This is a genomic window from Streptomyces tagetis (genome assembly GCF_018069565.1).
GTDB lineage: Bacteria > Actinomycetota > Actinomycetes > Streptomycetales > Streptomycetaceae > Streptomyces > Streptomyces tagetis.
Window position 1 is genome coordinate 1 of sequence record NZ_JAGPNL010000014.1, and the last position, 57,671, is coordinate 57,671.

The 57,671-nt window shown below is 73.2% G+C and carries 50 protein-coding genes (1 of these 50 running past the window's edge); 35 read left to right on the forward strand and 15 right to left on the reverse strand.

Going from position 1 to position 57,671, the window contains the following annotated elements; translation table 11 throughout:
• Positions 1–450: 450 nt before the first annotated feature.
• The 9 genes from rpsB (at position 451) to J5Y05_RS31065 (ending at position 10,717) form a co-directional block, all read left to right on the forward strand.
• Positions 451–1,413, forward strand: coding sequence for a 30S ribosomal protein S2 (gene rpsB / locus J5Y05_RS31025; RefSeq protein WP_210876639.1), 963 nt, complete (start codon positions 451–453; stop codon positions 1,411–1,413).
• Between the two features lie 197 nt (positions 1,414–1,610).
• The gene (gene tsf / locus J5Y05_RS31030) at positions 1,611–2,447 is read left to right on the forward strand and encodes a translation elongation factor Ts (RefSeq protein WP_030422055.1); all 837 of its coding nucleotides are present in this window, start codon (positions 1,611–1,613) and stop codon (positions 2,445–2,447) included.
• A gap of 206 nt (positions 2,448–2,653) precedes the next feature.
• Entirely contained in the window at positions 2,654–3,412 is a 759-nt protein-coding gene (gene pyrH / locus J5Y05_RS31035; RefSeq protein WP_210876640.1) for a UMP kinase, read from the forward strand.
• A 180-nt stretch (positions 3,413–3,592) separates the two neighbouring features.
• A complete protein-coding gene (gene frr / locus J5Y05_RS31040; RefSeq protein ID WP_210876641.1) occupies positions 3,593–4,150 on the forward strand; it encodes a ribosome recycling factor in 558 nt (185 codons plus the stop codon).
• On the forward strand, positions 4,150–5,277 hold the full coding sequence (locus J5Y05_RS31045; protein ID WP_210876642.1) for a phosphatidate cytidylyltransferase: 1,128 nt from the start codon (positions 4,150–4,152) through the stop codon (positions 5,275–5,277). The genes frr and J5Y05_RS31045 overlap by 1 nt, the downstream gene beginning before the upstream one ends.
• 205 nt (positions 5,278–5,482) lie before the next feature.
• Complete coding sequence (rlmN, locus tag J5Y05_RS31050) at positions 5,483–6,595, forward strand: dual-specificity RNA methyltransferase RlmN (protein ID WP_210876643.1); 1,113 nt, start codon at positions 5,483–5,485, stop codon at positions 6,593–6,595.
• A 356-nt stretch (positions 6,596–6,951) separates the two neighbouring features.
• The gene (locus tag J5Y05_RS31055) at positions 6,952–8,046 is read left to right on the forward strand and encodes a thiamine ABC transporter substrate-binding protein (RefSeq protein ID WP_210876644.1); all 1,095 of its coding nucleotides are present in this window, start codon (positions 6,952–6,954) and stop codon (positions 8,044–8,046) included.
• 47 nt (positions 8,047–8,093) lie between these two features.
• Complete coding sequence (locus J5Y05_RS31060) at positions 8,094–9,695, forward strand: ABC transporter permease (RefSeq protein WP_210876683.1); 1,602 nt, start codon at positions 8,094–8,096, stop codon at positions 9,693–9,695.
• 2 nt (positions 9,696–9,697) lie between these two features.
• Positions 9,698–10,717: an ABC transporter ATP-binding protein gene (locus J5Y05_RS31065; protein ID WP_210876645.1), complete on the forward strand. Its 1,020-nt coding sequence runs from the start codon at positions 9,698–9,700 to the stop codon at positions 10,715–10,717.
• Positions 10,718–10,802: 85 nt separating this feature from the next.
• On the opposite strand, the gene J5Y05_RS31070 is transcribed toward J5Y05_RS31065, so the two are convergent.
• The 6 genes from J5Y05_RS31070 to J5Y05_RS31095 form a co-directional block, all read right to left on the reverse strand.
• Positions 10,803–11,513 (reverse strand): LAETG motif-containing sortase-dependent surface protein, encoded by a 711-nt coding sequence (locus J5Y05_RS31070; RefSeq protein WP_210876646.1) that lies wholly within the window; start codon positions 11,511–11,513, stop codon positions 10,803–10,805.
• 231 nt (positions 11,514–11,744) lie between these two features.
• Positions 11,745–12,152 (reverse strand): VOC family protein, encoded by a 408-nt coding sequence (locus tag J5Y05_RS31075; RefSeq protein WP_210876647.1) that lies wholly within the window; start codon positions 12,150–12,152, stop codon positions 11,745–11,747.
• Positions 12,153–12,270: 118 nt separating this feature from the next.
• Entirely contained in the window at positions 12,271–13,812 is a 1,542-nt protein-coding gene (locus tag J5Y05_RS31080) for a hypothetical protein (protein ID WP_210876648.1), read from the reverse strand.
• Positions 13,794–14,570, reverse strand: a complete 777-nt coding sequence (locus tag J5Y05_RS31085; RefSeq protein ID WP_210876649.1) for an ABC transporter ATP-binding protein — start codon at positions 14,568–14,570, stop codon at positions 13,794–13,796. The genes J5Y05_RS31080 and J5Y05_RS31085 overlap by 19 nt, the downstream gene beginning before the upstream one ends.
• 219 nt (positions 14,571–14,789) lie before the next feature.
• Positions 14,790–16,157 carry an aspartate aminotransferase family protein gene (locus J5Y05_RS31090; RefSeq protein ID WP_210876650.1) on the reverse strand — a complete coding sequence of 456 codons (1,368 nt, stop codon included), beginning with the start codon at positions 16,155–16,157 and terminating at the stop codon, positions 14,790–14,792.
• A gap of 2 nt (positions 16,158–16,159) precedes the next feature.
• A complete protein-coding gene (locus J5Y05_RS31095) occupies positions 16,160–16,675 on the reverse strand; it encodes an Lrp/AsnC family transcriptional regulator (protein ID WP_053913734.1) in 516 nt (171 codons plus the stop codon).
• A 166-nt stretch (positions 16,676–16,841) separates the two neighbouring features.
• On the opposite strand from J5Y05_RS31095, the gene J5Y05_RS31100 reads away from it, so the two are divergent.
• Positions 16,842–18,281, forward strand: coding sequence for a gamma-aminobutyraldehyde dehydrogenase (locus J5Y05_RS31100; RefSeq protein WP_210876651.1), 1,440 nt, complete (start codon positions 16,842–16,844; stop codon positions 18,279–18,281).
• Positions 18,282–18,396: 115 nt separating this feature from the next.
• Positions 18,397–18,948, forward strand: coding sequence for an HXXEE domain-containing protein (locus tag J5Y05_RS31105; RefSeq protein ID WP_210876652.1), 552 nt, complete (start codon positions 18,397–18,399; stop codon positions 18,946–18,948).
• A 22-nt stretch (positions 18,949–18,970) separates the two neighbouring features.
• Here J5Y05_RS31105 and J5Y05_RS31110 read toward each other — a convergent pair whose 3' ends face one another.
• Together J5Y05_RS31110 and J5Y05_RS31115 are read right to left on the reverse strand one after the other, a co-directional pair.
• Positions 18,971–19,654, reverse strand: coding sequence for a glycerophosphodiester phosphodiesterase (locus J5Y05_RS31110; protein ID WP_210876653.1), 684 nt, complete (start codon positions 19,652–19,654; stop codon positions 18,971–18,973).
• A gap of 41 nt (positions 19,655–19,695) precedes the next feature.
• Positions 19,696–20,757, reverse strand: a complete 1,062-nt coding sequence (locus J5Y05_RS31115) for an adenosine deaminase (RefSeq protein WP_210876654.1) — start codon at positions 20,755–20,757, stop codon at positions 19,696–19,698.
• A gap of 151 nt (positions 20,758–20,908) precedes the next feature.
• Here J5Y05_RS31115 and J5Y05_RS31120 point away from each other — a divergent pair, with 151 nt between their 5' ends.
• On the forward strand, positions 20,909–21,700 hold the full coding sequence (locus J5Y05_RS31120; protein ID WP_247615625.1) for a DUF4190 domain-containing protein: 792 nt from the start codon (positions 20,909–20,911) through the stop codon (positions 21,698–21,700).
• Between the two features lie 533 nt (positions 21,701–22,233).
• On the opposite strand, the gene ybiA is transcribed toward J5Y05_RS31120, so the two are convergent.
• Positions 22,234–22,857, reverse strand: a complete 624-nt coding sequence (gene ybiA, locus J5Y05_RS31125) for a riboflavin biosynthesis intermediates N-glycosidase (RefSeq protein WP_247615633.1) — start codon at positions 22,855–22,857, stop codon at positions 22,234–22,236.
• 278 nt (positions 22,858–23,135) lie between these two features.
• On the opposite strand from ybiA, the gene J5Y05_RS31130 reads away from it, so the two are divergent.
• The 8 genes from J5Y05_RS31130 (at position 23,136) to J5Y05_RS31165 (ending at position 32,878) form a co-directional block, all read left to right on the forward strand.
• Positions 23,136–24,671, forward strand: coding sequence for a gamma-aminobutyraldehyde dehydrogenase (locus J5Y05_RS31130; RefSeq protein WP_210876656.1), 1,536 nt, complete (start codon positions 23,136–23,138; stop codon positions 24,669–24,671).
• A 55-nt stretch (positions 24,672–24,726) separates the two neighbouring features.
• On the forward strand, positions 24,727–25,977 hold the full coding sequence (locus J5Y05_RS31135; RefSeq protein ID WP_210876657.1) for a polyamine ABC transporter substrate-binding protein: 1,251 nt from the start codon (positions 24,727–24,729) through the stop codon (positions 25,975–25,977).
• 2 nt (positions 25,978–25,979) lie between these two features.
• On the forward strand, positions 25,980–27,143 hold the full coding sequence (locus tag J5Y05_RS31140; RefSeq protein ID WP_210876685.1) for an ABC transporter ATP-binding protein: 1,164 nt from the start codon (positions 25,980–25,982) through the stop codon (positions 27,141–27,143).
• Positions 27,140–28,069, forward strand: a complete 930-nt coding sequence (locus J5Y05_RS31145) for an ABC transporter permease (RefSeq protein WP_210876658.1) — start codon at positions 27,140–27,142, stop codon at positions 28,067–28,069. Before J5Y05_RS31140 ends, J5Y05_RS31145 begins: the two co-directional genes overlap by 4 nt.
• Positions 28,070–28,870, forward strand: a complete 801-nt coding sequence (locus tag J5Y05_RS31150) for an ABC transporter permease (protein WP_210876659.1) — start codon at positions 28,070–28,072, stop codon at positions 28,868–28,870. It begins immediately after the preceding gene.
• A gap of 77 nt (positions 28,871–28,947) precedes the next feature.
• Positions 28,948–30,375, forward strand: coding sequence for an NAD(P)/FAD-dependent oxidoreductase (locus J5Y05_RS31155; protein ID WP_210876660.1), 1,428 nt, complete (start codon positions 28,948–28,950; stop codon positions 30,373–30,375).
• Between the two features lie 127 nt (positions 30,376–30,502).
• A complete protein-coding gene (locus tag J5Y05_RS31160) occupies positions 30,503–30,961 on the forward strand; it encodes a hypothetical protein (RefSeq protein WP_210876661.1) in 459 nt (152 codons plus the stop codon).
• A gap of 87 nt (positions 30,962–31,048) precedes the next feature.
• A complete protein-coding gene (locus J5Y05_RS31165; RefSeq protein WP_210876662.1) occupies positions 31,049–32,878 on the forward strand; it encodes a chitinase in 1,830 nt (609 codons plus the stop codon).
• On the opposite strand, the gene J5Y05_RS31170 is transcribed toward J5Y05_RS31165, so the two are convergent.
• The gene (locus tag J5Y05_RS31170) at positions 32,817–33,515 is read right to left on the reverse strand and encodes a phosphatase PAP2 family protein (RefSeq protein WP_210876663.1); all 699 of its coding nucleotides are present in this window, start codon (positions 33,513–33,515) and stop codon (positions 32,817–32,819) included. The two genes, J5Y05_RS31165 and J5Y05_RS31170, sit on opposite strands and share 62 nt — an antisense overlap.
• A 409-nt stretch (positions 33,516–33,924) precedes the next feature.
• Positions 33,925–35,259, reverse strand: coding sequence for a 4-aminobutyrate--2-oxoglutarate transaminase (gene gabT / locus J5Y05_RS31175; RefSeq protein ID WP_210876664.1), 1,335 nt, complete (start codon positions 35,257–35,259; stop codon positions 33,925–33,927).
• A 240-nt stretch (positions 35,260–35,499) separates the two neighbouring features.
• Here gabT and J5Y05_RS31180 point away from each other — a divergent pair, with 240 nt between their 5' ends.
• From J5Y05_RS31180 to J5Y05_RS31195, 4 genes are all read left to right on the forward strand, one after another.
• Positions 35,500–37,656, forward strand: coding sequence for an ATP-binding protein (locus J5Y05_RS31180; protein WP_210876665.1), 2,157 nt, complete (start codon positions 35,500–35,502; stop codon positions 37,654–37,656).
• Between the two features lie 316 nt (positions 37,657–37,972).
• Positions 37,973–39,685 (forward strand): PucR family transcriptional regulator, encoded by a 1,713-nt coding sequence (locus tag J5Y05_RS31185; protein WP_210876666.1) that lies wholly within the window; start codon positions 37,973–37,975, stop codon positions 39,683–39,685.
• 158 nt (positions 39,686–39,843) lie between these two features.
• Positions 39,844–41,289: an aldehyde dehydrogenase family protein gene (locus J5Y05_RS31190; protein ID WP_210876667.1), complete on the forward strand. Its 1,446-nt coding sequence runs from the start codon at positions 39,844–39,846 to the stop codon at positions 41,287–41,289.
• Positions 41,290–41,635: 346 nt separating this feature from the next.
• Positions 41,636–41,833, forward strand: coding sequence for a DUF397 domain-containing protein (locus J5Y05_RS31195; protein ID WP_210876668.1), 198 nt, complete (start codon positions 41,636–41,638; stop codon positions 41,831–41,833).
• Between the two features lie 54 nt (positions 41,834–41,887).
• On the opposite strand, the gene J5Y05_RS31200 is transcribed toward J5Y05_RS31195, so the two are convergent.
• Positions 41,888–42,925, reverse strand: a complete 1,038-nt coding sequence (locus tag J5Y05_RS31200; RefSeq protein ID WP_210876669.1) for a LacI family DNA-binding transcriptional regulator — start codon at positions 42,923–42,925, stop codon at positions 41,888–41,890.
• Between the two features lie 334 nt (positions 42,926–43,259).
• Here J5Y05_RS31200 and J5Y05_RS31205 point away from each other — a divergent pair, with 334 nt between their 5' ends.
• From J5Y05_RS31205 to J5Y05_RS31235, 7 genes are all read left to right on the forward strand, one after another.
• On the forward strand, positions 43,260–45,206 hold the full coding sequence (locus J5Y05_RS31205) for an acyl-CoA dehydrogenase family protein (protein WP_210876670.1): 1,947 nt from the start codon (positions 43,260–43,262) through the stop codon (positions 45,204–45,206).
• 382 nt (positions 45,207–45,588) lie between these two features.
• A complete protein-coding gene (gene dxr, locus J5Y05_RS31210; RefSeq protein WP_210876671.1) occupies positions 45,589–46,845 on the forward strand; it encodes a 1-deoxy-D-xylulose-5-phosphate reductoisomerase in 1,257 nt (418 codons plus the stop codon).
• Entirely contained in the window at positions 46,842–48,146 is a 1,305-nt protein-coding gene (locus J5Y05_RS31215) for a M50 family metallopeptidase (RefSeq protein ID WP_504740157.1), read from the forward strand. Before dxr ends, J5Y05_RS31215 begins: the two co-directional genes overlap by 4 nt.
• A gap of 210 nt (positions 48,147–48,356) precedes the next feature.
• Complete coding sequence (ispG, locus tag J5Y05_RS31220; RefSeq protein WP_210876672.1) at positions 48,357–49,514, forward strand: flavodoxin-dependent (E)-4-hydroxy-3-methylbut-2-enyl-diphosphate synthase; 1,158 nt, start codon at positions 48,357–48,359, stop codon at positions 49,512–49,514.
• 232 nt (positions 49,515–49,746) lie between these two features.
• A complete protein-coding gene (locus tag J5Y05_RS31225) occupies positions 49,747–50,595 on the forward strand; it encodes a GNAT family N-acetyltransferase (RefSeq protein ID WP_210876673.1) in 849 nt (282 codons plus the stop codon).
• Positions 50,596–50,688: 93 nt separating this feature from the next.
• Complete coding sequence (locus tag J5Y05_RS31230; RefSeq protein ID WP_210876674.1) at positions 50,689–51,219, forward strand: GNAT family N-acetyltransferase; 531 nt, start codon at positions 50,689–50,691, stop codon at positions 51,217–51,219.
• A 108-nt stretch (positions 51,220–51,327) separates the two neighbouring features.
• Complete coding sequence (locus J5Y05_RS31235; RefSeq protein WP_210876675.1) at positions 51,328–53,028, forward strand: proline--tRNA ligase; 1,701 nt, start codon at positions 51,328–51,330, stop codon at positions 53,026–53,028.
• A gap of 290 nt (positions 53,029–53,318) precedes the next feature.
• Here the strand turns inward: J5Y05_RS31235 and J5Y05_RS31240 are convergent, their stop codons facing one another.
• From J5Y05_RS31240 to J5Y05_RS31250, 3 genes are read right to left on the reverse strand one after another with little or no spacing between them, the layout of a single operon-like run.
• A complete protein-coding gene (locus J5Y05_RS31240) occupies positions 53,319–54,227 on the reverse strand; it encodes an aminoglycoside phosphotransferase family protein (RefSeq protein ID WP_210876676.1) in 909 nt (302 codons plus the stop codon).
• Between the two features lie 40 nt (positions 54,228–54,267).
• Entirely contained in the window at positions 54,268–54,744 is a 477-nt protein-coding gene (locus J5Y05_RS31245) for a ferritin-like domain-containing protein (RefSeq protein WP_210876677.1), read from the reverse strand.
• Positions 54,741–55,295, reverse strand: a complete 555-nt coding sequence (locus tag J5Y05_RS31250; protein ID WP_210876678.1) for a hypothetical protein — start codon at positions 55,293–55,295, stop codon at positions 54,741–54,743. Before J5Y05_RS31250 ends, J5Y05_RS31245 begins: the two co-directional genes overlap by 4 nt.
• A gap of 239 nt (positions 55,296–55,534) precedes the next feature.
• Between J5Y05_RS31250 and rimP the strand changes: the two genes are divergently transcribed.
• The 4 genes from rimP to J5Y05_RS31270 form a co-directional block, all read left to right on the forward strand.
• A complete protein-coding gene (gene rimP / locus J5Y05_RS31255) occupies positions 55,535–56,065 on the forward strand; it encodes a ribosome maturation factor RimP (protein WP_210876679.1) in 531 nt (176 codons plus the stop codon).
• Positions 56,066–56,067: 2 nt separating this feature from the next.
• Positions 56,068–57,054: a transcription termination factor NusA gene (nusA, locus tag J5Y05_RS31260; protein WP_210876680.1), complete on the forward strand. Its 987-nt coding sequence runs from the start codon at positions 56,068–56,070 to the stop codon at positions 57,052–57,054.
• A gap of 136 nt (positions 57,055–57,190) precedes the next feature.
• Positions 57,191–57,472 carry a YlxR family protein gene (locus tag J5Y05_RS31265; protein ID WP_210876681.1) on the forward strand — a complete coding sequence of 94 codons (282 nt, stop codon included), beginning with the start codon at positions 57,191–57,193 and terminating at the stop codon, positions 57,470–57,472.
• A 167-nt stretch (positions 57,473–57,639) separates the two neighbouring features.
• The coding region annotated (locus J5Y05_RS31270) for a translation initiation factor IF-2 N-terminal domain-containing protein (protein WP_210876682.1) crosses the window boundary (this coding region is incomplete at its 3' end): on the forward strand, positions 57,640–57,671 show 32 of its 395 nt. 363 nt of the annotated region lie beyond the right edge of the window.

Sequence of the window (57,671 nt, forward strand, 5' to 3'; positions counted from 1 at the left end):
ACCGGCACCCGGCCCCGCACCCCCGCCCAACCCTCAACCCGCCCCGGCACCGGCACCCGCCCCGGCACCGGCACCCGCCCCGGCACCGGCACCCGCACCCGCCCCGGCACCCGCACCGGCCCCCGCCCCGGCACCCGCATCCACACCCACACCCGCTCTCGCGTCCACATGACGGAACTCTCCCGTACACCGCACCCGACGTGTCCGGACCTGTGGACGGCTGTCCGGTTGTGGACAACCGCGTCACCCGGTGGGCCTCCGGTCCCGTACACTTCTGATGGCGACCCGGGTCATCGGGTCGACTTCGCACGCCCCGGTACCAGGGCCGGCAGCAGCCGCTGTCCTGGTAGCAGCGCCCCTCGGTCCCTTGTGGCACGGCGCATCGCGGGCGTCAGGCGCGGGAGCCGTCCGGTTCCCGCGGCACAACCGAGAAAATCAAGGAGAACGGCCATGGCCGTCGTCACGATGCGGGAGCTGCTGGAGAGCGGCGTCCACTTCGGTCACCAGACCCGTCGCTGGAACCCGAAGATGAAGCGCTTCATCTTCACCGAGCGCAACGGCATCTACATCATCGACCTGCTCCAGTCGCTGTCGTACATCGACCGCGCCTACGAGTTCGTCAAGGAGACCGTCGCCCACGGCGGCACGGTCATGTTCGTCGGTACGAAGAAGCAGGCGCAGGAGGCGATCGCCGAGCAGGCGACCCGCGTCGGCATGCCCTACGTCAACCAGCGCTGGCTGGGCGGCATGCTCACCAACTTCTCGACCGTCTACAAGCGTCTGCAGCGCCTCAAGGAGCTTGAGCAGATCGACTTCGAGGACGTGGCCGCCTCCGGCCTCACCAAGAAGGAGCTGCTGGTCCTCTCCCGCGAGAAGGCCAAGCTGGAGAAGACCCTCGGCGGTATCCGCGAGATGTCCAAGGTGCCCAGCGCCGTCTGGATCGTGGACACCAAGAAGGAGCACATCGCGGTCGGCGAGGCCCGCAAGCTCAACATCCCGGTCGTCGCGATCCTCGACACCAACTGCGACCCCGACGAGGTCGACTACAAGATCCCGGGCAACGACGACGCGATCCGCTCCGTCACCCTGCTCACCCGCGTGATCGCCGACGCCGTCGCCGAGGGCCTCATCGCCCGTTCCGGTGCCGCCGCCGGTGACAAGGGCGAGAAGGCCGCCGGCGAGCCGCTCGCCGAGTGGGAGCGCGACCTGCTCCAGGGCGAGAAGGCCGAGCAGCCCGCCGCCGAGGCCCCCGCCGCCGAGCAGGCCGCCGAGGCCCCCGCCGCCGAGGCGCCCGCCGCCACGGAGGAGCCCGCCGCCGAGGCCCCTGCCGCCACGGAGGAGCCCGCCGCGGCCGAGCAGCCCGTCGCCGAGCAGCCCGCCGAGGCCCCCGCCGCCGAGGGCGAGCAGGGCTGACCTTCCCGTCGGTGTCGACGGCGGGAGCACGGACCGCACCGACCCCCGGCCTTCGGGCCGGGGGAGGTGTGCTCGGCGCTCCCGCCGTTCACCCGTAGGTCGGCGGCCGGTCACGCGGCCACGGCTCCATGGGCCGTGGAGTCCGCGGGCCCCGCAGATCTCCGAACCTCCAGACTTCGAGAAAGACTCACAGACTCATGGCGAACTACACCGCCGCCGACGTCAAGAAGCTCCGCGAGCTCACGGGCGCCGGCATGATGGACTGCAAGAAGGCGCTGGACGAGGCCGAGGGCAACGTCGACAAGGCCGTCGAGGCGCTCCGCATCAAGGGCCAGAAGGGCGTCGCCAAGCGCGAGGGCCGCTCCGCCGAGAACGGCGCGGTCGTCTCCCTCCTCGCCGACGACAACACCTCCGGCGTCCTCGTCGAGCTGAAGTGCGAGACGGACTTCGTCGCCAAGGGCGAGAAGTTCCAGAGCGTGGCCCAGGCCATCGCCGAGCACGTCGCCAAGGTCGCCCCGGCCGACATCGAGGCGCTGCTCGCCTCCGAGATCGAGGCCGGCAAGACCGTCCAGGCGTTCGTGGACGAGGCCAACGCCAACCTGGGCGAGAAGATCGTCCTGGACCGCTTCGCGCAGTTCTCCGGCGGCTTCGTCGCCGCCTACATGCACCGCACGATGCCCGACCTGCCCCCGCAGATCGGTGTCCTCGTCGAGCTGGACAAGCCGAACGCCGAGGTCGCCAAGGGCGTCGCCCAGCACATCGCCGCCTTCGCGCCGAAGTACCTCGCCAAGGAGGACGTGCCGGCCGAGGTCGTCGAGAGCGAGCGCCGCGTCGCCGAGGAGACCACCCGCGCCGAGGGCAAGCCCGAGGCCGCCCTGCCGAAGATCGTCGAGGGTCGCCTCAACGGCTTCTTCAAGGAGGCCACGCTGCTCGGCCAGCCCTACGCGCTGGACAACAAGAAGTCGGTCCAGCAGGTGCTGGACGAGGCCGGTGTCACCCTGAAGCGCTTCTCGCGCATCAAGGTCGGCATCTGAGTCCGTACCGCGACGGACGCACGACCCCGGTAGGGTCGGCAGCAGTCGTCCGCACCGCGCGCGTACGCCGTGCCGCACACGCGCGCGGCGCGGGACGACAGCAGATCTGACGAGGAGGCCATTGCCGAGCATGGGATGCGAACCACGCCCCCACCGGCAATGGCCTTCTTCGTGTGTGTGACCCACGTAAAAGAGGCGAGATCTCCATGACCACCAAGGCCGAGAAGAGCGACGACGGCAAAGTACGCGGCCGGTTCCTGCTGAAGTTGTCCGGCGAGGCGTTCTCCGGCGGTGGGGGACTCGGCGTCGACCCCGACGTGGTGCACGCCATCGCCCGCGAGATCGCCGCCGTGGTGCGCGACGGCGCGCAGATCGCCATCGTCATCGGCGGCGGCAACTTCTTCCGCGGCGCCGAACTGCAGTTGCGCGGCATGGACCGCGCCCGCTCCGACTACATGGGCATGCTGGGCACCGTGATGAACTGCCTGGCCCTCCAGGACTTCCTGGAGAAGGAAGGCGTCGACTGCCGGGTGCAGACCGCCATCACCATGGGCCAGGTGGCCGAGCCCTACATCCCGCTGCGCGCCGTGCGCCACCTGGAGAAGGGCCGTGTCGTCATCTTCGGCGCGGGCATGGGCATGCCGTACTTCTCCACCGACACCACCGCCGCCCAGCGTGCCCTGGAGATCGACGCCGAGGCACTGCTCATGGGCAAGAACGGGGTGGACGGGGTCTACGACTCCGACCCCAAGGCCAACCCGGACGCCGTGAAGTTCGACTCGCTCGGCTACGGCGAAGTCATCACCCGTGATCTGAAGGTCGCCGACGCCACGGCCGTCACGCTCTGCCGCGACAACCGCCTTCCCATCGTCGTCTTCGAACTCGTGAAGGAGGGCAATATCGCCCGCGCCGTCAAGGGTGAGAAGATCGGCACGCTCGTGGGTGACCACGGCAGCCGGGACTGACCGGAGAACCACCCCCTCCGTAGCCGGACGCCACCTGTCCGGGCGACGGCGGGGACGGCGCCGGGCCGGGGGATGGACAATGTCCCGCCGGTCGGGAACCGTGCAGGAAGAAGACGCGACGCAGCCGGCCGCCCCCACGGGAGCGCGGCCGGGCCTACTCAAGACACGCAGGAGCAAGTGGTGATCGAAGAGAGCCTCCTCGAAGCCGAGGAGAAGATGGAGAAGGCCGTCGTGGTCGCCAAGGAGGACTTCGCCGCGATCCGCACCGGTCGTGCGCACCCGGCGATGTTCAACAAGATCGTGGCCGATTACTACGGAGCGCCGACGCCGATCAACCAACTGGCCTCGTTCTCCGTGCCGGAGCCGCGCATGGCCGTCGTGACGCCGTTCGACAAGACCGCGCTGCGCAACATCGAGCAGGCGATCCGCGACTCCGACCTGGGCGTCAACCCCAGCAACGACGGCAATATCATCCGGGTGGTCTTCCCGGAGCTGACGGAGGAGCGCCGCCGCGAGTTCATCAAGGTCGCGCGGGCCAAGGGCGAGGACGCCAAGGTGTCCATCCGCGCCGTGCGCCGCAAGGCCAAGGACGCCATCGACAAGCTCGTCAAGGACGGCGAGGTCGGCGAGGACGAGGGCCGCCGTGCGGAGAAGGAGCTCGACGACACCACCGCGAAGTACGTGGCGCAGGTGGACGAGCTCCTGAAGCACAAGGAAGCCGAACTGCTCGAGGTCTGATGAACCACTCTTCCTGGGGAGCGCCGCCACACGCCGGGTACGGGGGGCCGCCCGACCAGGGGCCTGCCCAGGGGGCCGCCGCCCCGGCGGGTCCCGCCCACGATGCGCACCAGGCCCAGCAGACGCGCCCCATGCCCGTCGTGCCCGGCGTACCCGGACACGGCGCAGACCAGGACGACCGGGGGGCCGCCGGGCACGGTGGTCCCCTCTTCCGCGACGAGACCCCGCCGGCGCTGCCGTACCCGGCGGCGCCGCAGAATCCGGAGCCCATGCCCGACACTCCGCAGCCGGCCGCCGGGCCGCCGCAGAAGAAGAGCGCGGGGCGGGACCTGGGGTCCGCGATAGGGGTCGGCCTCGGGCTCGGCGTGGTGATCGTCGCGTCGCTCTTCGTCGTCAAGGCCGTCTTCGTCGGCGTGGTCGCGGTCGCCGTGGTCGTGGGGCTGTGGGAGCTGACCTCGCGGCTGGAGGAGCGCAAGGGCATCAAGGCGCCCCTCGTGCCGCTCGCGGTGGGTGGCGCGGCCATGGTCGTCGCCGGGTACGTCGGGGGCGCCGAGGGCGCCTGGATCGCCATGGCGCTGACGGCGCTGGCGGTGCTGGTGTGGCGGATGGCGAGGCCGCCGCAGGACTATCTGCGGGATGTCACGGCGGGCGTGTTCGCCGCGTTCTACGTGCCGTTCCTCGCCACGTTCGTCACGATGATGCTCGCCGCGGACGACGGCGCCTGGCGTGTGCTGACCTTCCTGCTGCTGACGGTGGTCAGCGACACCGGGGCGTACGCGGTCGGCTGGCGGTTCGGCCGGACCAAGCTGGCCCCGCGCATCAGCCCCGGCAAGACCCGCGAGGGGCTGATCGGCGCGGTGGCCTTCGCGATGGTGGCCGGCGCGCTGTGCACGCAGTTCCTGATCGACGGCGGTTCCTGGTGGCAGGGGCTGCTGCTGGGGCTCGCGGTCGCGGCCAGCGCCACGCTGGGCGACCTCGGCGAGTCCATGATCAAGCGGGACCTGGGCATCAAGGACATGGGCACGCTGCTGCCGGGGCACGGCGGCATCATGGACCGCCTGGACTCCCTGCTGCCGACGGCGCCGGTGGTGTGGCTGCTGCTGGTGCTCTTCGTCGGCTCGGGTTGACAAGGCATCGGGTACGCTGAAAGGGCCCGTGGCGCTGTCCGCGGGCCCTTTTCCGTGTCCCCGCCGCTCTCGCCGGCCCCGCTCCGGTGGCCGGTGCCGTCGGTGGGGACGGTCCAGTGAGGTCTCCTGGCTCCGGCATGGCCTTGCCGTCTTCCCGCCGTGCGCGGGGGTGCCGTAGGCCGTCGTCCTGAGGAGTTGCCCGACCGTGGCCCGTCCCGTCCCCGGTGAGCTCACCTTCGTCGCGCCCCGCGGGGCGCAGCGTCCGCCGCGTCACCTCGCCGATCTCACGCCCGCCGAGCGCAAGGAGGCCGTCGCCGCGATCGGCGAGAAGCCGTTCCGCGCCCGGCAGCTCTCCCAGCACTACTTCGCGCGTTACGCGCACGACCCGGAGCAGTGGACCGACATCCCGGCCCGCTCCCGGCAGGGCCTCCAGGAGGCGCTGCTGCCCGAGCTGATGACGGTCGTGCGGCACCTGTCCACCGACGAGGGCACCACCCGCAAGACGCTGTGGCGGCTCTTCGACGGCACCCTCGTCGAGTCCGTCCTGATGCGTTACCCGGACCGGGTGACCATGTGCATCAGCTCCCAGGCGGGCTGCGGCATGAACTGCCCGTTCTGCGCGACCGGCCAGGCGGGCCTGGACCGGAACCTGTCGACCGCCGAGATCGTGCACCAGATCGTGGACGGCATGCGCGCCCTGCGCGACGGCGAGGTCCCCGGCGGACCGGCCCGGCTCAGCAACATCGTGTTCATGGGCATGGGCGAGCCGCTCGCCAACTACCGGCGCGTCGTCGGCTCCATCCGCCGGCTCACCGACCCCGAGCCCGACGGTCTGGGCCTGTCCCAGCGGGGCATCACCGTCTCCACCGTCGGCCTGGTCCCCGCCATCCACCGCTTCTCCGACGAGGGCTTCAAGTGCCGCCTCGCCATCTCGCTGCACGCCCCCGACGACGAGCTGCGTGACACCCTCGTCCCGGTCAACACCCGGTGGAAGGTGCGGGAGGTGCTGGACGCGGGCTTCGCGTACGCGGCGAGGTCCGGGCGCCGGCTCTCCATCGAGTACGCGCTGATCCGGGACATCAACGACCAGGCGTGGCGCGGTGACCGGCTCGGCCGGCTGCTCAAGGGCAAGCCCGTGCACGTCAACCTGATCCCGCTCAACCCGACGCCCGGCTCGAAGTGGACCGCGTCGCGGCCCGAGGACGAGAAGGCGTTCGTGGAGGCGATCGCGGCGCACGGTGTGCCGGTGACGATCCGGGACACCCGGGGCCAGGAGATCGACGGGGCCTGTGGTCAGCTCGCGGCGAGCGAGAGGTAGTCTGGCCCGCGCGGGGACATCTTCATACGGTTCATGACATACGGTGTACGGCATACAGTGCCGGACCGCGGTGTGCGTGCGCCGGGGCGGTGTCCCACCGCGACAACGTCACATCCTCACAACGTCACATCCGTACAACTGCATATCCCGACATCTTCATACGTCGACATCTTCATATTCCGACAGGGGAGCGCCACAGCGCTGAGAGTGCGGCACCGGCCGCAGACCCTCCGAACCTCGCCCAGGTCATTCTGGGTAGGGAGATCGGTCACCACTCAAGCTGCTGCGTCCTGCCCGGGACCCGCGAGGGACCCGGGCAGGGCCGCGTCTCCTTCTGGAACCCCAGGAGGAATCCAGTGAGCATCACCCGCAAGGTCACCGTCCTGGCCGCAGGGCTGGGCCTGGTCACGCTGTCCGCGTGCGGTTCGTCCGACGGCCCGGACGCCGGCTCCGGCTCCGGCTCCGGCGGCGCCAAGACGGTGACCCTGGTCAGCCACGACTCGTGGGCCGCCTCGAAGGACGTCATCGCCGACTTCGAGAAGAGCTCCGGCTACAAGGTCCGGGTCCTGGAGGACGGCGAGGCCGGACAGGCCGTCAACAAGGCCATCCTCACCAAGGACAACCCGCAGGGCGACGTCTTCTTCGGCGTCGACAACACCCTGCTCTCCCGCGCGCTGGACAACGGCCTGTTCCAGCCGTACGCGGCCAAGGGCCTCGACCGGATCGACGAGCGCTACCGGGTCGACGGCGACAAGCACCGGGTCACCCCCGTCGACTACGGCGACATCTGCGTCAACTACGACAAGGCGTACTTCGAGCGGGAGAAGCTGACGCCGCCCCAGACCCTCGACGACCTCGTCAAGCCCGAGTACAAGAACCTCCTCGTCACCGAGAACGCCGCCACCTCCTCGCCCGGCCTCGGCTTCCTGCTCGGCACGGCCGCCCGCTACGGCGACCAGGGCTGGGCGGAGTACTGGAAGAAGCTCAAGGCCAACGGCGTCAAGGTCGTCGACGGCTGGGAGCAGGCGTACAACGAGGAGTTCTCCGGATCGGCCGGCGGCAAGGAGGCCAAGGGCGACCGCCCGCTCGTCGTCTCCTACGCGTCCTCCCCGCCCGTCGAGGTGATCTACGCCGAGCCCCGCCCGGACACCGCGCCCACCGGGGTGGCGACCGGCACCTGCTTCCGGCAGATCGAGTTCGCCGGGCTGCTGGCCAACGCCGAGAACCCGGAGGGCGGCAAGGCGCTCATCGACTTCCTCGTCGGCCGGGAGTTCCAGGAGGACATGCCGCTCAACATGTTCGTCCACCCGGTGAACCCGGACGCCAAGCTGCCCGCGGAGTTCACCGAGTTCGCCCCCGAGGTCAAGGACCCGGCGACGATGGCCCCCGCGAAGATCGCCGAACACCGTGACCAGTGGGTCAAGTCGTGGACCTCGCTCGTCCTGAAGTGAGCGCCGGCCCCCGCCGGCGACGCGGGAACGCGGCACGGCTCGCCCTGATGGCCGGGCCCGCCGCGTTCTTCGCGGTCTTCTTCGCCTACCCCGTCGCCGCGATCGTCGCCCGGGGCCTGGAGACCGACGGCACCTGGCGGTTCGGGCGGATCGCGGAGGTGCTGGCCCAGCCCGGCATCCGGCAGGTGCTCTGGTTCACCACCTGGCAGGCGCTCGTCTCCACCGCGCTCACGCTGCTGATCGCACTGCCCGGCGCCTACGCCTTCGCCCGCCTCGACTTCCCCGGCAAACAGGTCCTGCGGGCCGTGGTCACCGTGCCGTTCGTGCTGCCGACCGTCGTCGTGGGGACCGCGTTCCTCGCCCTGGTCGGGCGGGGCGGGCTCCTCGACGAGCTGTGGGGCGTGCGCCTGGACACCACCGTGTGGGCGATCCTGCTCGCGCACGTCTTCTTCAACTACGCCGTCGTCGTCCGCACCGTCGGCGGACTCTGGTCCCAGCTCGACCCCCGCCAGGAGGAGGCCGCGCGGATGCTCGGCGCCTCCCGGCTCACCGCCTGGCGCCGGGTCACCCTCCCGGCGCTCGGCCCGGCCGTGGCCGCCGCCGCGCTGATGGTGTTCCTGTTCACCTTCACCTCCTTCGCCGTCGTCCAGATCCTCGGCGGGCCGACCTTCTCCACCCTGGAGGTGGAGATCTACCGGCAGACCTCGCAGGTCTTCGACCTGTCCACGGCCGCCGTGCTGACCCTGGTCCAGTTCGCCGCGGTCGGCGCCGTCCTCGCCGTGCACGCCTGGACGGTACGGCGCCGCGAGAGCGCCCTCACGCTGGTCGACCCCGCCCGCACCGCACGCCGGCCGCGCGGCACCGGCCAGTGGGCGCTGCTCGGCGGGGTACTGGCCACCATCGCCCTGCTGCTGGTGCTGCCCCTCGCCGTCCTGGTCGAACGGTCGCTGGCGGCACCCGGCTTCGGCTACTACCGGGCGCTCACCCGCGAGGACGGCGGCGCCTTCCTCGTCCCGCCCATCGACGCCGTCGGCAACTCCCTGCGCTACGCCCTCGCCGCCACCGCCATCGCCGTGGTGATCGGAGGGCTCGCCGCCGCCGCGCTCGCCCGGCGCGACGCGGGCCGCCTCGTCCGCGGCTTCGACGCGCTGCTGATGCTGCCGCTCGGCGTCTCCGCGGTCACCGTCGGCTTCGGCTTCCTCATCGCGCTGGACGAACCCCCGCTGGACCTGCGCTCCTCCTGGCTCCTGGTGCCGCTCGCCCAGGCCCTGGTCGGTGTGCCCTTCGTGGTACGGACGATGCTCCCGGTGCTGCGCGCGGTGGACGGACGGCTGCGGGAGGCGGCGGCGGTCCTCGGCGCGTCCCCGTGGCGGGTGTGGCGCGAGGTCGATCTGCCGCTGGTACGGCGGGCGTTGCTGATCGCGGCCGGCTTCGCGTTCGCCGTGTCGCTCGGGGAGTTCGGCGCGACCGTGTTCATCGCGCGGCCGGACCATCCGACGCTGCCGGTCGCGGTGGCCCGGCTGCTGGGCAGGCCCGGCCAGATGAACTACGGCCAGGCGATGGCCCTTTCGACGATTCTGATGGTGGTGTGCGCGGTGGCCCTGCTGGTGCTGGAGCGGCTGCGGACCGATCGGGGCGGGGAGTTCTAGGGATGCTGCTGAGTCTGCGGGAGGCGACCGTCCGCTTCGGCGGGCGGGCCGTGCTCGACGCCGTCGACCTCGACGTCGCCGAACACCAGGTGGTGTGCGTGCTCGGGCCGAGCGGCAGCGGCAAGTCGACGCTGCTGCGGGCCGTCGCCGGGCTCCAGCCGCTGGACGCCGGGCGGGTGCTGCTCGACGGGCGGGACCAGTCGGGGGTGCCCGCGCACCGGCGCGAGGTCGGGCTGATGTTCCAGGACCACCAGCTCTTCCCACAGCGGGACGTGGCCGGAAACGTCGCCTTCGGACCCCGGATGCGGGGCGCGTCCCGTGCCGAACAGCACGCCCGGACCGCGGAGTTGCTGGACCTGGTCGGTCTGCCCGGCGCCGCCCGCAGGTCGGTGGCCGCCCTGTCCGGCGGCGAGCAGCAGCGGGTGGCGCTGGCCCGCGCCCTCGCCCCCCGGCCCCGGCTGCTGATGCTGGACGAACCGCTGGGCCAGCTCGACCGCTCCCTGCGCGAACGGCTCGTGGTCGAACTGCGTGAGCTGTTCGGCCGGTTGGGCACCACCGTGCTCGCCGTGACGCACGACCAGGGCGAGGCGTTCGCGCTGGCCGACCGGGTCGTGGTGATGCGGGACGGGCGGATCGCCCAGTCGGGCACCCCGCTGGAGGTGTGGCAGCGGCCGGCCGACGCCTTCGTCGCGCGCTTCCTCGGCTTCGACAACGTGGTCGAGGCGACCGTCGTGGGCGAGGCCGCCGACACCCCGTGGGGCAAGGTACCGGTCCCCGAGGACGCCCCGCAGGGCGCCCGTACGCTGCTGGTCCGGCCGGCCGGCGTCCGCCTGGTCCCCGTCGAGGAGGGCCTGCGCTGCACCGTCACCGCCCGCACCTTCCGCGGCACCCACGTCACCGTCCACCTCCAGCCCGCCGGCGCCCCCCGCCTGGAAGCGGCCTGCCCCCTCCGCTCGGCCCCGGCCCCCGGCGACGAGACCGGCGTACGGTTCGACCCGGCCGAAACCGTGGTGCTGGACTGAGCGTCCGGTGACACGCCGGCCGATACGGCCCGTGGCCCGTCTCCTGGGTGGGGACGGGCCACGGGGTGATGCGGATGGGGCTGGGTCAGCCGGCGTTGTTGGCGCCGCGGCGACGGAGGCCGAAGAAGATGGCGCCGCCACCGATGGCGACCAGGGCGGCCGCGATGCCGGCGATCAGACCGGTGTTGGAGTCGGCGCCGGTCTCGGCGAGGTTGGACTCGCCGACCGCCGGGGACGGGGCGTTGTTCGAGCCGCCGGCTGGGGCGGTGCTCTCGCTCTCCGAGGCCGCCGGGGACGACTCGGACGGAGCCGGGGCCGGGGACTCGGACTCCTCGGCGGGGGCGGAGGAGGTCTCGGACGGCGACGGGGTCGGCGTCTCCTCCGTCTTGCAGGCGGTGCCCGGGGTCTTGAGGTTCGGCTTGATGTCCTCGTCGACGTACCGGTCGGCCTTGACGTGGATGCGGTACTCGGCGTTGGGCTGCCAGTCCGTGGCGAAGGTGATGGTCTCGCCCTTCCTGGAGCCCTTGACCACCTGCTCGCCGATCTTCTGGGCGTCGGCGCCGTTGTTCTGGAGGTAGACGGTGACCGTGGCCGGGATGCCGGCCGGGTCGACGTCGGTGACGGTGATGACGCCCTTGTCGCCGTCACAGGCGGCGGCGGCGGAGAACTCGCTGATGTCACAGGCGAGGGCGGTGCCGGCGGCACCGAACGCCAGGGCCGCGGAGGCCGAGACGACGCCGAGGACACGGAGGCCACGGCGAGAAGCCGTGCGGCTGGGTATGGACAGGACTGCCACGTTTGTCCTTTACGAAGCGCTGATGCGGGGGGTGGATGGGGCGCTGACGCGACATCAGCGCCCCACGAGTCTCACTGGTCTATAAGCGGAGCATAAGCAGTGTCAACGCATATGCCCGCCAGGGGCATGGGCTTTGCGCACTTATTAACCACGGAGACGTTTCAACACTTCGGAAGGTTGCACGAGTTCAGGCCGACAACCGTGATCTCCCCCACGTCGGAGCCGTGTTGGTCAGCCCTCGACGGCCGCCGGGTCCATCCAGACGACCTCCCAGGTGTGGCCGTCCAGGTCGTCGAAGGCCCGGCCGTACATGAACCCCAGATCCTGCGTCTCACCGGCGACCGACCCGCCCCCGGCGACGGCCCGCTCGACCATCTCGTCGACCTTCGCGCGGCTCTCCGCGCTCAGCGCCAGCAGCACCTCACTGCTCCTGGTGGCGTCCACGATCTCCTTCTTCGTGAACTGCCCGTACTTCTCGTGGGTGAGCAGCATCGCCACGATGGTGTCGCTGATCACCACAGAGGCCGCCGTCTCGTCGCTGAACCGGGGGTCGTTGCGGAAACCCAGCCCCTCGAAGAACGCCTTCGACGCCTCAAGGTCGCGCACGGCCAGGTTCACGAAGATCATCTGCTGGTACATGGGGGTCTCCCGTCGGGGTGTGCCGTTGTCGTGCGTACATGGGGGTAGACCGGGCGGGAGTCCGAAAGTCATCGCCGCCCCGGGAGCGAGATTCCCGGGGCGGCGGCGAACCGGTGGATCAGCGGCCCAGCGGCAGCGCCGCCAGCGCCGCCACGAGCAGCGTCAGCGGTCCGAAGAGGGCCAGCAGCGCCCCCGCCCGCACCGCCGCCGCGGCCCGCAGCGTCGCCGGGGGCGCCCCCAGCCGCAGCAGCGCCTCGGTGGTCTCGGCCCGGTCGTGCTTGGCCTCCACCGCGGCGATGAGCAGAGTGGCCACCGCACAGCCGGCCACCAGGACCGCACCGAGGGTGCTCAGCGGGCCGAACGACGGCCCGTCCGCGTCGTACAGCACCGCCGCCGCGTAGGCCGCCGACGCGACCGCGCAGACGACGCCGAGCGGGCGGCCGACGCGGTGCGCCTCCTCCATCAGGACCCGGCCCGCCAGCAGCCGCAGGGCGCCGGGGCGCACCGCCTGGAGGAGCCGGCCGCACAGGTGGGTCAGGCCGGGCCCGGCCATCGCCAGGCCGAGGGCGGTCAGCGCCCAGCCGGCGAGGACCCCGGCGGACGGGACGGTGCCGGAGGTGCCGGCCGTGGTGCGGCCCGCGTACGTCTCGACGGCGAGGCCCGCGGCGAGGACGGCGATGCCCCAGGGGAGCGTGCCGGCCCCGGGCCGGGGCGCCGCCGGCGCGGTGACGGGGGCGCCCGCGGCGGCCGGATCGGCGGCCTGAGCGACCTGCACGCCGGGCGTGCCCGCCGCGCCGACCGCGCCTGCCGCACCCACCGCGCCCGCCGGACCCTCCGCCCCCTGCGCGACCGGCGCACCCGGCACGGGCGCGACCGGGGACACCGCACCCGCCGGCACCGCACCCGCCGGCACCCCGCCCGGCGTCACCGTGCTGTGCGCCACCTCCGGGCCCGCCGTGACCACCGTGGCCGTCGAGCCCTCCGTGACCGCGGCCCCGCTCGCCGTCGCCCCGCCGCCGGAGGCGCCCGTACCGCTGCGGCGGGCACCGAAGCGTCCGTAGGCACCGAAGGTCTCGCGGGCCGCCCCCCAGCCGTACGCCCCGAAGCGGCCGTGGTGGCGGGTGCCCGGTGCCTCGGTCGGCCGGGGCGCCTCACGGGGCCGCAGCGCGAGGGCCACCGCGCAGGACGCGGTCGCCGGCACCAGCGCCAGCAGGGTCAGCGCGGCCGGGAAGGGCAGCGGGTGCCCGGCGGCGAGGCTGTCGGCGGCGGCGCCGTCGAACGGCATGCCGGACAGGTCGCCGCGCAGGTGCAGGAAGAAGAGGAGGGCCAGCAGCGAACCGAGGACGCCGGAGAGGGCGGTGGTCGTCGCCGAGACGGCCATCATCCGGCCGGGCCCCAGCCCGATCGCCGACAGCCCGGCGCGCGGCCGGGTGCCCGGGTCGGTACGGGCCACGGCGACGGCGAGGTAGACGGTGGCGGCGAGCGGGGCCGCGCACCAGGCCAGCCGGAGCGCGGAGGAACCGGGCGCGTCGGGGTGGCCCAGCGCGTGGCCGAGGGCGCACAGCAGCAGGAAGCCCGTGCCCCCCGAGGCCGCCGCGACGAGCAGGCGGCGCCCCTGGACGGCGAGGTGCGCGCCGCGGCTCAGACGGAGAGCGAGCACGCCGCCCGGCCTTCCGTCCCGGAGGGCCCCGCGGTCCCGGCGGCCGTGGTGGTCTCGGCGACCGGCGGCAGGTGCACCGTCTTCACGCGCCGCCCGTCCAGCAGCGCCACCGCGCGGTCGGCGAGGGCGGCGGTGCGCGCGTCGTGGGTGGCGAGGACGACGGTGATGCCGTGCGAGCGGGCCGCCGTGGTGAGCGTACGCAGCACCTGGGCGCGGTCGGCGCGGTGCAGGGGGGCCGTCGGCTCGTCGGCGAAGAGGACCGAGGGGCCGACGGCGAGGGCGCGGGCGATGCAGACGCGCTGGCGTTCGGACTGCCGCAGTTCGTGCGGGCGGCGCCGGGCCCGGTCGCCGACGTCGAGGCGTTCCAGCCACTCCAGGGCGGCGGTCTTGGCCCGGCGGCGGCCGGTGCCGCGCAGCATCAGCGGCAGGGCCGTGTTCTCCCAGGCGTTGAGTTCCGGGACGAGCACGGGGGCCGGGTCGATCCAGCCGAAGCGGTCGCGGCGCAGCCGCTCGCGGCTGAGCGGGCCCATGGTGTGGACGGGCACGCTGTTGAACCAGACCTCGCCCTCCTGGGGGCGGATCATCCCGGACAGGCAGCGCAGCAGGGTCGTCTTGCCGCTGCCGCGCGGTCCGCTGACGGCGAGGATCTCGCCCTCCCGGACGCCGAGCGAGACGCCGCTGAGCGCGGGAGTGCCGTCGTGGTGCTGGAAGTGCAGGGCGCGGGCCCAGAGCACGTCGTTGTCCGGCGGGGCCTCCATGGGCGTACACCTCGGTTCTGATCCGTGTTTCCCGGGTTCGTCCCCCCTTTCGGGTGAACGACGGCGGGGCCGATCGGTCACTCGGCACGCTAGGCAGTCACCGTGGGGAGGCCGGACAGCACGCGGCCCCGGGCCGTCATTTCTCACTCGAAAGGACGACACCGGGGCCGCGGAGGAGCCTCGTTCGCGTGAAACGCGGGACCGGGGTGGACGGGTGGGTCAGAGCTGGGACCAGGCCTCCGACAGCGTCGCGCGCAGGATCTGCTCGATCTCGTCGAAGGTCCCCTGGTCGGAGATGAGCGGCGGCGCGAGCTGGATGACCGGGTCGCCGCGGTCGTCGGCCCGGCAGTACAGGCCGTTCTCGTAGAGCTTGCGGGAGAGGAAGCCGTACAGGACGCGCTCGGTCTCCTCCTCGTCGAAGGACTCCTTGGTGGTCTTGTCCTTGACGAGTTCGATGCCGTAGAAGAAGCCGTTGCCGCGCACGTCGCCGACGATGGGCAGGTCGTGCAGCTTCTCCAGGGTGGAGCGGAAGGCGCCCTCGTTGTCGAGGACGTGCCGGTTCAGGCCCTCGCGCTCGAACAGGTCGAGGTTGGCGAGGCCGACCGCGGCGGAGACGGGGTGGCCGCCGAAGGTGTAGCCGTGCAGGAAGGTGTTGTCGCCCCGGTAGAAGGGCTCGGCGAGCCGGTCGGAGACGACGCACGCGCCGATGGGGGAGTACCCCGAGGTCATGCCCTTGGCGCAGGTGATCATGTCCGGGACGTAGTCGAACTTGTCGCAGGCGAAGGTGGTGCCGAGGCGGCCGAAGGCGCAGATGACCTCGTCCGAGACGAGCAGCACGTCGTACTGGTCGCAGATCTCGCGCACCCGCCGGAAGTAGCCGGGCGGGGGCGGGAAGCAGCCGCCCGCGTTCTGCACCGGCTCCAGGAAGACGGCGGCGACGGTCTCCGGGCCCTCGAAGAGGATCTGCTGCTCGATCTGGTCGGCGGCCCAGCGGCCGAACGCCTCGGGGTCGTCGCCGTGGATCGGGGCGCGGTAGATGTTGGTGTTCGGCACCTTGTGGGCGCCGGGGACCAGCGGCTCGAACGGGGCCTTCAGGGCGGGCAGTCCGGTGATGGACAGGGCGCCCTGCGGGGTGCCGTGGTAGGCGACCGCGCGGGAGATGACCTTGTACTTGGTGGGCTTGCCGACCAGCTTGAAGTACTGCTTGGCGAGCTTCCAGGCGGTCTCGACGGCCTCGCCGCCGCCGGTGGTGAAGAAGACCTTGTTGAGGTCGCCGGGGGCCTCGTGGGCCAGGCGCTCGGCCAGCTCGACGGCCTTGGGGTGGGCGTAGGACCACACCGGGAAGAAGGCCAGCTCCTGCGCCTGCTTCATGGCGGTCTCGGCCAGCTCCGTGCGGCCGTGCCCGGCCTGGACCACGAACAGGCCGGCGAGACCGTCGAGGTAGCGCTTGCCCCGGTCGTCGTAGATGTGGACGCCCTCGCCCCGCACGATGGTGGGGACGGGCGCCTTCTCGTACGACGACATGCGGGTGAAGTGCATCCACAAGTGGTCGTACGCGGTCCGGCTGAGATCCTTGTCGGTGCTCACGATTATCGGGTTCCCCACATGTAGGTCTGCTTCTTGAGCCTGAGGTAGACGAAGCTCTCGGTGGAGCGCACTCCGGGGACGGCCCGGATGCGTTTGTTGATGACGTCCAGCAGGTGGTCGTCGTCCTCGCAGACGACCTCCACCATCAGGTCGAACGAGCCCGCCGTCATCACCACGTACTCGCACTCCGACATGGCGGCCAGCGCGTCGGCGACCGCGTCGACGTCGCCCTCCACGTTGACGCCGACCATCGCCTGGCGCAGGAAGCCCACGGTGAGCGGGTCCGTGACCGCGACGATCTGCATCACGCCCTGGTCGAGCAGCTTCTGCACGCGCTGGCGCACGGCCGCCTCCGACAGGCCCACGGCCTTGCCGATGGCCGCGTACGGCCGGCGGCCGTCCTCCTGGAGCTGCTCGATGATGGCGAGGGAGACGGCGTCCAGCGGGGGGCCGCCGTTCCGGGACTCGCGGGGGTCCTTCTTCTCTGCGCTTCGACTGGCCACGGCCTCACTGTGCACCACGGATCGGCAGTATCGCAAGCCGATTGCGATGAAATTCGTTGTATGAGGTGCCTCAGTCTGCGGATTTCGCAACGTCAGGGGGAGTGGGGGTGTTGAAAACGTGGAGCCACGGATTAGGGTGGGTGTCTCAGTCCATGGACACCCCGAACTTGGAGGGCCGGCAGTGAGCACCGAGCTGCGTCGACTGCGCAACCACATCGACGGCGAGTTCCGGGACGCCGCCGACGGGCGGACCACCGAGGTGGTCAACCCCGCCACCGGCGAGGCGTACGCGACCGCCCCGCTCTCCGGGCAGGCGGACGTCGACGCCGCCATGGCGGCTGCCGCCGCGGCCTTCCCGGCCTGGCGCGACACCACGCCCGCCGAGCGGCAGAAGGCCCTCCTGAAGATCGCCGACGCGTTCGAGGAGCGGGCCGAGGAACTCATCGCGGCCGAGGTGGAGAACACGGGCAAGCCCATCGGGCTGACCCGCACCGAGGAGATCCCGCCGATGGTCGACCAGATCCGCTTCTTCGCGGGCGCGGCCCGGATGCTGGAGGGCCGCAGCGCCGGCGAGTACATGGAGGGCCTGACCTCCATCGTCCGCCGCGAGCCGATCGGCGTCTGCGCGCAGGTCGCGCCCTGGAACTACCCGATGATGATGGCCGTGTGGAAGTTCGCGCCGGCGCTCGCGGCGGGCAACACGGTCGTCCTCAAGCCGTCCGACACCACCCCGGCCTCCACGGTCCTCATCGCCGACATCATCGGCTCGGTGCTGCCCAGGGGCGTCTTCAACGTGATCTGCGGCGACCGCGACACCGGCCGCCTCATGGTCGAGCACCCGACCCCGGCGATGGCCTCCATCACCGGCTCGGTCCGGGCCGGCATGTCGGTCGCCGAGTCCGCCTCCAAGGACCTCAAGCGGGTCCACCTGGAGCTGGGCGGCAAGGCGCCCGTCGTCGTCTTCGAGGACACCGACATCCCCAAGGCCGTCGAGGACATCTCCGTCGCCGGGTTCTTCAACGCCGGCCAGGACTGCACCGCCGCCACCCGCGTCCTCGTCCAGGAGTCCGTCCACGACGAGTTCGTCGCCGCGCTCGCCAAGGCCGCCGCCGAGACCAGGACCGGGCAGCCGGACGACGAGGACGTGCTCTACGGCCCGCTCAACAACCCGGCCCAGCTCGCCCAGGTCTCCGGCTTCGTCGAGCGGCTGCCCGCCCACGCCAAGGTCGAGGCCGGCGGCCACCGGGTCGGCGAGCGGGGCTACTTCTACGCCCCGACCGTCGTCTCGGGGCTCAAGCAGGACGACGAGATCATCCAGAAGGAGGTCTTCGGCCCGGTCATCACCGTCCAGTCCTTCACCGACGAGGACCAGGCCGTCGCGTGGGCCAACGGCGTCGAGTACGCCCTCGCCTCCTCGGTGTGGACCAAGGACCACGGCCGCGCCATGCGGATGTCCAAGAGGCTGGACTTCGGCTGCGTCTGGATCAACACCCACATCCCGCTGGTCGCCGAGATGCCCCACGGCGGCTTCAAGAAGTCCGGCTACGGCAAGGACCTCTCGGCCTACGGCTTCGAGGACTACACCCGCGTCAAGCACGTGATGACGTCCCTCGACGCCTGACCCCTTCCCGGCCGCCACCCCGCCCCCGGACGCCAACTGGTCCCAGGGGGCGGGGTGTTGCGGTCGGGGGGGAACTTCACGGGCCCGTCAGGAGTCCTTCTCCTGTGTGAAGCGGATGACGAGCACATCGGAGACGGCAGAGGTCGGCGGCGCCGTCACGTGGGGGCTGGTGGCGGCCTGGGCCCTGCACGACGCCGAGGAACTGGCCACCGTGGCCGCCTGGGTACGGCGCAACGCGCCCGTACTGCGTGAGCGGTACCCGGCGGTGCCGGAGGCGGTGTGGCGCCGGGTCGAATCCGTCGACCGGCGTGAATTCGCCGTGGCCGTCGCCCTGGTGGGCCTGTACGTCGTCGCGGCCGGAGCGGCGGGCCGGGCGAGCGGCGGGAGTTCGGCCTTCTACCAGTCCGTGCTGTACGGCTTCGGGCTGCACGGGCTGGTCCACATGGGACAGGCGGCGGCCCTGCGCCGCTACACCCCGGGCTCGGTGACCTCGCCGCTGGTGGTCGTCCCGTTCACCCTGTGGGCGCGCGGACGGCTGCGCCGCGCCGGGGTGTCGCGGCCCACGCGGCCACGCGACCTCGTGATCGCCCTCGGCGGCGCGGGCGCCGTGGCGCTCGCCGCGCACGCCGTGGCGCAGAGCCTGCCCGGCGCCGGGGACCGGCCCTGACGGACGGGCCCCGGCGGCGGGTTCAGCGCGTGCGGAGGGTCTGGAGGACGGGGATGCGGTTGGTGGTGATGGAGTCGACACCCAGGCGGAGCATGCGGCGCAGCGAGCGGCGGGTGTCGGGGGTCCAGACGGACATCAGGAGCCCGTCGCGGTGGACCCGGTCGACGAGGTCCGAGTCCACCAGCCCGAAGCGGTAGTTGAGCCAGCGCGGACGCACCGCCTCCAGCACACCGGCCCGGGGCGGGGCGAGCGACGTCCAGGTCAGGGCGATCTCGGCGGACGGATCGGCGGCCCGCACCGCGAGCATGGTCCGGGCGCCCGCGCAGTAGTACACCCGCTCCCGCGCCCCGCAGGCGCCGACCACCTCGACGATCCGGCGCACCGACCGCGGACCGGGGGAGCCCGGCAGGTCCAGCATCACCCGGCTGCCCTCCGTCGCGGCGAGGGCCTCGGCGAGCGTGGGCACCCCGCCCTCGGTCACCGCGCGCACCTCCTCGGCGGAGAGCGAGTGCAGCGGCCTGTCGTGCTCCCACAGCCGCTTCAGCGTCTCGTCGTGGAGCAGCACCGGGACGCCGTCCCGGGTCAGGCGGACGTCGATCTCCACCGCGTCCGCGCCCCGGGCGAGCGCGGAGCGCAGCGAGCCGAGGGTGTTCTCCCGGACGTGGTAGGGGTCGCCGCGGTGGGCCACGGCGGTCACGGTCTGCATGGCGGCATTCTCCCTCGGGCCGGCCGTCCGGGCGGGGCGGGTCAGGACGCGGTCCAGCGGTCGGTGTACGCGTCGATCTCCGCGAGGATGCGCGCCTTGCCCGCCTCGTCGAGGAAGGAGGCGTGCACCGCGTTGCGGGCCAGACCGGCGACGCCCCGCTCGTCGAGGCCGAGCAGCCGCGCGGCGACCGCGTACTCGTTGTTCAGGTCGGTGCCGAACATCGGCGGATCGTCGGAGTTGATCGTCACCAGGACCCCGGCGCGCGCGAACTCCTTGAGCGGGTGCTCGTCCAGCGAGGTCACCGCGCGGGTGGCGATGTTCGAGGTCGGGCACACCTCCAGCGGGATGCGCCGCTCGGCCAGGTACGCCAGCAGCTCCGGATCGCGGGCCGCGCTGGTGCCGTGGCCGATGCGCTCGGCGCGCAGCTCGTGCAGCGCGTCCCACACCGTCTGCGGGCCGGTCGTCTCGCCCGCGTGCGGGACGGAGTGCAGCCCGGCGGCGATCGCGCGGTCGAAGTACGGCTTGAACTGCGGCCGGCCCACCCCGATCTCCGGCCCGCCGAGCCCGAAGGACACCAGCCCCTCCGGGCGCACCCGGTCGTCGGTGGCCAGCCGCGCCGTCTCCTCGGCCGAGCCGAGGCCCGCCTCCCCGGGGATGTCGAAGCACCAGCGCAGCACGGTCCCGAAGTCGGCCTCGGCCGAGCGGCGGGCGTCCTCGATGGCGTCCATGAAGGCGCCCTCGTCGATGCCGCGCCGGGTGGAGGAGTACGGGGTGATGGTCAGCTCGGCGTAGCGCACCTGCTGCCGGGCCATGTCCCGGGCCACCTCGTAGGTGAGCAGCCGGACGTCCTCCGGGGTGCGGATCAGGTCCACCACCGACAGGTACACGTCGATGAAGTGGGCGAAGTCCGTGAACGTGAAGTAGTCGGCCAGCGCCTCGGGGTCGGTGGGGACCTTGGAGTCCGGGTGGCGGGCGGCGAGTTCGGCGACGATGCGGGGGGAGGCGGAGCCCACGTGGTGGACGTGCAGCTCGGCCTTGGGCAGCCCGGCGATGAAGGCGTGCAGGTCGCGCGGGACCTCGGGGTCGACGAGGTGCTCGGTCAAGGGTTCCTCCCCGGAACGGCGTCCCGGGCCGTCCGGCGGCGGGACGCGGTGATCGGCTGATCGGCGGTGCGGGGATCATCGTAGGCCCGGCCCCCGCGGGGAAGGCTCTGGCCGTAGCATGACGGGACGTTCGACAGAGGGGAACCCGCGCATGTCCGACGACGCGCTGCCGCCGAACGCCGACGCGCAGACCCCGGAAGGCCCCGGTGACGGCTTCGGGCCGGCGCCCGCCCCGCGGGTCGACCTGGGCAAGGGCGGTACGACGGGAGTCCCCGCCGAGCCCGATCCGTGGGCGCCGCCCGCGAGCGACGCCGGTGCGGGCAGGGGCCCCGGCGAGACCGTCGTCTCGGGCCCGATGCCCCCCTGGCCGGGCCCCTCCGTGCACGACCAGCAGACGATCACCTCCCTGCCCTCCCCGGGCAGCGGTACGACGCCTGGGCCGTGGACCGCCCCGGCCGCAGGCCCGGCACCGGACGCCGGGGGTGCCTTCACCGTGCCGTCCGGCCCGGTCACGCCGTCCGCCCCCGCCACCGTGCCCAATCCCTTCGCGGCGCCCGAGGACCGGCCGCCGCCCGACCCGGGCCCCTCGGCCACCACCGGGCAGGTGCCCTACGGCTACCCGGGCGGGCCCGCCCACCCGGCCCAGGGCGGCTACGGCTCCGTGCCGCCGCAGGGCTACTACGGCTGGTCCGGCATGCCGCCGCTGCCCAGTAACGGGCTGGGCACCGCGGGCCTCGTCCTCGGCATCGTCTCGGCGGTCATCTTCTGCCTCTGGCCGGTGGCGATCGTCCTCGGCGTGCTCGGCATCATCTTCGGCTCGATGGGCCGGGCCAAGGCCGCCCGGGGCGAGGCCGACAACGGGGGCCAGGCGCTGGCCGGCCTGATCTGCGGCATCGTCGGCGTCGTCCTGAGCTGCCTCGGCGCGGTGGTCACGGTCTTCTAGGACCGGCGAACGGCGCGCTGACCCGGGCGGCCGGGGACAGGCCGGTGCCGGCGGGCGGGCACGTCCGGCGCACCGGGGCGGCCACGGGACCAGACCGCTCCCGCTCGGGCCGGCTCCGGCCACGTGGCCAGGGCCGCTCCCGCGCGGCTCCGGTTCTCCGGTGCGCACCGCGCGTCCATGCCGGGTGGGAGTCCCGGCTGTCCTCGGCGTACGCGCGCTCGCCCGGTCGTCCCCGGGCGCTACCGGCGGCTACGCCCCGTTGGCCGCCCTCGCCCGCGCGTCCGCGCCGACCGCGGTGCTCCGCCGTCGGCATACGGGCGCCTCGCGCGGGCGTCTGCGGGCGCCGCCGCGACTACGCGCCGCCCACCGTCCGTACCCGTACCTCCGCGTCGGCCGTGGCCCTCCGCCGTCCCCGGCGTACCTGGGCGTACGTACACCGTGGCCCGCCGCCCCCGGCGCTACGTACGGCCACGCGGTCGTCCCCGGGCCGCCGCCCTCACCCCGCACCCCCGCCGCGGCCGCCTCCGCCCCCCTCACCCCACGTCCGCCCCCTCAGGTCGCCCCGCGCGTGGCGGCTCCGCCCCGCCCAGCCGGTCCCGTGCCGTCATCAGGGCGAAGCCCAGCAGGTTGGGGCCCCGCCAGCGGGCCGGGTCGAGAGCGGCCTCGTCGTCCGGGGCCAGGCCGATACCCCAGATACGGTCCACGGGGCTGGCCTCCACCAGGACCCGGTCGCCCGTGCCCAGGAGGAACGCCCGCAGCCCGGGGTCGGCGGCGAACTTGTGGACGCTGCCCTCCACCACGATCCCGAACCGCTCCCGCTCCCACACCCCCGCCTCGAAGCCGCGCACCAGCCGCCCCGCCTTCTTGGCCGCGCCCGGATGCTCCGCCGCCAGCACCCGCCGCTCGGCCTCCGCGTCCTCGAAGAGCCGCGCCTTGGCGGCCATCATCCAGTGCTCCGCCGTCGCGTACCGCACCCCGTCGACGGTGAACGGCGCCGGCCACCACTGGCTCAGGCAGCCCGGCCCGAGACGCCCGTCCGGCCGGGGCCGGTGTCCCCAGAAGCACAGGTACCTCACGCGCGCGCCCGCCCGGACCCGCGCGAGCAGCGCCTCCCGGCTGTGCGCCACGGCCCCCTCCACCACGGCCCCCTCCGGCATGGCCACCTCCGGCGCGTCGGCAGTCGTCTCCTCCATGCCCGGAGTGTGGCACGGGCCACTGACATCCCGGCCGGCCCGGTCAGGGACCCCTCACCCGCCCGTCGACAGATTTCGTCGCGTAACCAAAAGGAAACAACGGAATCACTTGTTGGGCAAGCGCTCCTCTGTCAGGATCGGCACTCACATCGAGCCTGAGCCACGCCGGCCCCCTGCACGGGGGCTTCCGTCGCGGACACTTTTCGTCACGGGGCCCCACGGGGACAACGAGGAGAGACGAGATGCACCACCCGGGCACCACCGCCCCCGACAGGTTCCCCGCCGCCGAGCGTTTCGCGGACGGGGCGCAGTACATCGCGGGCCGGCTGACGCGGGGCACCTCGGGACGCACCCACACCGTCGTCGACCCGGCGACCGGCACGGAGGTCCTGACCTACGCCCTGGCCGGCACCGCCGACGTGGACGCGGCCGTCGCCGCCGCACGGGCCGCCTTCCCGGGCTGGGCCGGCGCCACCCCCGGCGAGCGCGCCGACGCGCTGTACCGTTTCGCCACCGTCCTCGCCGAACGCGCCGAGGAGTTCGCGCGGGCCGAGTCGACGCAGTGCGGCAAGCCGCTGAAGCTGACCCGCGAGTTCGACGTGCCCGGCACGGTCGACAACGCGGCCTTCTTCGCCGGAGCCGCCCGGCACCTCCAGGGCCAGTCGGCGGGGGAGTACTCCGGCGACCACACCTCGTACGTGCGCCGTGAGCCGGTCGGCGTCGTCGGCTCCGTCGCGCCCTGGAACTACCCGCTCCAGATGGCCGCCTGGAAGGTCCTCCCGGCGATCGCCGCGGGCAACACCATCGTCCTCAAGCCCGCCGAGACCACCCCGCTCACCTCGCTGCTCTTCGCCGAGGCCGCCACGGCCGCCGGTGTCCCTGACGGGGTGGTCAACGTGGTCGCCGGCACCGGGCCCGAGGCCGGCGAACACCTCGTCGGCCACCCGGACGTGGCGATGACCTCCTTCACCGGCTCCACCGCCGTCGGCCGCCGCGTCGCCGAGATCGCCACCGCCACCGTCAAGCGGCTCCACCTGGAGCTGGGCGGCAAGGCGCCCTTCCTCGTCTTCGACGACGCCGACCTCGACGCCGCCGTCCACGGCGCGGTGGCCGCCGCGCTGATCAACACCGGCCAGGACTGCACCGCCGCCACCCGCGCCTACGTGCAGCGCCCGCTGTACGAGGCGTTCGTCGAGCGGACCGCCGCGCTGATGGAGACCGTCCGGGTGGGCGACCCCTTCGCCCCGGACACCGACCTCGGCCCGCTGGTCTCCCACGCCCACCGCGACCGCGTCGCCGGCTTCGTCGACCGGGCCCGCTCCGCCGCCCGCGTCGTCACCGGCGGCGCGGCGCCCGGGGGCGCGCTGAGCGACGGTGCCTACTACCTGCCGACGCTCGTCGCGGACGCCGCCCAGGACAGCGAGGCGGTCCGCTCGGAGATCTTCGGGCCGGTCCTCGTCGCCTTGCCCTTCGACGGCGACGACGAGGGCATCCGGCTCGCCAACGACACCCCGTACGGGCTCGCCGCCTCCGCCTGGACCCGCGACGTGTACCGGGCGAACCGCGCCACCCGCGAGATCCGGGCGGGGTGCGTGTGGGTCAACGACCACATCCCGATCATCAGCGAGATGCCGCACGGCGGTTATGGGGCCTCCGGCTTCGGCAAGGACATGTCCGCCTACTCCTTCGAGGAGTACACGCAGGTCAAGCACGTCATGTTCGACAACACGGCGGTGGTCCGCAAGGACTGGCACCGCACGGTCTTCGGGGACCGATAGCCGTCACGACAGGCCGCCGATCCCGGCCGCCGCCTCCCGGAAGGGCAACACGCGCATGGAGCAGTTCCAGCCAGACCGCCTCTCCCCGGCCCAAGTGGCCGCCATGCGGCGCAGTATCCGCGGCGGCCGGGCCGCCCTCACCCGCCGCTCCCTGCTGCGCTCCGGCGCGGGCGGCCTGCTCGCGGTCGGCGGACTCGGGGCGCTGGGCGCCTGCGGCATCCCGCCGGCCGGCACCGAACAGGGCGGCGTGCCGGCCGAGGACCACTCGGAGAAGGACCGCACGGTCAACTTCTCCAACTGGACCGAGTACATGGACGTCGACGACGGCGGCGGGCGGCGCCATCCGACGCTGGAGGAGTTCACCCGGCGCACCGGCATCCGGGTCACCTACACCGAGGACATCAACGACAACAGCGAGTTCTTCGGCAAGATCCAGGCCCAGCTCGCCGCCGGCCAGGAGACCGGCCGGGACGTCATGGTCCTCACCGACTGGCTCGCCGCCCGGCTGATCCGGCTCGGCTGGGTGCAGAAGCTCGACCCGGCCAACCTGCCGCACGCCTTCACCAACCTGTCGCCGCAGTTCCGCAACCCCGACTGGGACCCGGGCCGCGCGTACTCCTACCCCTGGCAGGGCATCTCCACCGTCGTCGCCTACAACAAGAAGGCGCTGAACGGCATCGAGGTCCGCTCGGTCTCCGACCTGCTCGACAACAAGAAGCTCAAGGGCCGGGTCGGCTTCCTCACGGAGATGCGCGACACCATCGGCATGATGCTGCTCGACATGGGCAAGGACCCCGCCCGCTTCACCGACGACGACTACGACGCGGCCGTCGCCCGGCTCCAGAAGGGCGTCGACACCGGGCAGATACGCCGCTTCCACGGCAACGACTACACCTCCGACCTCACCAAGGGCGACCTCGCCGCCTGCCTCGCCTGGGCCGGGGACATCGTGCAGCTCAAGGCCGACAGCCCGGACGTCGACTTCGTCATCCCGGAGAGCGGCTACATCACCTCCAGCGACAACCTGCTGATCCCCAACCGGGCCCGGCACAAGACCAACGCCGAACGGCTCATCGACTACTACTACGAGCCCGTGGCCGCCGCCCGGCTCGCCGCCTACATCAACTTCGTCTGCCCGGTCGAGGGCGTGAAGCGGGAACTGGCGAAGATCGACCCGGATGCGGCGGAGAACCCGCTGATCATCCCGGACGAGGAGATGCGGGCCAAGTCCCACGCCTTCCGCTCGCTGAGCGCGAAGGAAGAGACGGTCTACGAAGAGAAGTTCGCAAAGCTCACTGGGGCGTGACGATGAAGACCACCACGAACGCGACCGGCCCCGGCGGGGACGTCCGCCTCGCCGGGATCAGCAAGACCTACGGCTCCTTCACCGCCGTGCACCCGCTCGACCTCACCGTGCCCCAGGGCTCCTTCTTCGCCCTGCTCGGCGCCTCCGGCTGCGGCAAGACCACCACCCTGCGCATGATCGCCGGGCTGGAGGAGCCCAGCGCCGGCACCGTCCACCTCGGCGACCAGGACGTCACCGCGCTGCCCCCGTACAAACGGCCGGTCAACACGGTCTTCCAGTCCTACGCGCTCTTCCCGCACCTGGACATCTTCGAGAACGTCGCCTTCGGACTGCGCCGGCGCGGCGTCAAGAGCGTCAAGAAGCAGGTCGAGGAGATGCTCGACCTCGTACAACTGGGCGAGCAGGCCCGCAAGAAGCCGCACCAGCTCTCCGGCGGCCAGCAGCAGCGCGTCGCCGTGGCCCGCGCCCTGATCAACCACCCGAAGGTACTGCTCCTCGACGAACCCCTCGGCGCCCTCGACCTCAAGCTCCGCCGCCAGATGCAACTGGAGCTCAAACGCATCCAGACCGAGGTCGGCATCACCTTCGTGCACGTCACCCACGACCAGGAGGAGGCCATGACCATGGCCGACACGGTCGCCGTGATGAACGGGGGCCGGGTCGAGCAACTGGGCGCCCCCGCCGACCTGTACGAGAACCCGCGGACCACCTTCGTCGCCAACTTCCTCGGCACCTCCAACCTCATCGAGGCCGAGGTCGGCGCCCGCGACGGCGACGACCTCGTGGTCAAGGCGGCCGGAGACAAGCTGCTGCTGCCCGCCGGACGCTGCTCGGCCCCGGCCGGCACCGGCGGCAAGGTCCTGGTCGGCGTCCGCCCGGAGAAGATCGGCATCGCCCACGCCGACGAGGCCGGCGCCGTCCCCGAGGGCCGCAACCGGCTCACCGGCACCATCGCCGCCACCAGCTTCATCGGCGTCTCCACCCAGTACGTGGTGGACTGCGAGGCCTGTCCCGGCGTCGAGGTCTACGTCCAGAACATCGACCGCGACCCGCGGCTGGTGCCCGGCGCCGACGTCGTCCTGCACTGGAACCCGGCCCACACCTTCGGCCTGGACGCCGCCCAGGACATCGACGCCGGACTCGCCGAGGAGGAGGCGGCCCGATGACGCTCACCGAGGCGCCGGCGCCTCCCGCCCCGGCCGCGCCGCCGCCCGCCGCGCGCCCGCGGCGGCGCGGCCGGTTCACCCCGTACTGGCTGCTGCTGCCCGGCATCCTGTGGCTGCTCGTCTTCTTCGCGCTGCCGATGGTCTACCAGGCGTCCACCTCCGTGCAGACGGGCTCCCTGGAGGAGGGCTACGAGGTCACCTGGCACGTCGCCGCCTACTGGGACGCGCTCTCCGGGTACTGGCCGCAGTTCCTGCGCTCGGTCGCCTACGCCGCCGCCGCGACCACGCTCTGCCTGCTGCTGGGCTATCCGCTCGCCTACCTGATCGCCTTCCGGGCCGGCCGCTGGCGCAACCTGATCATGATCCTGGTGATCGCGCCGTTCTTCACCAGCTTCCTCATCCGCACCCTCGCCTGGAAGACGATCCTCGCCGACGGCGGACCGGTGGTCGGCGCGCTCAACGCGCTGCACGTCCTGGACGTCACCGGCTGGCTCGGCTGGACCGCCGGGGACCGGGTGCTGGCCACCCCGCTCGCGGTGGTCTGCGGTCTGACGTACAACTTCCTGCCCTTCATGATCCTGCCGCTGTACTCCTCGCTGGAGCGGATCGACGGGCGGCTGCACGAGGCCGCCGGCGACCTCTACGCCCGGCCGGTCACCACCTTCCGCAAGGTGACCTTCCCGCTGTCGATGCCGGGGGTGGTCTCCGGCACGCTGCTGACCTTCATCCCGGCCACCGGCGACTACGTCAACGCCGACCTGCTCGGCTCGGCCGACACCCGCATGGTCGGCAACGTCATCCAGACCCAGTTCCTGCGGGTCCTCGACTATCCGACCGCCGCGGCGCTCTCCTTCGTCCTGATGGCCGCGATCCTCGTCATGGTCACCTTCTACATCCGCAAGTCCGGCACGGAGGATCTGGTGTAAATGGCCTTCGTCAACTGGCTCAAGCGCAATCTGGTCGTCATCGCCGGACTGCTGACGCTCGGGTACCTGCTGCTGCCGAACGTCGTCGTCACGGTCTTCTCCTTCAACAAGCCCAACGGCCGCTTCAACTACACCTGGCAGCGGTTCTCCACGGACGCCTGGAAGGACCCGTGCGGGGTCGCCGGGATGTGCGACTCGCTCGCACTCAGCCTCCAGATCGCCCTGTGGGCGACGCTGGGCGCCACCGCCCTCGGCACGATGATCGCCTTCGCGCTGGTCCGCTACCGCTTCAGGGCGCGCGGCGCGGTCAACTCGCTGATCTTCCTGCCGATGGCGATGCCCGAGGTCGTGATGGCCGCCTCGCTGCTCACCCTGTTCCTCAACATGGGGGCCCGGCTGGGCTTCTGGACGGTCCTCATCGCCCACATCATGTTCTGCCTCAGCTTCGTGGTGATCGCCGTCAAGGCGCGGGTGATGTCGATGGACCCGCGGCTGGAGCAGGCCGCGCAGGACCTGTACGCGGGCCCCTTCCAGACCTTCGTGCGGGTCACCCTGCCCATCGCCGCCCCCGGGATCGCGGCCGGCGCGCTGCTCGCCTTCGCGCTCTCCTTCGACGACTTCATCATCACCAACTTCAACGCGGGCTCGACCGTCACCTTCCCCATGTTCGTCTGGGGCTCGGCCCAGCGCGGAACGCCCGTCCAGATCAACGTCATCGGCACGGCCATGTTCGTCGTCGCCGTCCTGTTCGTGCTGGTGTCCATGGCCGTCGGCAACCGTCGCAAGCGCCGTGTCGCCTGACCGGCACGCACCCCGCACGCATCCGCACGCACCGTACGCACCCCGCACGCATCCCGTACGCAGAGGGAGTTGAGACCATGGCCCGCAGTGCCGAGCACCGCGGCGACGACGGGACGAGGGCCCTGCGCGAGGCCCTGCCCGTCCCGTACTGGCTGGACGACCCCGCCCGGCCCCGGCCCGAGCCCGCCCTGACCGGCGCCGAGAGCTGCGACCTGCTGGTCGTCGGCGGCGGCTACAGCGGACTGTGGACCGCGCTGCTCGCCAAGGAGCGCGACCCCGCCCGGGACGTCGTCCTGCTGGAGGGCCGCGAGATCGGCTGGGCCGCCTCCGGACGCAACGGCGGCTTCTGCGCGGCCTCCCTCACCCACGGGCTGCCCAACGGGCTCACCCGCTGGCCCGGGGAGATCGCCCGGCTGGAGGAACTGGGCCGGCGCAACCTCGACGAGATCGAGGAGTCCGTCCAACGGCACGGCATCGACTGCGACTTCGAGCGCACCGGCGAGATCGACGTCGCCACCGCCCCCCACCAGGCGCGCGAACTGGAGGACTGGTACGGGGAGATCAGGCGCCGGGGGCTGGCCGACGGCATGGAGTGGCTGGACGCCGACGCGGTCCGCGCCGAGGTCGACTCGCCCACCTTCCTCGGCGGACTGTACGACCGGCGGGGCGTGGCGATGCTGAACCCGGCCAAGCTGGCCTGGGGCCTCAAGCGGGCCTGCCTCGCCCTCGGGGTCCGCGTCCACGAACACACCCCGGCGCTCGGCCTGCGCCCGCACGGCGCGGGCATGGCCGTACGCACCCCGTACGGCGCCGTCCGGGCGCGCTCCGTCGCCCTCGGCACCAACGTCTTCCCGAGCCTGGTGCGCCGGGTGCGGCCGTACACCGTGCCCGTCTACGACTACGCGCTGATGACCGAGCCGCTCGACGAGGACCGGATGGCCGCCATCGGCTGGCGGGGCCGCCAGGGGCTCGCGGACAGCGCCAACCGCTTCCACTACTTCCGGCTCACCCGGGACCGGCGCATCCTGTGGGGCGGTTTCGACGCGGTCTACCCCTACGGCGGCCGGGTGCGCGCCGAGTACGACCACCGGCCCCAGACGTACGCGAGGCTGGCCCGGCACTTCTTCGCCTGCTTCCCGCAACTGGAGGGCGTGCGCTTCACCCACGCCTGGGGCGGTGCCATCGACACCTGCACCCGCTTCTCGGCGTTCTTCGGCACCGCCCACCGCGGCCGGGTCGCCTACGCGGCGGGCTACACCGGGCTCGGGGTGGGCGCGACCCGGTTCGGCGCGCAGGTGATGCTCGACCTGCTGGCGGGGGAGCGGACCGAGCGCACGGAGCTGGAGATGGTGCGCGCCAGGCCGCTGCCCTTCCCGCCCGAGCCGTTCGCCTGGAGCGGCATCGCGCTCACCCAGTGGTCGCTGGCCCGCGCCGACACCCACGGCGGGCGGCGCAACCTGTGGCTGCGGACGCTGGACCGGTTCGGACTGGGCTTCGACAGTTGAGCCGCGCGGCGGGCCGGTGTGAGCCGGTTCACCCCAACGAGTGGGCCCGACCCGCGTAATGCCCGGTGGGGGACCTCCCTCTCCCCTGTGACGCACGGCGCGTCACGAGTGAAAGGGAGGTCCCCTCATGCCTGGTGTCAAGACGGCGGTCGCATGGCTGGCATCCGTCGCACCGGACCCCGAGTCCTGCCGCGAGGAGTGGGAGCGCAACCCGCGGGGGGTCGCGCTGCTGCCCGCCGGGAGGGCCTGGGACGTGCTCATCCTGCCGAGCCGGCTCGGCTATCCGACCCTCGACGTCCTCAGCCGGGTGCTGGACCAGCCCGGCCCGGTCCTGGCCGACTTCGGCGACGCCCGTACGGGCTTCTTCGTCCCGGCCGGCACCGCCGCCCGCTGGCTCGGTACCGGCATCCGCACGGCCGGCCTCGGCACCTGGATCGTGGTGCCGTACCCCGGCCGGACGCTCTCCGGCGGAATCCGCTGGCTGATCCCGCCGGACGGCACGGGCACCCTCACCGATCCGGCCCTGCTCGAACTGGCGATGCACGAGGCCGCGGCGTCGCTGGCGACGGGGGAGGAGGGGCGGTGAGCCGTCCGAGGGGTTGACAACCGAATTGGTCTGGACCAAATTGAGCGCGCTCCACCCTCCCCATCTCCCCCATGTCCGGAGGCACTTGTGGAACGCTCCAGACCATTCGTCCGTCGACCCCTGATCGCCCTGCTGACCGCCGCGGCGCTCGCCGTGCCCGGTCAGGCCGCGCTCTCGTCGGCCGCCCGTGCGGCCGACGCGGACCTCGCGGTCAACGGCGGCTTCGAATCCGGCCTCGACGGCTGGACCTGTACGGCGGGCACCACCACGTCCTCGCCGGTGCGCAGCGGCGCCTCGGCGCTGACGGCCACGCCCTCCGGCGCGGACAACGCGCGCTGCGCGCAGACGGTGACGGTACGGCCCGACTCCACCTACACCCTGGCCGGTCACGTCCGCGGCGAGTACGTCTACCTCGGCGCGAGCGGCACCGGCACCACCGACGTCTCCACCTGGACCCCGTCCGCCCCCGACTGGCAGCGGCTGACGACCACCTTCCGCACCGGCCCCTCCACCACCCGGGTCACCATCTACACCCACGGCTGGTACGGCACCGGCCCCTACCACGCCGACGACATCTCCCTGACCGGCCCGGCCGGCGAACAGGGCGGTGTCCCGGCGGCCCCCTCGGGGCTGACGGCCGGCACCGTCACCTCCTCCAGCGTCGCCCTGTCCTGGTCCCCCGTGGACGGCGCGACCGGCTACGGCGTCTACCGCGACGGCACCCGCGTCGCCACCGCCACCGGCACCTCCACCACCGTGACCGGCCTCGCCCCCGAGACGGCGTACGCCTTCCAGGTCAGCGCCGTCGGCCCCGGCGGCGAGTCCGCGCGGTCCGCCGCGGTCACCGCGACCACCTCCGCCGCGCCCGGCGACGGCGGCGGGAACGAGGGCGGCTCCGGCGCCCTGCCCGACCACGCCCTCGTCGGCTACCTGCACGCCTCCTTCGCCAACGGCTCCGGCTACACCCGGCTCGCCGACGTCCCCGAGAGCTGGGACGTGATCGACCTGGCCTTCGGCGAGCCCACCTCGGTCACCTCCGGCGACATCCGCTTCGAGCGCTGCCCGGTCACCGAATGCCCGAACGTCGAGAGCGACGCCGAGTTCAAGGCGGCGATCAAGGCCAAGCAGGCCGCGGGCAAGAAGATCCTGATCTCCATCGGCGGCCAGAACGGACAGGTGCGGCTCACCACGGCCGCCGCCCGCGACGCCTTCGTCACCTCCGTCTCGAAGATCATCGACGAGTACGGACTCGACGGCCTGGACATCGACTTCGAGGGCCACTCCCTCTCCCTGGACGCCGACGACACCGACTTCAAGAACCCGAGGACACCGGTCGTCGTCAACCTGATCTCGGCCCTGAAGACCCTCAAGGCCCGCTACGGCGACGACTTCGTGCTGACCATGGCGCCGGAGACCTTCTTCGTCCAGCTCGGCCACCAGTTCTACGGCACCGGCCCCTGGGGCGGTCAGGACCCGAGGGCGGGCGCCTACCTGCCGGTGATCCACGCCCTGCGCGACGACCTGACGCTGCTGCACGTCCAGGACTACAACTCGGGCCCGATCCTGGGCCTGGACGGCCAGTACCACTCCATGGGCGGCGCCGACTTCCACATCGCCATGACCGACATGCTCCTCACCGGCTTCCCCGTCGCGGGCGACAAGGGCAACGTCTTCCCGCCGCTGCGCCCCGGGCAGGTCGCCATCGGCATGCCGGCCTCCACCAACGCGGGCAACGGCCACGTCTCCCCGGCCGAGGTCACCAAGGCGCTCGACTGCCTGACCAGGAAGACGAACTGCGGCTCGTACGCCACCCACGGCACCTGGCCGGGGCTGCGCGGGCTGATGACCTGGTCGATCAACTGGGACCGGTACGGGAGCTGGGAGTTCCAGCGGAACTTCGACGCGTACTTCCGCTGAGCACCGCCGAGACACCCATGAGGAGCACCGCCCCCAGACACCAGGAGGCCGCCACGTCCAGCGGCCAGTGGTAGCCCCGGCGCACCAGACCGAAGGAGACGCCGAGGACCAGGGCGGCACAGAGCAGCACCAGGACGCGACGGGCGGCCGGCGCGCGCAGCAGCGGAAGCAGCAGCAGCGTCGCCGTCCCGTACGCGACCAGGGCGGTGGCCGTGTGGCCGGAGGGGTAGTAGCCGACCGCCGGCGGCACGGCCGGGGTGCCGGGGCGGCCGGTCCACGCCTTGAGCGGCACGACCAGCACCGGCACCAGCGCCAGGGCCGCCGCTCCGGCGGCGGGCGGCAGCCACCACCGGTCCAGACCACTGGCACGCCCGCGCAGGGCGGCGTACCCGAGGGCGATCAGCAGCACGGGGACGGCGACCTGCACGTTGCCGAGGTCGGAGAGGAGTTCCGAGGGCCGGTCCGGGTGGACGAGCACCCGGCTCAGCCACGCGTCCGCCCGCACCAGCGGACCGTCGGCGACGACCTGCCAGGTGATCAGCGCGAAGACGGCGCCGAGCAGGAGGGGGCCGAGCAGGAGGGGGCCGAGCAGGAGGGGGCCGAGGACGCGGCGGGCGGGGGCGGCGGGCGAAGGCATGGCGCCCAGCTTCGCAAAACACACCGAAGGGCCGGCGCAAGGGGGGGAGTGCGCCGGCCCTTCGGTGAACGGCCGTCCCGGGTGCCCGGAACCGCCGTCCTGACCGGAGCCGCGCGCCCCGGGGGGTTTGGGGCGGGCGGCCGTCCGATCGGTGAGGAGACCCGGAGCCGGAGGGCTCCGGTGTGTGCGCGAGGCACGACCAGGTCGAAGCTGGGGAGGCCCCGGCCTGGGGTTCCGCCCGCAGTCCCCTGCGAGCGGGGTGTTTCTCTCATCTGCCCAAGAACCTACGACAGGGAAAGAGCGCTGGACAGGGCCCCCCGCGACCTGCCATCCACCTCGCACACCTTCTTCACACGCCCTGCGGTTCCGGGCACCGGACGGACCCGCTCCGGTGCCCGGGAGCGGCGGCTCAGATCCGGGCGAAGCCCTGCTCGATGATGTCGAGGCCCTCGTTCAGCAGGTCCTCCCCGATCACCAGCGGGGGCAGGAAGCGGAGCACGTTGCCGTAGGTGCCACAGGTCAGGACCAGCAGTCCCTCGGCGTGGCACGCCTTGGCCAGCGCGGCGGTCGCCTCGGGGGCGGGCTCCTTGGTGACGCGGTCCTTGACCAGCTCCACCGCGATCATGGCGCCGCGGCCCCGGACGTCACCGATCACGTCGAACTTCTCCGCCATCGCGGTCAGCCGGGCCGTCATGATCTCGCCGATCCGCAGCGCCCTGGCGTTGAGGTCCTGCTCGCGCATGGTCTCGATCGAGCCGAGGGCGCCCGCGCAGGCCACCGGGTTGCCGCCGTAGGTGCCGCCGAGGCCGCCCGCGTGCGCGGCGTCCATGATCTCGGCGCGGCCGGTGACGGCGGCGAGCGGCAGACCGCCCGCGATGCCCTTGGCGGTGGTGATCAGGTCCGGGACGATGCCCTCGTCCTCGCAGGCGAACCACTGGCCGGTGCGGCAGAAGCCGGACTGGATCTCGTCGGCGACGAAGACGATGCCGTGGTCGGCGGCGAACTGCCGGATCGCGGGCAGGAAGCCCTTGGCCGGCTCGATGAAGCCGCCCTCGCCGAGCACCGGCTCGATGATGATCGCGGCCACGTTCTCGGCGCCGACCTGCTTGGAGATCTGGTCGACGGCCTGGGCGGCGGCCTCCGGACCGGCGTTCTCCGGGCCGGTCGGCCAGCGGTAGCCGTAGGCGACCGGCACCCGGTACACCTCCGGCGCGAACGGGCCGAAGCCCTGCTTGTACGGCATGTTCTTCGAGGTCAGCGCCATCGTCAGGTTGGTCCGGCCGTGGTAGCCGTGGTCGAAGACGACGACCGCCTGCCGCTTGGTGTACGCGCGGGCGATCTTGACAGCGTTCTCCACCGCCTCGGCGCCGCTGTTGAACAGGGCCGACTTCTTGGCGTGGTCGCCCGGGGTCAGCTCCGCCAGCGCCTCGGCGACGGCGACGTACCCCTCGTACGGCGTGACCATGAAGCAGGTGTGGGTGAAGTCGGCGAGCTGGGCCGAGGCCCGGCGCACCACGGCCTCGGCGGAGGCGCCGACCGAGGTCACGGCGATGCCGGAGCCGAAGTCGATGAAGCGGTTCCCGTCGACGTCCTCGATGATGCCGCCGCCCGCGCGGCTGACGAAGACCGGCAGCGTCGAGCCCACGCCCTGGGCGACCACGGCGGTCCGGCGGGCCTGCAACTCCTGCGACTTGGGGCCGGGGACGGCGGTGACGACGCGGCGCTCCTGCGGCAGTGCGGTCATGTGGGGGCTCCTGGGGTCTTTTTCGGACGCTTGGCTTCTTTTCTCGCAGGCTAGGACCGGCGGCGCGGCCCCGGCATGCTCCATGTGGGCGTTGTCCGCGCCGCCGGTTGTCCGCCGTGGCCATGGCGCCGGGCGGACACGTCGGCGCGGGCCCGGCCCGGTAAGCGGTGAACTCCCCACCGGAGGGCGTTAGATTGGCTCGTTGACGGTGGTCGGACCGGCTGGTCAGGGGGCGCGGCGATGGACAGCGACGGGAACCGGGACGCACGGGGCACGCACGCCGGCCCGGTGCCGCGTCCGGCGGAACCGCCACGGATGCCCGCGGCGCCACCCCGCCCCGCGCAGGCCCCGGCACAGGCCCCGGCCGAGGCGGTGGTGCCCGGGGTGCCGCCGCTGCCGGACGGATCGGCCTTCCTCTCCTGGCTGCGCACCCCCCGGCCTCCCGCGCCGCCCGGCGTCTGGCGGTTCGGGCACCGGCCGCGTCCGCGGGAGGAGCCCGAGCGGACCCCCGGCCGGCAGTTGCTGAGCGGGGCGCTGATCGCCTTCCTGGTGGGCTGGCTCATCTGGTCCCTGCTGTGGAACGGCTACCTGGGCGGCTGGTGGATGCTGCCCCTCTACGCCATGGTCCCCGATTCCTGGGCCGAGTCCTACAGCTTCGGCGCGGTCGTGGCCAGCTACGCCTACTACCTGCTCATCGGCGGTGCCCTGCTCGCCGGGGTCGCCAAGCTCGGCCGCTGGGGCGAGGTCTGGCGCCGCTACGGGCCGCCCGCCTGGACGCGCTCGGCCGCCCCCCGCGCCCAGCGCCCGCCCGCGCCCGAGGAGGACCCCGCCGCCTGGCCCGCGCTGCGCGCCGCCGGGGCCGCCGACGCCGCCGACCGGCTCGCCGCCGACGCCCGCGCGGGCCTGATGCGCGACGTCGACCAGGCCCGCATCGCCCGCGCCTGGCAGGGCGTGGCCGGCGGTCGGCACAGCCTCGCCGCCTTCACCGGCGCCGTCCTCCAGCACGGCGCCGGCGCCTGCCCGCACCCCTCCGGCGTCCGAGACCTGCCCGCCCGCGAGGCCCGCCACGACCTGGTCACCGGACAGGTGCGGCTCGGCGCCACCGCCGAGGACGAGCGCAACCCCTACGCCTACCGGGGCACCGGCCTCGCCCTCGGCCCCGACCTGCTCGGCACCTCCCTGGTCGCCGTCGGACCGGCCGGCTCCGGGAAGACCGGCCGCGTCGTCCGGCCGCTCACCGAGTCGCTGTGCCTGCACGCGCTCGCCGGGCGGGCCGCGGTCGTCGTGGTCGGCGCGGCGGGCGCCGGACTCGGCCCGGCCGACGCCTTCGACGTCGTCGTCCGCATCGGCAACCCCGACTCCGTCCACGACCTCGACCTCTACGGCGGCACCACCGACCCCGACGAGGCCGCCGCGGTCCTCGCCGAGGCCCTGGTCGGGGACCTCGCCGACCCGCATCCGGGCGGCGACAGCCGGCGCTCCACCACCGTGCTGGCCCAGCTCCTCGGCCCCTTCCAGGCGGTGCACGGCCGCTTCCCCGGCGTGCCGGAGCTGCGGCAGCTCCTCGACGGCGCCGCCGAACCGCTGGCCGTGCTGCGCCGGGGCCTCCAGGAGGCCGGGCAGGAGTCGCTGCTGCGCGAACTGGACGCCCGGGAACGGCAGATGGTCCAGCCCGGGGACCTCGGCGGCACGCTCGCCGACCGGGTCGCGCTGCTCGACCGGCCCGCCTTCGCCTCCTTCTTCGACACCCGGGGGCAGTCCCGGCCGTTCTCGCTCAAGGCGCTCGACCATCCGGTGCGGGTCCGCATCGACCTGCCCGCCCGCGGCCACGCGGACGCCTCCCGCATCCTGGCCCGGCTGGTCCTCGCCCAGTTCACGGCGAGCGTCGGCGCCCGCGAGGACCGCTCCCTCTTCGCCTGCCTCGTCCTGGACGAGGCGAGCGGGGTGGTGACGCCGGAGGCCGTACGGGGCGTGCAGCGGCTGCGCTCCGCGGGCGCCGGGGTGGTGCTCACCCTGCGCACCCTGGACGACGTGCCCCGGCCGCTGCGCGGACCGCTGCTCGGCGCGATCGGCTGCCGGATGGCGCTCTCGGGGCTCACCCCGTGGGACGGGCAGGACTTCGCCGAGGTGTGGGGCAAGGAGTGGACCGAGGCCCGCGACGTCACCGACCGGCAGATCATCGCCGAGACCCCGGCGGGCAAGGCGGTCCACATGCTGCGCCGGGTGATCACCGGGAAGGCGCCCACCGCGCGGGCGGTGACCGTGCGGCAGGTCGAGCGGGAGCGGTGGTCGGCCTCCGAGCTGGCCCACGCGGTGCCGCCGGGCCACGCCGTCCTCTCCCTGACCACCGTCGCGGGGGAGCACGCACCGCCGCTCCTGGTGGACCTGCGGGGGTGAGCGGCCTGGGCCGCGGTGTGCGCGACCGGGGGACCGGCGGGGTGAGTGACCTGGGTCGCGGTGTGCGCGGCGGGGGGGACCGGCGGGGGTGAGCGGCCTGGGTCGCGGTGTGCGTGGCGGGGGGACCGGACGGGGTGAGCGCCCCGGGCCGCGGTGTGCGCGGCCCGGGGCCGGGCGGGCTCGTCTTCGGGCCGCCCGGCCCTGGGTGCGGAGGCGTGTTGACCGTACAGTGAGGCAGAATCGACACAGGTCGTTCATACAGAGCGGCCAAATGATCAGAGAAGCCTCACCGAACTGACACAGACCTGAAGGCCCGATGCCCCCGACGCTCGCCTCGCTCGTCCACCACTCGGCGCTCAAACTCACCGTGCGCGCGGGTGCGGACCGCCTCGACGCGCCCGTGCGCTGGGCGCACGCCAGCGAGCTGGCCGACCCCGTGCCCTACATGGAGGGCGGGGAACTGCTCCTGGTCACCGCGCTCACCCTGGACGCGGAGGACCCGGAGGCGATGCGCCGCTACGTCCGGCGGCTGGCCGCGGCCGGGGTGGCCGGGCTCGGCTTCGCCGTCGGCGTCCACTACGAGGAGATCCCCGAGGCCCTCGTCGACGCAGCCCGGCGAGAGGGCCTGCCGCTGCTGGAGGTGCCCCGCCGCACCCCCTTCCTCGCCATCACCAAGGCCGTCTCCGCCGCCATCGCCGCCGACCAGTACCGGGCCGTCACCGCCGGCTTCGCCGCCCAGCGGGAACTGACCCGGCGGGCGCTGGCCGACGGACCGGAAGGGCTGCTGGCCGCGCTCGCCTCCCAGGTCGACGGCTGGGCCGCGCTCTACGACGCCTCCGGGGCCGTCGTCGCCGCCGCGCCGGAGTGGGCCGGCCGCCGCGCCGCCCGGCTCACGCCCGACGTGGAGCGGCTGCGCGAACGCCCCGCCCCCGCCTCCGCCGTCGTCGCCGGCCCCCCGCACTCCGAGCACCCCGAGGGCCCGCCGAACGGCGGTAAGGCCGACCATCCCGACCACGCCGACGACGGGGACCGCGTCGAGCTGCACTCCCTCGGCACCTCCCGGCGGGCCCGCGCCGCGCTCGCCGTCGGCACGGCCGCCCCCCTCGGCACCGCCGAGCGCTACGCCCTGCACTCCGCCATCGCCCTGCTCACGCTCACCACGGAACGCTCCCGTTCGCTGCACGCCGCCGAACAGCGGCTCGGCGCGGCCGTCCTGCGCATGCTGCTGGCCGGGGAGCCGGACCACGCCCGCGCCGTCGCCGGGGACCTCTACGGGGACCTGCTCGACGCCCCGTTCCGGGTGATCGTCGCCGAGCCCGCCTCGGCGCCGGCCGCCCGCGCCCACGCCGGTGCGCGGACCCCGGCGGCCGGCGCGCACGCCGCCGCCCGCGCCGAGGGCGACCCGCGCGACGCCCTCGCCGAGGTCGTGGAGGCCGCGGCGGCACGGGCCGGGGAGGCGGTGCTCGTCGTGCCCGAGGGGGAGCGGCTGGTGGTGCTCGCCGCGGACGGGGGCGCCGCCGTCGCCGCCTGCACCGAGTACGCGGCGGCGCTGGAGTCCGCCCGCACCGCCCGCGAGCCGGGGGCCGCCGCCGAGCCCGAGTCACTGGTGGCCGGACTGTCCGCGCCGGCCGGGCCCATCGCCGCCTCCGCCGCCTACAAACAGGCCGAACAGGCGCTGTCCGTGGCCCGCCGCCGGGGCAGGGTCTGCGTCGAGCACGAACAGCTCGCGGCCGGCTCCGTCCTGCCGCTCCTCGCCGACGACGCCGTCCGCGCCTTCGCCGACGGACTGCTGCGGGCCCTGCGCGACCACGACGCCACCGGCCGCGGCGACCTCGTCGCCTCCCTGCGCGCCTGGCTCTCCCGGCACGGCCAGTGGGACGCGGCGGCGGCCGACCTCGGCGTCCACCGGCACACCCTGCGCTACCGGATGCGGCGCGTGGAGGAGATCCTCGGCCGCTCCCTGGACGACCCGGACGTCCGCATGGAGCTGTGGATCGCCCTCAAGGCCACCTCCCCCGAGGGCGGCTGACCGCCCGCCGCCCGGCCCCACCAGGCCGTAGGCCAATCCGTCGTACCGCCCGCGCCGACTGCTACACGGCGGACAAGCCCCCGGCCGCCGCGCCGCCCCTACCGTGGATCGCGCAAGCCACGCACACACCCCCTACGCGGAAGGGCCGGGACTCCACGATGTCTTCCACCCACGCCTTCTGGCTCGCCGGCCGCCAGGCCACCGGCGAGACCACCTTCGACGTCACCTCCCCGTGGGACGGCGCTCACGTCGGCACGGTGAGCGTGCCCACCGAGGCCCAGGTCGAGGAGGCCGTGGCCGCCGCGCACGCCGTCCGGGACGACTTCGCCGCCACCCCCGCCCACGTGCGCGCCGCCGCGCTGGACCACGTCGCCCGGCGGCTGGCCGAGCGCACCGAGGAGACAGCCCGGCTGATCTCCGCCGAGAACGGCAAGCCGGTCAAGTGGGCCCGGGGCGAGGTCGGCCGCGCGGTCTCCGTCTTCCGGTTCGCCGCCGAGGAGGCCCGCCGCTTCAACGGCGGCGAGGCCCAGCGCCTGGACACGGACGCGGGCGGCCAGGGCCGGCTGGCCCTCACCCGCCGCTTCCCCAAGGGCGCCGTCCTCGGCATCGCGCCCTTCAATTTCCCGCTCAACCTGTGCGCCCACAAGGTCGCCCCGGCCATCGCCGCCGGTGCGCCGATCGTGCTGAAGCCGGCCCCCGCGACCCCGCTGTCCGCCCTGCTCCTCGGCGAGCTGCTGGCCGAGACCGAGCTGCCGGCCGGCTCCTGGAGCGTCCTGACGGTGCCCAACGACCGCATGCCCGCGCTGGTACGCGACGAGCGGCTGCCGGTCGTCTCCTTCACCGGCTCGGAGAAGGTCGGCTACGCGATCATGGACTCGGTGCCGCGCAAGCACTGCACCCTCGAACTGGGCGGCAACGGCGCGGCCGTCGTCCTCGCCGACTGGTCGAGCGACGAGGACCTGGACCGGGCCGCGGGCCGCATCGCCACCTTCTCCAACTACCAGGGCGGCCAGTCCTGCGTCTCCGTACAGCGCGTCATCGTCGACGCCGCCGTGTACGACCGGCTGCTGCCCCGTATCGTCGCCGCCGTCGAGGCCCAGGTCACCGGCGACCCCCACGACGACAAGACGGACGTCGGCCCCCTCGTCGACGAGGCCGCCGCCCGCCGCGTCGCGTCCTGGGTCGACGAGGCCGTGCAGGCCGGTGCCACCCTGCACACCGGTGGCGAGCGGGACGGCGCCACCTACGCGCCGACCGTCCTCACCGACCTCCCGGCCGACACCACCCTCGCCCGCGAGGAGGTCTTCGGACCCGTCCTCAGCGTCCGGAAGGTGAACGGCGAGGCGGAGGCGTTCGCCGCCGTCAACGACTCCAAGTACGGCCTCCAGGCAGGCGTGTTCACCCACGACGTGCAGGCCGCCTTCCGCGCCCACCGCGCGCTGGAGGTCGGCGGCGTCGTCATCGGCGACGTCCCCTCCTACCGCGCCGACCAGATGCCGTACGGCGGCACCAAGCAGTCCGGCGTCGGCCGCGAGGGCGTCCGGTTCGCCATGGACGACTACACCTACGAGCGCGTCCTGGTCCTCACCGACCTGGCCCTCTGACCCACCCCGCCGCCCTCCCCTTCCCCACAGACAGAATCCCGTTGTACGCGCCCCTCCCGTGTCGCCGGTTCCCCGAGAGACGTTGGCCTCACAGGTGGTCACCGGACGGTTCGAGGTGGGGCGGACACGATGAACGAAACGGAACGACAGCCGGACGAGGCACAGGAACCGGCCGCGGGCTCCGAGCCGACGGCGGGCATCCTGCGCGTCTTCGGACGACAGCTCAAGCCCTTCCGGCTGCGCGCGGACCCGGAAGGGAGCTTGAGGCGCAGTATGGGATCATCCGGGCCCAGGCTCTCACGCCACGGGAGTCGGTGGCTTTCATCGAGGGATTGCTGGGAGAGCTATGAAGAGCGCAACGCGATTGACGTGGGTCAAGAGCACGCACAGCAGCGGTGAAGGCGGGGATTGCGTCGAGGTGGCTCGTTCCGCCGCCGCTGTTCACGTCAGGGACTCGAAGGATGTCGCGCGTCCTGGGCTGGCCGTCGGGCGGGGTGCCTGGGCGATATTCGTGGCGCACGCCGGTAACGGTCGGGTGGACTGAGCCGCGTTGGGACGACCGTGCCCTGCCGAGCGGGCGGGGCACGGGAGTTCGCCGCTACGCCTCCCCGGAGCGGGCTTCCCGTACGCGTGCCGGCGCGGGCCCCGTGCTGGCGCGTACCGTCAGTTCCGGCGGGAGCAGGACGACCTCGTCCGGGCCCGCGCCGTCGATCTTCGCGACCAGGTGTTCCACCGCCCGGCGGCCCATCTCCCGCGCCGGGACGGCGACCGAGGTGAGCCGTACGGACGCCTGGACGGCGACCTGTTCCGGGCAGACGGCGATCACCGAGACGTCCTCCGGCACGGCGCGGCCCCGTCGGCGCAGCAGGGCGAGCAGTGGTTCGACCGCGGCCTCGTTCTGGACGACGAACGCCGTGGTGTCCGGGCGTTCGTCGAAGACGCGGCCCAGCGTGGCGGCGAGCGCGTCGTAACCGCCCTCGCAGGGGCGGTGCAGCAGCCGCAGCCCCCGTTCGGCGGCCCGTGAGCGCAGTCCGCCGAGGGTGCGTTCGGCGAAGCCGGTGCGCCGCTCGTAGACGCCGGGGGCCTCGCCGATGAGGGCGATCTCCCGGTGGCCCAGCTCCGCCAGATGATCGACGCACAGCGCGCCGGTCGCGGTGAAGTCGAGGTCCACGCAGGTCAGTCCGGTGGTGTCGGCGGGCAGACCGATCAGTACCGACGGCCGGCCGCTCGCGCGCAGTGGAGGCAGCCGCCCGTCGTCGAGTTCCACGTCCATGAGGATCACGGCGTCGGCGAGCCCGCTGCCGGTGACCCGGCGGACCGCGGCGGGGCCCTCCTCCCCGGTGAGCAGCAGGACGTCGTACCCGTGGGCGCGCGCGGCGGTGGCGACCGCGACGGCGATCTCCATCATCACCGGCACGTACAGCTCCGTGCGCAGCGGCACCATCAGGGCGATGATGTTCGACCGCCCGCCGGCGAGGGCGCGGGCCCCCGCGTTCGGGTGGTAGCCGAGGACGCGGATGCTCTCCTCGACGCGCTGCCGGGTGGCGCCGGAGATGGACCGCTTGCCGCTGAGGACGTAGCTCACCGTGCTCGCCGAGACTCCGGCGTGCCGGGCGACCTCGGCGAGGGTGACCATCCGGGCCTCCGGGCGGGATGAAGCGCGTCGACGGTGGGGCGCTCGCGGTGGGACAGGCGGGGTGAGGTGACAGTAGCCAGGCGGCGAGGGGGTGTCCAGAGCGGGGCGTCGAAGCGCTTCGACGGGTTCATGCGGGGGTGGGGCGCGGCCGTCGTGTCGTCGTGGGGCGTCCGCCGGGCTTCCGCCGAACGGCCGCGGCAGGGGTGGTGGGCCCCCGGCCCCCGCGGTACACACGATGTGCGTGGACCGACCCGTACCGTACGCCCGCGGCGCCGCCTCCGCCGGTCTCCGTGGCCGTACGCTCCCCCCGACGCCGAGGCCCCAGGTGACCCGCATGTCCGCACCCGCCGCCCCCTCCTCCCGACCCGCCGTCACCGAACGCGAGGCCCGCCGGGTGGCCGAGGCCGCCCGCGAACAGGACTGGCGCAGGCCCAGCTTCGCCAAGGAACTGTTCCTCGGCCGCCTCCGCCTCGACCTCCTCCACCCGCACCCCCTCCCGGACCCGGACGACGTCCGGCGCGGGGAGGAGTTCCTCGCCCGCCTCCGCGACTTCTGCGAGCGGCGGATCGACGGCGCCGCCGTCGAACGCGACGCGCGCGTCCCCGACGAGGTGATCACCGGGCTGAAGGAGATCGGCGCCTTCGGCATGAAGATCGACACCGAGTACGGCGGCCTCGGCCTCACGCAGGTCTACTACAACAAGGCCCTCGCCCTGGTCGGCTCCGCCAGCCCCGCCGTCGGCGCGCTGCTCTCCGCCCACCAGTCCATCGGCGTGCCGCAGCCGCTGAAGCTGTTCGGCACCGAGGCGCAGAAGGACGCCTTCCTGCCGCGCTGCGCCCGCACCGACATCTCGGCCTTCCTGCTGACCGAACCGGACGTCGGCTCCGACCCGGCCCGCCTGGCGACCACCGCCGTCCCGGACGGGGACGACTACGTCCTCGACGGAGTGAAACTCTGGACGACCAACGGCGTCATCGCCGACCTGCTCGTCGTCATGGCCCGCGTGCCCGCCTCCGAAGGGCACCGGGGCGGCATCACCGCCTTCGTCGTCGAGGCGTCCTCGGCGGGCATCACGGTCGAGCACCGCAACGCCTTCATGGGGCTGCGCGGACTGGAGAACGGCGTCACCCGCTTCCACCGGGTCCGGGTCCCCGCCACGCACCGCATCGGCCCCGAGGGCGCCGGGCTCAAGATCGCCCTGACCACGCTCAACACCGGCCGCCTCTCGCTGCCCGCGATGTGCGTGGGCGCCGGCAAGTGGTGCCTGAAGATCGCCCGCGAGTGGTCGGCCGCCCGGGAGCAGTGGGGCAAGCCGGTCGCGCTGCACGAGGCCGTCGGCTCCAAGATCGCGTTCATCGCGGCGACGACCTTCGCCCTGGAGGCCGTCCTCGACCTGTCCTCCCAGATGGCCGACGAGGACCGCAACGACATCCGCATCGAGGCCGCCCTCGCCAAGCTCTACGGCTCCGAGATGGCCTGCCTGATCGCCGACCACCTGGTGCAGATCCGCGGCGGCCGGGGCTTCGAGACGGCCGACTCCCTCGCCGCCCGGGGCGAACGCGCCGTGCCCGCCGAGCAGATGCTCCGCGACCTGCGCATCAACCGGATCTTCGAGGGCTCCACCGAGATCATGCACCTGCTGATCGCGCGCGAGGCGGTCGACGCCCACCTCGCCGTCGCCGGCGACCTCATCGACCCCGACGCCTCCCTCGGCGACAAGGCGAGGGCGGGCGCGCAGGCCGGCGCCTTCTACGCCAGATGGCTCCCCAAGCTGGTCGCCGGGCCCGGCCAACTCCCCGGTTCCTACGCCGAGTTCCACCCGGCCGGCTACCCCGACCTGGCCGCGCACCTGCGGTATGCCGAGCGCGCCGCCCGCAAGCTGGCCCGCTCCACCTTCTACGCCATGTCCCGCTGGCAGGGCCGGATGGAGACCAAGCAGGGCTTCCTCGGGCGCGTCGTCGACATCGGCGCCGAGCTGTTCGCGGTGAGCGCCGCCTGTGTCCGCGCCGAGCACCTGCGCGCCCGGGGCGAGAACGGCCGCGAGGCGTACCAGCTCGCCGACGCCTTCTGCCGCCAGGCCCGGCTGCGTGCCGACGAACTCTTCGCCCGCCTGTGGCACAACACCGACGACCTCGACCGCAAGGTCGTCAAGGGCGTCCTCGGCGGCGCGTACACCTGGCTTGAAGACGGCATCGTCGACCCGTCCCGCCCCGGCCCCTGGATCGCCGACACCACCCCGGGCCCCTCCACCCACCCGGACACCCACCGCACCATCGACTGACCGGGAGGGCGCGGGCGGTGAGGCGGGGTCGAGGGGGTGCCGGTGCCGGTGGTGACCGCCGCCACGCCCGACCGGCCTCGCCCCGCGCACCCCGGTCGGCCGACACGCCGCGGCCCGCGCCCGCGCCACGCCCGGCGCACCGCGCCCCGCGCACCCCGGTCGCCCGACACGCCGTACCGGCATCCCCGTAGCGGCGTCCACCGGGTGGGGTCCACGGCGCCGCTCCGGCGGGATGTGGGAAGGCTCACCCTCCCTCACCACCGCGTACCCGCGCGTGCCGGTGCCCCCGGCGGCCCCCGAGGACCCCGTGGGGGACGGGGCGTGACACCCGGGTGACCGACGCCCTGTCCTGCCGGACGCCGGATGCGGCAACAATGGGGGAATGAGCGACAGTCCAGCCCCCCTCGCCGACCCGCACCTCGTCCACGACCCCGTCGCCGGAGACGGCCCGAAGGACGTGGTGATCCTGGGCTCCACCGGCTCGGTCGGCACCCAGGCCATCGATCTCGTGCTGCGCCACCCCGACCGCTTCCGGGTCACCGCCCTGTCCGCCAACGGCGGCCGGGTCGCCCTCCTCGCCGAGCAGGCGTACCGGCTGAAGGCCCGCACCGTCGCCGTGGCCCGCGAGGACGTCGTCCCGGCCCTGCGCGAGGCGCTCACCGCCCAGTACGGCGCGGGGGAGCCGCTTCCGGAGATCCTGGCCGGGCCGGACGCCGCCACCCAGGTCGCCGCCTCCGCCTGCCACACCGTGCTCAACGGCATCACCGGCTCCATCGGCCTCGCACCGACCCTGGCCGCCCTGGAGGCGGGCCGCACCCTCGCACTCGCCAACAAGGAGTCGCTCATCGTCGGCGGCCCCCTCGTCAAGGCCCTCGCCAAGCCCGGCCAGATCATCCCCGTCGACTCCGAGCACGCCGCCCTCTTCCAGGCGCTGGCCGCCGGCACCCGCGCCGACGTGCGCCGGCTCGTCGTCACCGCCTCCGGCGGCCCCTTCCGCGGCCGGACCCGGGAGCAACTGGCCGAGGTCACCGTCGAGGACGCCCTCGCCCACCCCACCTGGGCCATGGGCCCGGTGATCACGATCAACTCCGCGACCCTCGTCAACAAGGGCCTGGAAGTGATCGAGGCCCACCTCCTCTACGACATTCCCTTCGACCGCATTGAGGTGGTCGTGCACCCGCAGTCGTATGTCCACTCGATGGTGGAGTTCACGGACGGATCGACACTGGCCCAGGCGACGCCCCCCGACATGCGGGGGCCGATCGCCGTCGGCCTCGGCTGGCCCGAGCGCGTCCCCGGCGCGGCCCCGGCCTTCGACTGGAGCACGGCGTCCACGTGGGAGTTCTTCCCGCTGGACGGCGAGGCGTTCCCCTCGGTGGGCCTGGCCCGGCACGTCGGGCAGCTCGGCGGCACGGCCCCGGCCGTGTTCAACGCGGCCAACGAGGAGTGCGTGGAGGCGTTCCGCGCCGGCGCGCTGCCCTTCCTCGGCATCATGGAGACCGTGACCCGGGTGGTCGAGGAGCACGGCACCCCGGACACGGGAACCCCGCTCACCGTCGCGGACGTCCTCGAAGCGGAGACCTGGGCGCGGAACCGGGCCCGGGAGCTGGCGGCACAGACGGCGGAGGCCCGTGCATGACGACCCTGATGTTCATCCTCGGCATAGTCCTCTTCGCGTTCGGGCTGCTCTTCTCCATCGCCTGGCACGAACTGGGACACCTGTCGACGGCGAAGCTCTTCGGCATCCGCGTGCCGCAGTACATGGTCGGCTTCGGGCCGACCCTCTTCTCGCGCCGCAGGGGCGAGACCGAGTACGGCGTCAAGGCCATCCCGTTCGGCGGCTACATCCGCATGATCGGCATGTTCCCGCCCGGCGCCGACGGCCGGCTGGAGGCCCGCTCCACCTCGCCCTGGCGCGGCATGATCGAGGACGCCCGCTCGGCCGCCTTCGAGGAACTCCAGCCGGGTGACGAGAAGCGCCTGTTCTACACGCGCAAGCCGTGGAAACGGGTCATCGTCATGTTCGCCGGCCCGTTCATGAACCTCATCCTGGCGGTGGCGCTCTTCCTCACCGTCCTGATGGGCTTCGGCATCGCCCAGCAGACGACCACCGTCAGCACCGTCTCCCAGTGCGTCATCGCGCAGAGCGAGAAGCGCGACGACTGCACCGCCGCCGACGCGGCCTCCCCGGCCGCTGCGGCCGGACTGAAGGCCGGGGACAAGATCGTCTCCTTCGACGGCGTCCGCACCACCGACTGGGACCGGCTCTCCGACCTGATCCGCTCCCACCCCGGCCAGAGCGTGCCGCTCGTCGTCGAACGCGACGGCCGCACCCTCACCCTGCACGCCGACATCGCCACCAACCAGGTCGCCAAGAAGGACTCCCACGGCCGCATCGTCGAGGGCCAGTACGTGAACGCCGGCTTCCTCGGCTTCAGCGCCGCCACCGGCGTCGTCAAGCAGGACTTCGGCGACTCCGTGACCTGGATGGGCGACCGCATCGGCGACGCCGTCGACTCCCTCGCCGCCCTGCCCGGCAAGGTCCCCGCCCTGTGGGACGCCGCCTTCGGCGACGGGCCCCGCGACGCCGACTCCCCGATGGGCGTGGTCGGCGCCGCCCGGGTCGGCGGCGAGATCGCCACCCTCGACATACCGCCCACCCAGCAGCTCGCCATGTTCGTCATGCTGGTCGCCGGCTTCAACCTCTCCCTGTTCCTCTTCAACATGCTCCCGCTGCTGCCGCTCGACGGCGGTCACATCGCGGGCGCGCTCTGGGAGTCGCTGCGCAGGAACACCGCCCGCCTGCTGCGCCGCCCCGACCCGGGCCCCTTCGACGTGGCCAAGCTCATGCCCGTCGCCTACGTGGTCGCCGGGGTCTTCATCTGCTTCACCCTGCTCGTCCTGGTGGCGGATGTCGTCAACCCGGTACGCATCACCTGACCGGTGCCGGACGCCGGGGCGCGTCACCCGATCCGGGGAGCATGTCCCCCGGAAGGGGTGTTCACGCCCGGCGCCCGGCAGGTCGACGCCATCGGGTGGACCGGCCGCACACCATGTGCCCGGCGTTCACGTCGGTGCCGTAATCTCAAAGCCGGAGCCCGCCGCTGAACGGGACCGCACCTTGATCCACGACTTGGGGTTGCACAGCAGATGACTGCGATTTCTCTCGGCATGCCGTCCGTTCCGACCAAGCTCGCCGAGCGCCGCAAGAGCCGGCAGATCCAGGTCGGCTCCGTGGCAGTGGGCGGTGACGCCCCGGTGTCGGTGCAGTCGATGACGACGACGCGGACGTCGGACATCGGTGCGACGTTGCAGCAGATCGCGGAGTTGACGGCGTCGGGGTGCCAGATCGTGCGGGTGGCGTGTCCGACGCAGGACGACGCGGACGCGTTGTCGGTGATTGCGCGGAAGTCGCAGATCCCGGTGATCGCGGACATTCATTTCCAGCCGAAGTACGTGTTCGCCGCGATCGAGGCGGGGTGTGCGGCGGTGCGGGTGAACCCGGGGAACATCAAGAAGTTCGACGACCAGGTGCGGGAGATCTCCAAGGCGGCCCGGGACCACGGCACCCCGATCCGGATCGGGGTGAACGCGGGCTCGCTGGACCAGCGGCTGATGCGGAAGTACGGGAAGGCGACGCCGGAGGCGCTGGTGGAGTCGGCGCTGTGGGAGGCGTCGCTCTTCGAGGAGCACGGTTTCCGGGACATCAAGATCTCGGTGAAGCACAACGACCCGGTCGTGATGGTCGAGGCGTACCGGCAGCTCGCGGAGCAGTGCGACTACCCGCTCCACCTGGGTGTGACGGAGGCGGGCCCTGCTTTTCAGGGGACGATCAAGTCGGCGGTGGCCTTCGGCGCGCTGCTCTCGCGGGGGATCGGGGACACGATCCGGGTGTCGCTGTCGGCGCCTCCGGTGGAGGAGATCAAGGTCGGCATCCAGATCCTGGAGTCGCTGAACCTGCGCCAGCGCGGGCTGGAGATCGTGTCGTGCCCGTCGTGCGGGCGGGCGCAGGTGGACGTGTACAAGCTGGCGGAGGAGGTCACCGCCGGTCTGACCGGGATGGACGTGCCGCTGCGGGTCGCGGTGATGGGCTGTGTCGTCAACGGTCCGGGCGAGGCCCGTGAGGCCGACCTCGGTGTGGCCTCGGGCAACGGCAAGGGGCAGATCTTCGTGAAGGGCGAGGTCATCAAGACCGTCCCCGAGTCGAAGATCGTGGAGACGCTGATCGAAGAGGCCATGAAGATCGCCGAGAGGATGGAGCAGGAGGGCGTCGCCTCCGGCGAACCCTCCGTCTCGGTGGCCGGCTGAACCACCCGCCCGTGGCCGGCCGGCGCACGCGTCCGTGGCCGGCCGGCGCACCTGCCCGTGGTCGGCCGACTCACCTGTCCGTGGCCGACTGACGCACCTGTCCGTGGCCGGTCGGCATACGGTCCGTCGTCGGCCGGCGCGGTCGTGGAGCCGCGTCGTCCCCGGGGGCGGCGCGGCACAAATTCGGCGGGTACAGTGCGGGAACCAGCAGATCTCAGGTGAGGCCCCGCACGTGTTGACGCAGACCACCTCCCGCGTGCTCGAACCGGGCGATCTGGACGCCGCGCTGGCCGTCCTCGACCGCGAACCGGTCGCCAACGCCTTCGTCACGGCCCGTGTGCAGATCGCCGGACTCGACCCCTGGCGCCTCGGCGGCGAGATGTGGGGCTGGTACGAGGACGGCATGCTGACCTCGCTGTGCTACGCGGGCGCCAACCTCGTCCCCATCTGCGCCGGCCCCCGCGCCGTCCGCGCCTTCGCCGACCGCGCCCGGCGGGCCGGCCGCCGCTGCTCCTCGATCGTCGGCCCCGCCGAACCCACCGCCCTGCTCTGGCGCCTGCTCGAACCGGGCTGGGGCCCCGCCCGCGACGTCCGCGCCCACCAGCCCCTCATGGTCACCGACCACCTCTCCCTCGACGTCACCCCCGACCCCTACGTCCGCCGCGTCCGCAAGGACGAGATGGAGCGGATCATGCCCGCCTGCGTGGCGATGTTCACCGAGGAGGTCGGCATCTCCCCGCTGGCCGGCGACGGCGGCCTCCTCTACCAGGCCCGCGTCGCCGAACTCGTCGGCTCCGGCCGCTCCTTCGCCCGCTTCGACGCCGACGGCAGGGTCGTCTTCAAGGCCGAGATCGGCGCCGCCACCGACCGCGCCTGCCAGATCCAGGGCGTCTGGGTCGCCCCCGAGTACCGCGGCCAGGGCCTCGCCGCCCCCGGCATGGCCGCCGTCCTGCGCTACGCCCTCGCCGACGTCGCCCCCGTCGCCAGCCTCTACGTCAACGACTTCAACACCGCGGCCCGGCGGACCTACCTCCGGGTGGGGTTCCAGGAGGTCGGCGCGTTCATGAGCGTGCTGTTCTGAACGCCCCCGGGAGCGCGGTGCCGGAAGCCCCCGGGGCGGTGTGCCTGCCCTGCCGCGCGCCTGCCGGGCGGACGCGCGGGTAGGCTCCCCGCCATGGACGTCGTCATCGGCCCGCTGGACCTCTCCGCCCACGTCGACGAGGCCCTGGCCGTGCAGGCGGCGGCCTTCGGACTCGGCCCCGACGAGGTCGCCGTCCGCCGCCAGATCGTCCTGCGGCACATGACCCACCGCGGGGCCAGAGCCCTCGGGGCCACCCTCGGCGGCACCCTCGTCGGCTTCGTCTACGGCATGCCCAACGACCGCGCCCACTGGTGGTCCACCGTCGTCGAGCCCTACCTGCGCGCCGAGGGCAACGCCGGCTGGCTCGACGACTCCTTCGTCATCACCGAGCTGCACGTCCACCCCGACCACCAGAACCGGGGCACGGGCCGCGCCCTCATCACCGCCCTCACCGCCGGTGCCGCCGAGCCCCGCTCGATCCTCTCCGCGATCGACACCGAGAGCCCCGCCCGCGGCCTCTACCGCTCCCTCGGCTACCGCGACCTCGCCCGCCGGGTCCACTTCCCCAGCGCTCCCAAGCCCTACGCCGTCATGGGCGCCCCCCTGCCCCTGCGCGGGCATTAACCGATTTCCGCCGGGATGGGCCGCCCGGCTAACCTCCTAGCCACCACCTCCCCGCCCCTCGGCCTCGCCCGAGCGGGGGGACCCCCATCCGCAGGAGATACGAGAACCATGGCCAACGCACCGGTCCAGCGCATGTCCCAGTTGATGGCGAAGACGTTGCGCGACGACCCGGCGGACGCCGAGGTCCTCAGCCACAAGCTGCTGGTCCGCGCCGGATACGTGCGCCGCACCGCCGCGGGCATCTGGAGCTGGCTGCCCCTCGGCAAGAAGGTCCTCGCCAACGTCGAGCGGATCGTCCGCGAGGAGATGGACGCCATCGGCGCCCAGGAAGTGCTCCTCCCCGCCCTGCTGCCCCGCGAGCCCTACGACGCCACCGGCCGCTGGGACGAGTACGGCCCCGAGCTCTTCCGCCTCCAGGACCGCAAGGGCGGCGACTACCTGCTCGGCCCCACCCACGAGGAGATCTTCACCCTGCTGGTGAAGGACCAGGCGTCCTCCTACAAGGACCTGCCGGTCATCCTCTACCAGATCCAGTCCAAGTACCGGGATGAGGCCCGCCCCCGCGCCGGCATCCTGCGCGGCCGTGAGTTCCTCATGAAGGACTCCTACTCCTTCGACGTCAGCGACGAGGGCCTCGGCGAGTCCTACGCCCTGCACCGCCAGGCATACCAGCGGATCTTCGAGCGCCTCGGCCTCGACTACCGCATCTGCGCGGCCACCGCCGGCGCCATGGGCGGCTCCAAGTCCGAGGAGTTCCTCGCCCCCGCCGAGGCCGGCGAGGACACCTTCGCCGACTGCCCGAACTGCGACTTCGCCGCCAACACCGAGGCCGTCGGCTTCGCCCTGAGCCCCGTGGACGCCGAGGGCGTGCCCGCCGCCGAGGAGATCCCCACCCCGGACACCCCGACCATCGAGACGCTCGCCGCCTCCCTCGGCGTCCCGGCCTCCGCCACGCTGAAGAACCTGCTGGTCAAGGTCGACGGCGAGATCGTCGCCGTGGGCGTCCCCGGCGACCGCGAGGTCGACATGGGCAAGGTCGAGGCCCACTTCGCCCCGGCCTCCGTCGAACTGGTCACCGCGGAGGACTTCACCGGCCGCCCCGACCTCGTCCGCGGCTACGTCGGCCCGCAGGGACTGGAGAAGGTCCGCTACGTCGCCGACCCCCGCGTGGCCCCCGGCACCGCCTGGATCACGGGCGCCAACAAGGAGCACACGCACGCCAAGAACGTCGTGTCCGGCCGCGACTTCGAGGTCGACGAGTACATCGACGTCGTCGTCGTCCAGGAAGGAGACCCGTGCCCCCGCTGCGGCACCGGCCTCGTCCTGGACCGCGCCATCGAGATCGGCCACATCTTCCAGCTCGGCCGCAAGTACGCCGACGCGCTCAAGCTGGACGTCCTCGGCCAGAACGGCAAGCCGGTCCGCGTGACCATGGGCTCCTACGGCATCGGCGTCTCCCGCGCCGTCGCCGCCCTCGCCGAGCAGCACGCCGACGACAAGGGCCTCGTCTGGTCCAAGGAGGTCGCCCCCGCCGACGTCCACGTCGTCGCCGCCGGCAAGGCCCTCCAGACCGAGCTGGCCCTCGACGTCTCCGGCAAGCTGGCCGCCGCCGGGGTCCGCGTCCTCGTCGACGACCGCGCCGGTGTCTCCCCGGGCGTCAAGTTCACCGACGCCGAGCTGATCGGCGTGCCCCAGATCCTGGTCGCCGGCCGCCGCTCCGCCGAGGGCGTCGTCGAACTCAAGGACCGCCGCACCGGCGAGCGCGAGGAACTCACCGTCGACGAGGCCATCGCCCGCCTCACCGCCTGACCCGCCGGGGCGCCGTCACCGGCGCCCCCGCACGGGCCGGCCCTCTCGCCGGACACGCCCGTCGCCGTCGCGGGGAGCGCTGCGGCGGGCCGTCGGCTGCTCGGGCGTGTCGGGGGACACGCGCGGGAGCGGTGGGTGTCGGCCGTCCGGCGCGTGACACGCCCGTCCGCGCGTGCCGTCGGCACGATGGCCGTCCGCGGGGCGGCCGGGCGTGTCGGGGCGCCCCGGTGCCGGCCCTTCGCCTGGTGCAGTCCTCCCGGGGCGCTACAGCCGCGCCGTCACCCAGGCCCCTACAGCCACCCCGCGAACTCCAGCAACAGCTCCGCGTCCGCTTTCCGCCCGACACGGTGGGCCCGTACGCCGGATTCGACCGCGCGGAAGAGCGTCCAGCCGCGCAGCCGGTCCTGGTCGACCTCCAGGGACTCCGCGAGCCGCTTCACCCGGCGGCGGGTCGTCGAAGCGCCCGACGGCTGGGCGATGAGGTCCTCGACCCGGTCCCGTACGAGCCGTGCCAGGTCGAAGGCGTGCTCGCCCACCACCGGGTCCGGCCCCACGGCGAGCCAGGGCACGCGGTCCCCGGCGAGGACCTTGCTCTGCCGGAACGTGCCGTGCAGCAGCCGCTGTTCGGGCGGCTCGGCGAGCAGTTCCCCGCGCGCGGCGAGGGCCGCGTCGATGAGGGGCGCCGCCTCCGGGAGGTCCGCCGCGCCCGCGCGCATCGCCTCCGCCTGCCGTCCGGTGCGCCCGGCGACGGTCTCGAAGGGATGGCCGCCCGGCGGCTCCACCCACAGCCGCCGCAGTGTGCCCGCGGCCTCCAGCAGCGCCTTCGCCTCCGCCAGCGACCGTACCGACACGTCGGGATGCAGCCGTTCCAGCAGCAGGACGCCCTCCTCGGGGGCGGGGCCGTCGTCCTCCAGGAGACGGACGGCGCCGAGCCCGTTCCAGTGGGCGAGCGCGGCCCGCTCGCTCTCCGGACGCGCCCGGGGCGGCGCCAGCTTGAGCACCGCGGGAACCCCGCCCGCCGTCCGCACCAGCACGACGAGGCTGCCGCGCCCGCCGGGCACCTGCACCCGCTCGACCGTCAGCCCGTGCCGCTCCACGGCCCGCCGCGCCGTGTCGGCCAGACCGGCCAGCCACGCGTCGCCCTGCGGAGCCGTCTCACCGAGCGCCCTCACCAGACGCCGCGGCGGTTCGAAAGCCATGCGCGAGCCGTTCCCTTCCCGTACGGGTCGCCCGTACGTGTCACTGCGTCGGAGTCACCGACGGCGACGCCGGGGCGGACGGCGCACCGGCCCGTTCGGCGAGGCCAGGGAAGGCTACGCTGCCGCCGCGCCAGCGCACCGCCCGGACCGCCGCCTCCCGCAGCGCCCCGGCCGCCGTGGCCCGCCGGGCGCCGTCGGCCGCCCGCACCAGGTCCGAGTAGACCCCGGCGACCCGGTCCTCCAGCTCGGCCGCCAGCCGCACCGCGCCCGCCGCGTCCCGCACCGGGAAGGGCAGCGCGTACCCGGCCGCCGCGGCGACCGGACGGGCGCCCAGGTCGCGGACCTCACGGGCCAGCGCGTCCCGCCGCGCCCGGTGGGCGTCGTACGCCGCACGGGCCTCGGCACGCCGGCCCTCCCCGATCCGGCCGCCGACCACGCCGTAGCCGTACACGGCCGCGTGCTCGGCGGCCAGTGCCGCCTGGAGGGCCTCCAGACGCCCGTCCTCCGACTCGCTCACCCGTCACCCTCCGTCAGCAGGTACACGTGGGCCGCTCCGGCGGCGGCCACCGAGGCCAGCAGCCGGGCCAGTTCGCCCGGTACGTCCAGGAGCGCCGCGGTCCGCCGGTCGGCGAGCCGCCGTTCGGCGCCGGCCAGCGCCGTGAGGGCGCCCTTCTCGTCCGCCGGGACGGCAGGGGAGGTGTCCTCCTGCGGCCCGGCGGCGCGTGCCGAGACCGACGGGGAGGCCGGCGCGGAGGCCGTCCGCGAGGCGGAGGGCGAGGCCGTCCCGGGGCCCGCGAACGCCGCCGCGTGCCGCACCGTCTCCTCCCGCAGCGGCCCCAGCCGCCCGGCGAGCCCCGGATGCGCGGCGATCACCGCGTCGTACCGGGCGGCCAGCGCCTCGCTGTCGGCCGCCGCCCGGGTACGGGCCCGCGCGGCGGCCGACGGGCCCGCGGACCCGGAGTCCGGGGAACCGGTACAGCCGGCGAGCAGCGCGACCCCGGCCGCCGAGGCGAGCAGGCTCCTTCTGCGCGGCCCCGAGGGCAGGCGCGGCGATGAGGGCAACGGCACGGCAGACGTCCTCGGCAGGCTCGTACGGAAGCGGCGGATGAGCGACGGGCGGGCGACGGGAAGCGGCCGGTGACATGACGCGCGGCCCACTCGTGATCACGTTACCCGTGCCCGTGCCCGGTGCCTCTCATCGGCACCGCCGCTCCCGGGTGGACGGCAACACCCTCCGGGACCGGATACCCTTTGACCAGAGACGCGACCCGCCCCACAACAGCAGACGCTGCCGAGGAGTCACCCGGATGAGCACCACCCAGAGCGAGAGGCTGCGAGCACTTCTGGAGCCGCTCGTCGGCTCCCAGGGGCTGGACCTCGAAGAGATCGCGGTGGACTCCGTCGGACGCAAGCGTGTGCTGCGTGTCGTCGTCGACTCCGACACCGGAGCGGACCTGGACCGGATCGCCGATGTGAGCCGCGCGCTCTCGGCGAAGCTCGACGAGACGAACGCGATGGGCGAGGGCGAGTACACCCTGGAGGTCGGCACCCCCGGCGCGGAGCGTGCCCTGACCGAGCACCGTCACTACGTCCGGGCCACCGGCCGGCTGGTGCGCTTCCAGACGCACGAGGACGGCGAGCTGGTCGCCCGCGTCCTCGCCGTGGACGAGGAAGGGCTCGACCTGGAGGTGCCCGGGGTGAAGGGCCGCAAGGCCACCACGCGCAGACTCCCCTTCGGCGACATCGCCAAGGCGCGCGTCCAGGTCGAGTTCAACCGCAAGAGCACCGAGAACGACTCCGCCGGCGACGGCGACGACATGACGGAAGAGGAGGCGTAGCCGTGGACATCGACATGAGTGCCCTGCGGGGCCTGGTGCGGGAGAAGGAGATCTCCTTCGACCTGCTGGTCGAGGCGATCGAGTCGGCCCTCCTCATCGCCTACCACCGCACCGAGGGAAGCCGCCGGCACGCGCGCGTACGGCTCGACCGCGAGAGCGGGCACGTGACCGTGTGGGCGAAGGAGGACCCCGAGGACCTCGAAGAGGGCCAGGAGGCGCGGGAGTTCGACGACACGCCGTCCGACTTCGGGCGGATCGCCGCCAGCACCGCCAAGCAGGTCATCCTCCAGCGGCTGCGCGACGCCGAGGACGACGCGACGCTCGGCGAGTACGCCGGCCGCGAGGGCGACATCGTCACGGGCGTGGTCCAGCAGGGCCGCGACCCGAAGAACGTGCTTGTCGACATCGGCAAGCTGGAGGCCATCCTGCCGGTGCAGGAGCAGGTGCCCGGCGAGACCTACCCGCACGGCATGCGGCTGCGCAGCTACGTGGTCCGCGTGGCCAAGGGCGTGCGCGGCCCCTCGGTGACGCTCTCGCGCACCCACCCGAACCTGGTGAAGAAGCTCTTCGCGCTGGAGGTGCCGGAGATCGCCGACGGGTCCGTCGAGATCGCCGCGATCGCCCGCGAGGCCGGCCACCGCACGAAGATCGCCGTACACTCCAACCGTTCCGGGCTCAACGCCAAGGGCGCCTGCATCGGCCCCATGGGCGGCCGGGTGCGCAACGTGATGGGCGAGCTGAACGGCGAGAAGATCGACATCGTCGACTGGTCCGACGACCCGGCCGAGATGGTGGCCAACGCCCTCTCCCCGGCCCGGGTCTCCAGGGTCGACGTGGTGGACCTGGCGGCCCGTTCCGCCCGCGTCACCGTGCCCGACTACCAACTGTCGCTGGCGATCGGCAAGGAGGGCCAGAACGCCCGCCTGGCGGCCCGGCTGACCGGCTGGCGCATCGACATCCGGCCGGACACGGAGCAGCCCGCCGAGTAGCACGTACCCGGACGTTCCGGGCGTGCGGGAAGAGATCCAGACCGCGTGTGGTGGAGATCACGACAGGTTCGCACGCGGCAACTGTTCGATTCTTGCCCCATAAGGGTGAGGTCGGTCCGGGGAGGTAGACTGAGCTGTGTCTGGCCCGACACGTGCCCGAGCCTGCCCTGAGCGCACCTGCGTGGGGTGCCGGGAGCGAGCGGCCAAGAACGAGCTGCTGCGCATCGTGGCGGTCGAGGGCGACTGCGTCCCCGATCCTCGCGGTACGCTGCCCGGTCGGGGTGCGTACGTGCATCCCGTCCCGTTCTGCCTCGACCAGGCACTGCGCCGCAGGGCGTTTCCGAGGGCGTTGCGCGCCCCGGGCCCGCTCGACGTAAAGGCGTTGCGCCACCACGTCGAGCAGGCGCAAGGTTGCTGAGAGCGACATGGTAAGGAAAGACGTGCCGCGCGGAAGCCTCCGCACGGCTCTGGTACCTCGCGAGTCGAAAGCAGGTCGAGATTGCGATGAGCACTCGATGAGTACGCGATGAGTACGCCCATGAACTAGCGACGGTCCGGACGCAACCCGGACCTCAGAGGAGCGAAGTGGCTAAGGTCCGGGTCTACGAACTCGCCAA

Excerpts from the sequence above, each read along its gene's own strand:
- rpsB (WP_210876639.1), top strand. The coding sequence starts at position 451 with ATGGCCGTCGTCACGATGCGGGAGCTGCTGGAGAGCGGCGTCCACTTC.
- tsf (WP_030422055.1), top strand. The coding sequence starts at position 1,611 with ATGGCGAACTACACCGCCGCCGACGTCAAGAAGCTCCGCGAGCTCACG.
- pyrH (WP_210876640.1), top strand. The coding sequence starts at position 2,654 with ATGACCACCAAGGCCGAGAAGAGCGACGACGGCAAAGTACGCGGCCGG.
- J5Y05_RS31045 (WP_210876642.1), top strand. The coding sequence starts at position 4,150 with ATGAACCACTCTTCCTGGGGAGCGCCGCCACACGCCGGGTACGGGGGG.
- J5Y05_RS31060 (WP_210876683.1), top strand. The coding sequence starts at position 8,094 with ATGGCCGGGCCCGCCGCGTTCTTCGCGGTCTTCTTCGCCTACCCCGTC.
- J5Y05_RS31065 (WP_210876645.1), top strand. The coding sequence starts at position 9,698 with ATGCTGCTGAGTCTGCGGGAGGCGACCGTCCGCTTCGGCGGGCGGGCC.
- J5Y05_RS31075 (WP_210876647.1), bottom strand. The coding sequence starts at position 12,152 with ATGTACCAGCAGATGATCTTCGTGAACCTGGCCGTGCGCGACCTTGAG.
- J5Y05_RS31085 (WP_210876649.1), bottom strand. The coding sequence starts at position 14,570 with ATGGAGGCCCCGCCGGACAACGACGTGCTCTGGGCCCGCGCCCTGCAC.
- J5Y05_RS31105 (WP_210876652.1), top strand. The coding sequence starts at position 18,397 with ATGACGAGCACATCGGAGACGGCAGAGGTCGGCGGCGCCGTCACGTGG.
- J5Y05_RS31110 (WP_210876653.1), bottom strand. The coding sequence starts at position 19,654 with ATGCAGACCGTGACCGCCGTGGCCCACCGCGGCGACCCCTACCACGTC.
- J5Y05_RS31120 (WP_247615625.1), top strand. The coding sequence starts at position 20,909 with ATGTCCGACGACGCGCTGCCGCCGAACGCCGACGCGCAGACCCCGGAA.
- ybiA (WP_247615633.1), bottom strand. The coding sequence starts at position 22,857 with ATGCCGGAGGGGGCCGTGGTGGAGGGGGCCGTGGCGCACAGCCGGGAG.
- J5Y05_RS31130 (WP_210876656.1), top strand. The coding sequence starts at position 23,136 with ATGCACCACCCGGGCACCACCGCCCCCGACAGGTTCCCCGCCGCCGAG.
- J5Y05_RS31135 (WP_210876657.1), top strand. The coding sequence starts at position 24,727 with ATGGAGCAGTTCCAGCCAGACCGCCTCTCCCCGGCCCAAGTGGCCGCC.
- J5Y05_RS31140 (WP_210876685.1), top strand. The coding sequence starts at position 25,980 with ATGAAGACCACCACGAACGCGACCGGCCCCGGCGGGGACGTCCGCCTC.
- J5Y05_RS31145 (WP_210876658.1), top strand. The coding sequence starts at position 27,140 with ATGACGCTCACCGAGGCGCCGGCGCCTCCCGCCCCGGCCGCGCCGCCG.
- J5Y05_RS31150 (WP_210876659.1), top strand. The coding sequence starts at position 28,070 with ATGGCCTTCGTCAACTGGCTCAAGCGCAATCTGGTCGTCATCGCCGGA.
- J5Y05_RS31155 (WP_210876660.1), top strand. The coding sequence starts at position 28,948 with ATGGCCCGCAGTGCCGAGCACCGCGGCGACGACGGGACGAGGGCCCTG.
- J5Y05_RS31160 (WP_210876661.1), top strand. The coding sequence starts at position 30,503 with ATGCCTGGTGTCAAGACGGCGGTCGCATGGCTGGCATCCGTCGCACCG.
- J5Y05_RS31170 (WP_210876663.1), bottom strand. The coding sequence starts at position 33,515 with ATGCCTTCGCCCGCCGCCCCCGCCCGCCGCGTCCTCGGCCCCCTCCTG.
- gabT (WP_210876664.1), bottom strand. The coding sequence starts at position 35,259 with ATGACCGCACTGCCGCAGGAGCGCCGCGTCGTCACCGCCGTCCCCGGC.
- J5Y05_RS31180 (WP_210876665.1), top strand. The coding sequence starts at position 35,500 with ATGGACAGCGACGGGAACCGGGACGCACGGGGCACGCACGCCGGCCCG.
- J5Y05_RS31185 (WP_210876666.1), top strand. The coding sequence starts at position 37,973 with ATGCCCCCGACGCTCGCCTCGCTCGTCCACCACTCGGCGCTCAAACTC.
- J5Y05_RS31190 (WP_210876667.1), top strand. The coding sequence starts at position 39,844 with ATGTCTTCCACCCACGCCTTCTGGCTCGCCGGCCGCCAGGCCACCGGC.
- J5Y05_RS31195 (WP_210876668.1), top strand. The coding sequence starts at position 41,636 with ATGAAGAGCGCAACGCGATTGACGTGGGTCAAGAGCACGCACAGCAGC.
- J5Y05_RS31200 (WP_210876669.1), bottom strand. The coding sequence starts at position 42,925 with ATGGTCACCCTCGCCGAGGTCGCCCGGCACGCCGGAGTCTCGGCGAGC.
- J5Y05_RS31205 (WP_210876670.1), top strand. The coding sequence starts at position 43,260 with ATGTCCGCACCCGCCGCCCCCTCCTCCCGACCCGCCGTCACCGAACGC.
- dxr (WP_210876671.1), top strand. The coding sequence starts at position 45,589 with ATGAGCGACAGTCCAGCCCCCCTCGCCGACCCGCACCTCGTCCACGAC.
- J5Y05_RS31215 (WP_504740157.1), top strand. The coding sequence starts at position 46,842 with ATGACGACCCTGATGTTCATCCTCGGCATAGTCCTCTTCGCGTTCGGG.
- ispG (WP_210876672.1), top strand. The coding sequence starts at position 48,357 with ATGACTGCGATTTCTCTCGGCATGCCGTCCGTTCCGACCAAGCTCGCC.
- J5Y05_RS31230 (WP_210876674.1), top strand. The coding sequence starts at position 50,689 with ATGGACGTCGTCATCGGCCCGCTGGACCTCTCCGCCCACGTCGACGAG.
- J5Y05_RS31235 (WP_210876675.1), top strand. The coding sequence starts at position 51,328 with ATGGCCAACGCACCGGTCCAGCGCATGTCCCAGTTGATGGCGAAGACG.
- J5Y05_RS31240 (WP_210876676.1), bottom strand. The coding sequence starts at position 54,227 with ATGGCTTTCGAACCGCCGCGGCGTCTGGTGAGGGCGCTCGGTGAGACG.
- rimP (WP_210876679.1), top strand. The coding sequence starts at position 55,535 with ATGAGCACCACCCAGAGCGAGAGGCTGCGAGCACTTCTGGAGCCGCTC.